General features: G+C 41.0%; 55 protein-coding genes and 2 riboswitches (2 of these 57 cut by a window edge). Of the genes, 44 read left to right on the top strand and 11 right to left on the bottom strand.

What is annotated here, in order from left to right; translation table 11 throughout:
- The 3 genes from ACZSMY_RS08760 to ACZSMY_RS08750 all read right to left on the bottom strand — a co-directional run.
- Positions 1 to 245 carry the 5' portion of an AraC family transcriptional regulator gene (locus tag ACZSMY_RS08760; protein WP_465147671.1) on the bottom strand. The gene continues 229 nt to the left of window position 1, outside the view, so the window shows 245 of its 474 coding nt (coding positions 1-245); its start codon is at positions 243 to 245; the stop codon falls past the left edge of the window.
- Between the two features lie 160 nt (positions 246 to 405).
- Entirely contained in the window at positions 406 to 1,089 is a 684-nt protein-coding gene (locus ACZSMY_RS08755; RefSeq protein WP_465147670.1) for a zf-HC2 domain-containing protein, read from the bottom strand.
- On the bottom strand, positions 1,086 to 1,577 hold the full coding sequence (locus ACZSMY_RS08750) for an RNA polymerase sigma factor (protein WP_193063893.1): 492 nt from the start codon (positions 1,575 to 1,577) through the stop codon (positions 1,086 to 1,088). The genes ACZSMY_RS08755 and ACZSMY_RS08750 overlap by 4 nt, the downstream gene beginning before the upstream one ends.
- Positions 1,578 to 1,934: 357 nt before the next feature.
- Here ACZSMY_RS08750 and ACZSMY_RS08745 point away from each other — a divergent pair, with 357 nt between their 5' ends.
- From ACZSMY_RS08745 to ACZSMY_RS08730, 4 genes are all read left to right on the top strand, one after another.
- On the top strand, positions 1,935 to 2,636 hold the full coding sequence (locus tag ACZSMY_RS08745) for a response regulator transcription factor (protein WP_042532966.1): 702 nt from the start codon (positions 1,935 to 1,937) through the stop codon (positions 2,634 to 2,636).
- Positions 2,623 to 3,630, top strand: a complete 1,008-nt coding sequence (locus tag ACZSMY_RS08740) for a sensor histidine kinase (protein WP_042532968.1) — start codon at positions 2,623 to 2,625, stop codon at positions 3,628 to 3,630. The genes ACZSMY_RS08745 and ACZSMY_RS08740 overlap by 14 nt, the downstream gene beginning before the upstream one ends.
- Positions 3,631 to 3,764: 134 nt before the next feature.
- The gene (locus ACZSMY_RS08735) at positions 3,765 to 4,439 is read left to right on the top strand and encodes an ABC transporter ATP-binding protein (RefSeq protein WP_226894902.1); all 675 of its coding nucleotides are present in this window, start codon (positions 3,765 to 3,767) and stop codon (positions 4,437 to 4,439) included.
- Positions 4,436 to 7,030 carry an ABC transporter permease gene (locus ACZSMY_RS08730; protein WP_465147669.1) on the top strand — a complete coding sequence of 865 codons (2,595 nt, stop codon included), beginning with the start codon at positions 4,436 to 4,438 and terminating at the stop codon, positions 7,028 to 7,030. Before ACZSMY_RS08735 ends, ACZSMY_RS08730 begins: the two co-directional genes overlap by 4 nt.
- Before the next feature lie 175 nt (positions 7,031 to 7,205).
- On the opposite strand, the gene fosM is transcribed toward ACZSMY_RS08730, so the two are convergent.
- Positions 7,206 to 7,628, bottom strand: a complete 423-nt coding sequence (fosM, locus tag ACZSMY_RS08725; RefSeq protein ID WP_042536117.1) for a FosM family fosfomycin resistance protein — start codon at positions 7,626 to 7,628, stop codon at positions 7,206 to 7,208.
- Between the two features lie 34 nt (positions 7,629 to 7,662).
- The gene (locus ACZSMY_RS08720; protein ID WP_193063889.1) at positions 7,663 to 7,884 is read right to left on the bottom strand and encodes a hypothetical protein; all 222 of its coding nucleotides are present in this window, start codon (positions 7,882 to 7,884) and stop codon (positions 7,663 to 7,665) included.
- Positions 7,885 to 8,279: 395 nt separating this feature from the next.
- On the opposite strand from ACZSMY_RS08720, the gene ACZSMY_RS08715 reads away from it, so the two are divergent.
- Genes ACZSMY_RS08715 through ACZSMY_RS08705 form a run of 3 tightly spaced genes read left to right on the top strand, consistent with a single transcriptional unit; the run spans position 8,280 to position 11,982 of the window.
- On the top strand, positions 8,280 to 9,749 hold the full coding sequence (locus ACZSMY_RS08715; RefSeq protein WP_193063888.1) for an ABC transporter permease: 1,470 nt from the start codon (positions 8,280 to 8,282) through the stop codon (positions 9,747 to 9,749).
- A gap of 15 nt (positions 9,750 to 9,764) precedes the next feature.
- A complete protein-coding gene (locus ACZSMY_RS08710) occupies positions 9,765 to 10,436 on the top strand; it encodes an ABC transporter ATP-binding protein (protein WP_193063887.1) in 672 nt (223 codons plus the stop codon).
- Positions 10,429 to 11,982, top strand: a complete 1,554-nt coding sequence (locus ACZSMY_RS08705) for a PASTA domain-containing protein (protein ID WP_465147668.1) — start codon at positions 10,429 to 10,431, stop codon at positions 11,980 to 11,982. Before ACZSMY_RS08710 ends, ACZSMY_RS08705 begins: the two co-directional genes overlap by 8 nt.
- Positions 11,983 to 12,093: 111 nt before the next feature.
- On the opposite strand, the gene ACZSMY_RS08700 is transcribed toward ACZSMY_RS08705, so the two are convergent.
- On the bottom strand, positions 12,094 to 12,456 hold the full coding sequence (locus ACZSMY_RS08700; RefSeq protein ID WP_212928268.1) for a YxeA family protein: 363 nt from the start codon (positions 12,454 to 12,456) through the stop codon (positions 12,094 to 12,096).
- Positions 12,457 to 12,639: 183 nt separating this feature from the next.
- On the opposite strand from ACZSMY_RS08700, the gene ACZSMY_RS08695 reads away from it, so the two are divergent.
- The 3 genes from ACZSMY_RS08695 (at position 12,640) to ACZSMY_RS08685 (ending at position 14,865) form a co-directional block, all read left to right on the top strand.
- The gene (locus ACZSMY_RS08695) at positions 12,640 to 13,338 is read left to right on the top strand and encodes a response regulator transcription factor (protein ID WP_042532982.1); all 699 of its coding nucleotides are present in this window, start codon (positions 12,640 to 12,642) and stop codon (positions 13,336 to 13,338) included.
- Between the two features lie 20 nt (positions 13,339 to 13,358).
- Complete coding sequence (locus ACZSMY_RS08690) at positions 13,359 to 13,796, top strand: GNAT family N-acetyltransferase (protein WP_256705986.1); 438 nt, start codon at positions 13,359 to 13,361, stop codon at positions 13,794 to 13,796.
- A 76-nt stretch (positions 13,797 to 13,872) separates the two neighbouring features.
- Positions 13,873 to 14,865, top strand: coding sequence for a sensor histidine kinase (locus ACZSMY_RS08685; protein WP_042532987.1), 993 nt, complete (start codon positions 13,873 to 13,875; stop codon positions 14,863 to 14,865).
- 76 nt (positions 14,866 to 14,941) lie between these two features.
- On the opposite strand, the gene ACZSMY_RS08680 is transcribed toward ACZSMY_RS08685, so the two are convergent.
- Positions 14,942 to 16,351 carry a catalase gene (locus tag ACZSMY_RS08680; protein WP_465147667.1) on the bottom strand — a complete coding sequence of 470 codons (1,410 nt, stop codon included), beginning with the start codon at positions 16,349 to 16,351 and terminating at the stop codon, positions 14,942 to 14,944.
- A gap of 291 nt (positions 16,352 to 16,642) precedes the next feature.
- Here ACZSMY_RS08680 and ACZSMY_RS08675 point away from each other — a divergent pair, with 291 nt between their 5' ends.
- The gene (locus tag ACZSMY_RS08675; RefSeq protein WP_042532989.1) at positions 16,643 to 17,407 is read left to right on the top strand and encodes an ABC transporter ATP-binding protein; all 765 of its coding nucleotides are present in this window, start codon (positions 16,643 to 16,645) and stop codon (positions 17,405 to 17,407) included.
- Entirely contained in the window at positions 17,382 to 19,277 is a 1,896-nt protein-coding gene (locus ACZSMY_RS08670) for an ABC transporter permease (protein ID WP_465147666.1), read from the top strand. The genes ACZSMY_RS08675 and ACZSMY_RS08670 overlap by 26 nt, the downstream gene beginning before the upstream one ends.
- 68 nt (positions 19,278 to 19,345) lie before the next feature.
- Here ACZSMY_RS08670 and ACZSMY_RS08665 read toward each other — a convergent pair whose 3' ends face one another.
- Positions 19,346 to 20,002, bottom strand: coding sequence for an alpha/beta fold hydrolase (locus tag ACZSMY_RS08665; RefSeq protein ID WP_465147665.1), 657 nt, complete (start codon positions 20,000 to 20,002; stop codon positions 19,346 to 19,348).
- Between the two features lie 123 nt (positions 20,003 to 20,125).
- On the opposite strand from ACZSMY_RS08665, the gene ACZSMY_RS08660 reads away from it, so the two are divergent.
- The 3 genes from ACZSMY_RS08660 (at position 20,126) to ACZSMY_RS08650 (ending at position 23,343) form a co-directional block, all read left to right on the top strand.
- Entirely contained in the window at positions 20,126 to 20,689 is a 564-nt protein-coding gene (locus ACZSMY_RS08660) for an LOG family protein (protein WP_042532995.1), read from the top strand.
- A gap of 193 nt (positions 20,690 to 20,882) precedes the next feature.
- Positions 20,883 to 20,983: riboswitch (purine riboswitch) on the top strand.
- 166 nt (positions 20,984 to 21,149) lie between these two features.
- A complete protein-coding gene (locus tag ACZSMY_RS08655; protein ID WP_042532997.1) occupies positions 21,150 to 22,454 on the top strand; it encodes an NCS2 family permease in 1,305 nt (434 codons plus the stop codon).
- 175 nt (positions 22,455 to 22,629) lie between these two features.
- Positions 22,630 to 23,343, top strand: coding sequence for a gamma-glutamyl-gamma-aminobutyrate hydrolase family protein (locus ACZSMY_RS08650; RefSeq protein ID WP_332094167.1), 714 nt, complete (start codon positions 22,630 to 22,632; stop codon positions 23,341 to 23,343).
- Between the two features lie 64 nt (positions 23,344 to 23,407).
- Here the strand turns inward: ACZSMY_RS08650 and ACZSMY_RS08645 are convergent, their stop codons facing one another.
- Positions 23,408 to 23,851, bottom strand: coding sequence for an SRPBCC family protein (locus ACZSMY_RS08645; protein ID WP_465147664.1), 444 nt, complete (start codon positions 23,849 to 23,851; stop codon positions 23,408 to 23,410).
- A gap of 24 nt (positions 23,852 to 23,875) precedes the next feature.
- On the bottom strand, positions 23,876 to 24,406 hold the full coding sequence (gene msrA, locus ACZSMY_RS08640; protein WP_042533002.1) for a peptide-methionine (S)-S-oxide reductase MsrA: 531 nt from the start codon (positions 24,404 to 24,406) through the stop codon (positions 23,876 to 23,878).
- A 97-nt stretch (positions 24,407 to 24,503) separates the two neighbouring features.
- Here msrA and ACZSMY_RS08635 point away from each other — a divergent pair, with 97 nt between their 5' ends.
- Together ACZSMY_RS08635 and ACZSMY_RS08630 are read left to right on the top strand one after the other, a co-directional pair.
- Complete coding sequence (locus ACZSMY_RS08635) at positions 24,504 to 25,061, top strand: MOSC domain-containing protein (protein WP_193063882.1); 558 nt, start codon at positions 24,504 to 24,506, stop codon at positions 25,059 to 25,061.
- A gap of 77 nt (positions 25,062 to 25,138) precedes the next feature.
- On the top strand, positions 25,139 to 25,387 hold the full coding sequence (locus tag ACZSMY_RS08630) for a hypothetical protein (protein ID WP_042533006.1): 249 nt from the start codon (positions 25,139 to 25,141) through the stop codon (positions 25,385 to 25,387).
- Between the two features lie 62 nt (positions 25,388 to 25,449).
- On the opposite strand, the gene ACZSMY_RS08625 is transcribed toward ACZSMY_RS08630, so the two are convergent.
- On the bottom strand, positions 25,450 to 25,980 hold the full coding sequence (locus tag ACZSMY_RS08625; protein WP_193063881.1) for a DUF4269 domain-containing protein: 531 nt from the start codon (positions 25,978 to 25,980) through the stop codon (positions 25,450 to 25,452).
- A gap of 480 nt (positions 25,981 to 26,460) precedes the next feature.
- Here ACZSMY_RS08625 and ACZSMY_RS08620 point away from each other — a divergent pair, with 480 nt between their 5' ends.
- The 27 genes from ACZSMY_RS08620 to ACZSMY_RS08490 form a co-directional block, all read left to right on the top strand.
- Positions 26,461 to 27,081: a DUF2179 domain-containing protein gene (locus tag ACZSMY_RS08620; protein WP_042533008.1), complete on the top strand. Its 621-nt coding sequence runs from the start codon at positions 26,461 to 26,463 to the stop codon at positions 27,079 to 27,081.
- A 65-nt stretch (positions 27,082 to 27,146) separates the two neighbouring features.
- Positions 27,147 to 27,247: riboswitch (purine riboswitch) on the top strand.
- A 388-nt stretch (positions 27,248 to 27,635) separates the two neighbouring features.
- Positions 27,636 to 28,127 (top strand): 5-(carboxyamino)imidazole ribonucleotide mutase, encoded by a 492-nt coding sequence (gene purE, locus ACZSMY_RS08615; RefSeq protein ID WP_193063880.1) that lies wholly within the window; start codon positions 27,636 to 27,638, stop codon positions 28,125 to 28,127.
- Complete coding sequence (gene purK, locus ACZSMY_RS08610; RefSeq protein WP_465147663.1) at positions 28,114 to 29,247, top strand: 5-(carboxyamino)imidazole ribonucleotide synthase; 1,134 nt, start codon at positions 28,114 to 28,116, stop codon at positions 29,245 to 29,247. Before purE ends, purK begins: the two co-directional genes overlap by 14 nt.
- Positions 29,244 to 30,539 carry an adenylosuccinate lyase gene (purB, locus tag ACZSMY_RS08605; RefSeq protein WP_042533014.1) on the top strand — a complete coding sequence of 432 codons (1,296 nt, stop codon included), beginning with the start codon at positions 29,244 to 29,246 and terminating at the stop codon, positions 30,537 to 30,539. Before purK ends, purB begins: the two co-directional genes overlap by 4 nt.
- A 13-nt stretch (positions 30,540 to 30,552) precedes the next feature.
- Positions 30,553 to 31,266: a phosphoribosylaminoimidazolesuccinocarboxamide synthase gene (purC, locus tag ACZSMY_RS08600; RefSeq protein ID WP_368901409.1), complete on the top strand. Its 714-nt coding sequence runs from the start codon at positions 30,553 to 30,555 to the stop codon at positions 31,264 to 31,266.
- Positions 31,263 to 31,508, top strand: a complete 246-nt coding sequence (gene purS / locus ACZSMY_RS08595) for a phosphoribosylformylglycinamidine synthase subunit PurS (protein WP_042533017.1) — start codon at positions 31,263 to 31,265, stop codon at positions 31,506 to 31,508. The genes purC and purS overlap by 4 nt, the downstream gene beginning before the upstream one ends.
- Before the next feature lie 2 nt (positions 31,509 to 31,510).
- Positions 31,511 to 32,197: a phosphoribosylformylglycinamidine synthase subunit PurQ gene (gene purQ, locus ACZSMY_RS08590; protein ID WP_341172827.1), complete on the top strand. Its 687-nt coding sequence runs from the start codon at positions 31,511 to 31,513 to the stop codon at positions 32,195 to 32,197.
- Positions 32,181 to 34,409: a phosphoribosylformylglycinamidine synthase subunit PurL gene (gene purL / locus ACZSMY_RS08585; protein WP_465147662.1), complete on the top strand. Its 2,229-nt coding sequence runs from the start codon at positions 32,181 to 32,183 to the stop codon at positions 34,407 to 34,409. Before purQ ends, purL begins: the two co-directional genes overlap by 17 nt.
- Entirely contained in the window at positions 34,385 to 35,791 is a 1,407-nt protein-coding gene (gene purF / locus ACZSMY_RS08580; protein WP_193063875.1) for an amidophosphoribosyltransferase, read from the top strand. Before purL ends, purF begins: the two co-directional genes overlap by 25 nt.
- A 59-nt stretch (positions 35,792 to 35,850) precedes the next feature.
- On the top strand, positions 35,851 to 36,870 hold the full coding sequence (purM, locus tag ACZSMY_RS08575; protein ID WP_193063874.1) for a phosphoribosylformylglycinamidine cyclo-ligase: 1,020 nt from the start codon (positions 35,851 to 35,853) through the stop codon (positions 36,868 to 36,870).
- Complete coding sequence (gene purN, locus ACZSMY_RS08570) at positions 36,867 to 37,442, top strand: phosphoribosylglycinamide formyltransferase (protein ID WP_193063873.1); 576 nt, start codon at positions 36,867 to 36,869, stop codon at positions 37,440 to 37,442. The genes purM and purN overlap by 4 nt, the downstream gene beginning before the upstream one ends.
- Positions 37,442 to 38,974, top strand: a complete 1,533-nt coding sequence (gene purH / locus ACZSMY_RS08565; RefSeq protein WP_193063872.1) for a bifunctional phosphoribosylaminoimidazolecarboxamide formyltransferase/IMP cyclohydrolase — start codon at positions 37,442 to 37,444, stop codon at positions 38,972 to 38,974. Before purN ends, purH begins: the two co-directional genes overlap by 1 nt.
- A gap of 515 nt (positions 38,975 to 39,489) precedes the next feature.
- Entirely contained in the window at positions 39,490 to 40,734 is a 1,245-nt protein-coding gene (purD, locus tag ACZSMY_RS08560; RefSeq protein ID WP_042533031.1) for a phosphoribosylamine--glycine ligase, read from the top strand.
- A gap of 172 nt (positions 40,735 to 40,906) precedes the next feature.
- On the top strand, positions 40,907 to 41,998 hold the full coding sequence (locus ACZSMY_RS08555; protein WP_193063870.1) for a glycerol dehydrogenase: 1,092 nt from the start codon (positions 40,907 to 40,909) through the stop codon (positions 41,996 to 41,998).
- 175 nt (positions 41,999 to 42,173) lie between these two features.
- Positions 42,174 to 42,851 carry a GntR family transcriptional regulator gene (locus ACZSMY_RS08550; protein WP_256705992.1) on the top strand — a complete coding sequence of 226 codons (678 nt, stop codon included), beginning with the start codon at positions 42,174 to 42,176 and terminating at the stop codon, positions 42,849 to 42,851.
- Positions 42,848 to 44,050 (top strand): CaiB/BaiF CoA transferase family protein, encoded by a 1,203-nt coding sequence (locus ACZSMY_RS08545; protein ID WP_332094163.1) that lies wholly within the window; start codon positions 42,848 to 42,850, stop codon positions 44,048 to 44,050. The genes ACZSMY_RS08550 and ACZSMY_RS08545 overlap by 4 nt, the downstream gene beginning before the upstream one ends.
- A complete protein-coding gene (locus tag ACZSMY_RS08540; RefSeq protein ID WP_332094162.1) occupies positions 44,050 to 44,961 on the top strand; it encodes a hydroxymethylglutaryl-CoA lyase in 912 nt (303 codons plus the stop codon). Before ACZSMY_RS08545 ends, ACZSMY_RS08540 begins: the two co-directional genes overlap by 1 nt.
- The gene (locus ACZSMY_RS08535) at positions 44,958 to 45,989 is read left to right on the top strand and encodes a TRAP transporter substrate-binding protein (protein WP_193063867.1); all 1,032 of its coding nucleotides are present in this window, start codon (positions 44,958 to 44,960) and stop codon (positions 45,987 to 45,989) included. Before ACZSMY_RS08540 ends, ACZSMY_RS08535 begins: the two co-directional genes overlap by 4 nt.
- Before the next feature lie 31 nt (positions 45,990 to 46,020).
- Entirely contained in the window at positions 46,021 to 46,518 is a 498-nt protein-coding gene (locus tag ACZSMY_RS08530) for a TRAP transporter small permease (protein ID WP_042533041.1), read from the top strand.
- Positions 46,515 to 47,789, top strand: coding sequence for a TRAP transporter large permease (locus ACZSMY_RS08525; protein WP_256705993.1), 1,275 nt, complete (start codon positions 46,515 to 46,517; stop codon positions 47,787 to 47,789). Before ACZSMY_RS08530 ends, ACZSMY_RS08525 begins: the two co-directional genes overlap by 4 nt.
- A gap of 918 nt (positions 47,790 to 48,707) precedes the next feature.
- Positions 48,708 to 50,435, top strand: coding sequence for an adenine deaminase C-terminal domain-containing protein (locus tag ACZSMY_RS08520; RefSeq protein WP_465147661.1), 1,728 nt, complete (start codon positions 48,708 to 48,710; stop codon positions 50,433 to 50,435).
- A gap of 138 nt (positions 50,436 to 50,573) precedes the next feature.
- The gene (locus ACZSMY_RS08515; RefSeq protein WP_042533048.1) at positions 50,574 to 50,897 is read left to right on the top strand and encodes a YerC/YecD family TrpR-related protein; all 324 of its coding nucleotides are present in this window, start codon (positions 50,574 to 50,576) and stop codon (positions 50,895 to 50,897) included.
- A gap of 280 nt (positions 50,898 to 51,177) precedes the next feature.
- Positions 51,178 to 51,870 carry a heptaprenylglyceryl phosphate synthase gene (gene pcrB / locus ACZSMY_RS08510; protein ID WP_193063918.1) on the top strand — a complete coding sequence of 231 codons (693 nt, stop codon included), beginning with the start codon at positions 51,178 to 51,180 and terminating at the stop codon, positions 51,868 to 51,870.
- A gap of 32 nt (positions 51,871 to 51,902) precedes the next feature.
- Positions 51,903 to 54,149 (top strand): DNA helicase PcrA, encoded by a 2,247-nt coding sequence (pcrA, locus tag ACZSMY_RS08505; protein ID WP_256705995.1) that lies wholly within the window; start codon positions 51,903 to 51,905, stop codon positions 54,147 to 54,149.
- A 6-nt stretch (positions 54,150 to 54,155) separates the two neighbouring features.
- Complete coding sequence (gene ligA / locus ACZSMY_RS08500; protein ID WP_465147660.1) at positions 54,156 to 56,165, top strand: NAD-dependent DNA ligase LigA; 2,010 nt, start codon at positions 54,156 to 54,158, stop codon at positions 56,163 to 56,165.
- Between the two features lie 6 nt (positions 56,166 to 56,171).
- Positions 56,172 to 57,290, top strand: a complete 1,119-nt coding sequence (locus ACZSMY_RS08495; protein WP_368901399.1) for a CamS family sex pheromone protein — start codon at positions 56,172 to 56,174, stop codon at positions 57,288 to 57,290.
- A gap of 348 nt (positions 57,291 to 57,638) precedes the next feature.
- Positions 57,639 to 57,671, top strand: the 5' portion of a protein-coding gene (locus tag ACZSMY_RS08490; protein ID WP_042533064.1) for a helix-turn-helix domain-containing protein. Its footprint extends 1,236 nt past the window's final position; only the first 33 of its 1,269 coding nucleotides appear in the window; it begins with the start codon at positions 57,639 to 57,641; its stop codon lies beyond the right edge, outside the window.

The raw sequence follows: 57,671 nt of genomic DNA, 5'->3' as shown, positions 1-57,671 counted from the left end.
ATTTCCTGTTGGGCAGACAATACAAGCGCTGTATCGTATCTGCACGCCTCGGGAGGAACATGTGCTGGATTGTCCCAAATAATACCTAATACAACTGCATTATCTGTCAATAAATTACCCTTTGAAACATTGTTATAGGTCATCCAATGCTTAAATCTAGCCATTAGCTGATTATTTTCCTCTCCGTATGCACCAGTTCTCCGCATATAGACAATTGGCAGATCTGAAATTTGTTCTAATTTCATAATAAACATTCTCCTAAAAATATAAGTACGCCGGCGTCTATGAACATCATAAGTCCCTTTAAAATGAAAAACAACCAGAGTTTTAAAATAATTTTAAAAATGATATTTTGAAATTTTATTATTTTTAGGTGAAAGGTTATCTGATGACGATTCTCTCCAATTAATTATTATTTTCTGCGTTATACAAATCCTTTAATTGTATTTCTTTCGTACGGTCTTTATATTGAATGTGTATTATATCTTCCTCTGTCAATTTCTTTTCTGTTCCATCAGGTAGCAATAACGTATTTTCATCTAAAAATGTATACGTAATCTCACTTCCATTTTGGTGATCACTTGCCACTTCTGAAAAATAATTTAATTTCGTATCTGCAAGGATATTCCAATTTTCATAGATAATAATTGTATCAATATACTCTTTATCTCCTGGCTGCAGCATGGCTAAAAGGTAGCGGTTATCATTTTTTGATTGAAAAGTCAGCGTAGTTGTTTGATTCTGCTGCTGAATGGTTGTTTCCACATTATTTTCATCTGCTATCCACATATGGACAAAAAGGAAATAATAACCAATAGATAGAAGAAGAAATAGTGCCAGCAGCGATCCTGTTATCATGAAAATCTTTCTTCTGTTTTTTGACCGAACCTTTTTCAGATAATCAATATTTCTTTTCTCATCTTTTTGCTCATGGGTGTGTTCTACTATCAAATCCTCTTGCATTTCTTTAAAGTATTCCCGGCACTCCGCACATTGTTCCATATGTTCTTCCATCTGTTTATTTGTTTGATCACTTGTCAGGTTTTCAATATAACTAGGTACTAAATCTTTGAAGACACTATGGTTCATTCCTTTTGGCCACCCTTTCGTAATTGTTGTTTAGCTCGATAAAATGTTACCCGGGACCAGTTTTCTGATTCTCCGAAAATCAATCCTATTTCTTTGAAAGATAAATCCCCCAGCAGCCTGAGATAAATAATTTCACGCTTTTTCTCATCAAGCTGATGGGCTTGCTTGAAAAAATTGATTTTATTTTCCTTCTTAAAATATTCTTCCTCCAAATGATAAGATAGCGTATCCTCATTCTGGAGCGATTCTTCTAATTGTTTCCTTTTCTTTTCCTTATGCAGTTCTTGTAACCAGACATTTTTTGCTATAGCACACAGCCAGGTAGAAAATTTAGCTCTTCCATTGTTATGAAAGTTATCGATGGATTTAATAGCCTGATAGAATGTTTCTTGCGTCAGTTCTTCAGCCGTCTGACTATTATTGGTCAGTGTTAATAAGTATTTAAAAATAAAGTCTCCATATTCCTGATAAACCTCCTCTGTGTTCACTTTTTACCTCCTCTCAATGGTAATCTAATTAATGATTGTTAAATGTTTAATCATCTATATATCCAAGAATTTACTGATTCGTTACAATATTTTTTTCCAACTCTATTATTTTCTGCTATTTACCTTCTTCTGTAAACAATGAGCAGCAGGTCTAAATAGAGGGAACACAGCTGTATCGGGAGAATAATAGGTCTCTAAATGATAAACAAACGAATCAAAAACAGTCTCATCGTTCATAGAACATATTAAAAGAAAAGTGGAAAATATATATTAATCCTATAAATTCTTGAAATTCATTTGTATAATGACCATAGATATCAGTTAACAGCAATGAAACAGATAAATGGAGGGACAGCTATGAAATTACTCATTGTAGAAGACGATAAAACAATTGCTTCCGGCTTGGAGTATTCCCTAAGCCAAGAAGGCTATGAAGTAATCGTCTGTCATCATGCGCAAGGAGCAGAGGAAAGGATAGACACAGAGATAGACAGCATTTCTCTATGCTTATTTGATTTATCTTTGCCTGATGGCAGCGGCTATGATTTATGCCGGCGTGTCAAAGAAAGTGCAGATGTCCCGGTTATATTTCTAACCGTTGCCGATGATGAAGTGAACGTGGTAATGGGACTGGATATAGGGGCAGATGATTATATTACCAAGCCATTTCGTATACGTGAATTAAGTGCACGGATTAAAACCGTGCTCAGGCGTTATCAAAAAAATAACACGCAGGAGAAGGATTCTGTCCACCTTGATTCGCTGGAGGTATTTCCGTTAGAAGGAAAAGTATATAAAGCAAATATAGAACTTGCATTAACCGCACTGGAATATAGGCTGTTGATGATTTTTATCAACCACCGCGGGCAGATATTGTCTCGGGAACAGCTGCTGGAACAGATATGGGATGTGGCTGGCGAGTTTGTCAACGATAATACGCTTACGGTGTATATTAAACGGCTTCGAAAGAAAATTGAAGATAATCCGCAGCAGCCGGCAATCATAGAAACAGTCAGAGGGCTGGGATACAGAATGGCGGCAGAAGATGTTACGAAATAAAGAAATCTGTTTTTTTCTCACTTCCACGGTATTGATTTTAGGAATCGGCATGCTATTAGGATATATGCATTCTCCTGTCACAGCTGTCTATATTGTGATTGTGGGCGGGAGCCTGGCGAGTTGCTATATGGTATGGATGGCCTGGCGCTATCAGCGGATTATCCAGTTATCCGGTTATTTACGAAAAATTATGGCAGGAGATACCGCGCTCGATGTCCGGGATAATAGAGAAGGGGACCTCAGTATATTAAAAAATGAAATCTATAAAATGACCCGGATGCTATCTGAACAGCAGGAAGGGCTGCAGAAGGATAAAGAAAAACTCACGGATGCAATCTCCGATATTTCTCATCAAATCAAAACGCCGCTGACTTCGATGACCGTAATGGCTGATTTATTAAGCAATCCGAATATCGAGACGGAAAAGCGGCATGAATTTACATATCATATTCGCAGGCAATTAGAACGGATGGAATGGCTTGTATCCTCGTTATTAAAGCTTTCCAAAATCGATGCGGGAACTACTTTATTCAGCAAGGAAAAGGTTGAAGTGGACCAGCTTATACAAGAAGTTGTTGCACCAATGGAGATTCCTGTGGAGCTGAAGGAGATAGAGCTGGAGATAGAAGAAAAGCCGGGGGTGACTTTTATAGGCGATAAAAATTGGACGAAAGAGGCTTGTATTAATATTTTAAAGAATGCAATAGAACACACCCCGCATGGCGGAAAAGTCTCCATCTCTTATGAGGAAAATGCTATTTTTACAGAAATACGAATTAATGATAATGGCAAAGGTATCGAGAAAGCAGAGCTTCCACATATTTTTAAACGTTTTTATAAAGGAAGTCAGGCGGCTGATGGCAGTGTTGGTATTGGTTTGGCGATGGCTTATTCGATTGTTGCTAATCAGCAGGGAGATATTGAAGTAATAAGTGAATCTGGAAAAGGAACCACTTTTTTAATTAAATTCTATCAGGGAGAAGCAGCTCGCTAAATGAAGTTTCACTTTATCAGCAGGTTATGTCATCATAAGTGACAATATTGTCACTGTTATTGTCACCATCCCGTCACCTTAGACAGGTAAAGTAGGGAACAAAGGAAAATAAGGAGGAAATTGTAGTGGAATTAATGCGGGTTGAAAATTTGTCTAAAGTGTACGGAAAAGGTGACACGGCAGTAAAAGCATTGGATAATGTATCATTTTCCGTGGAGCAGGGGGAGTTTGTAGCAATTATTGGACCGTCTGGTTCCGGGAAATCGACACTGCTTCATTTGCTGGGTGGTGTGGACCGGCCGACGGATGGCAAGGTATTTATAGAGAATACAGATATCTATGAATTAAATGAAACACAGTTAGCTGTTTTTCGCAGGAGACAGATTGGCTTAATTTATCAGTTTTACAATCTCCTGCCGATTTTAACTGTTGAGGAAAACATTACGTTGCCAATGCTGTTAGATTCTCATCAGGTGGAAAAAAAGCACTTTAAGGAATTGATAGAGATTCTTGGGCTTAAAGACCGATTAGATTATTTACCGAATCAGCTATCTGGGGGCCAGCAGCAGCGTGTATCCATTGGCAGAGCTCTAATCAGTAATCCGTCTATTATTCTTGCGGATGAGCCGACGGGGAATTTAGACAGTAAGAATAGTAAAGAAATCATTGATTTATTAAAACTATTTAATAAATCATATCACCAGACATTGGTCGTCATTACCCATGATGAACGAATTGCCCTTCAGGCTGATCGGATTATTTCCATTGAGGATGGTGTGATCGCCAAGGACGAGGTGATTCGCAAATGAATATTGTCAATAAAGTTACGTTAAGGCATTTAAAAGAAAATAAACGAAGAACGCTTATTACTATCATTGGTGTCATTATTTCTGTTGCGATGATTACAGGAGTAGCTTCCCTGGGAATTTCTTTTATAGATATGCAGCAGCGGGATGCGATTGCTAATGAAGGAAATTGGCATTACAGCATGAATCAGCTCAATTCAGAGCAGCTGGAAAAAATTCAAACCGATGCCAATACTGATTCTGTCGGTGTGATGAAGGAATATGGGTATGCACCGTTGAATGACCAATTATTGAAAAGATACCTGTATGTCCGGGGCATGGATGAAACGGCTCTGGAGCAGATGCAAGTGAATCTGACGAAAGGCCGGCTCCCGGCAAGTGAAAAGGAGGTAGTGATCTCTGAGGAATTAAAGAGACAGGATTTTGATTACCAAATTGGAGATACGATTGAGTTAGACATAGGAGAAAGACGTTATACAGGAACGGAAGGTATGGAAAATCGTGCGTTAGACCAAAATGATTCTCTTTTGGTTATTGAAGGACAATTAGATGAAGAATTACGTGAGCAAACCGAATACAGCTTTACCATTGTTGGTGAAATCGAAGAACCGATATGGGACGAGCCGTGGTCTCCAGGATATACCGTGTTAGCTTATACGGATGCACAAGCGTCATCTGTGGTGGACCGTGCTTTTGTAAAAGTGAATGATTTAGGGATAACCCTTTTCGATGATGTAGATTTGCTGGCGCAAGAATTGGATGTAGCGTCCGATGCGTATAATTTTAACACGACTTTATTGAATACGTACCTTGTTTCCTTGAACAGTGGGACGGTTTCTACTTTGTCCGGATTATTAACGGTTATTATGCTGATTATCGTGATTGGTTCAATGGCTTTAATTTATAATGCATTTGCTATCTCTGTATCAGAAAGATCACGGTATTTAGGGATGCTTTCCAGTACTGGTGCAACGAAACGGCAAAAGAGAAATTCCGTATTATTTGAAGGGCTCTTAATCGGATTGATCAGTATCCCTATTGGAATTGGAGCTGGTTTTGCCGGCATTGGCATCACGTTGCATTATGTGAATCAGATTTTACAAAATGTAGGGCTTGAGACAGATTTCCGGTTGGTTGTTACTCTTCCTTTAATCGGGATAGCTGTCGGTGTTTCTTTGATGACCATTTTGATTTCTGCATGGATACCTGCAGTCAGAGCATCTAAAGTAACTGCAATAGATGCTATCCGTCAGGCGAAGGATGTCAAATTAACGAAAAAGAAAGTGAAAGCAAACCGTATCGTCCGTAAACTCTTTGGCTATGAAGCGGAAATTGCTTTGAAGAATTTAAAGAGACATAAGAAACGTTACCAGGTGACTGTTTTTTCACTCATGATCAGCGTTATTCTGTTCTTAACTGTAGGGTTCTATACCAATTCGCTGACAAAATCATATGAAGTACTGTCGGAGGAACTGGAATATGATATTTCCATTAGCGGCACGGGAGAAATAGATGATTCCAATCCTTTGTGGGAAATCTATCAAGACATACAAGATTTAGATAGTGTGGAGGAAAGTTTCATTTACAAAACAGCCCAGCTTCAGGCGTATTTTCCAGAGCAAATGGCTGGAGAGAACTATGAAAATAGGGATGGAACTCCTGAAACAGCAGAAGGTCTCCCGTATTACCTGGAATTAGTGGGCTTATCTGATGAGGATTGGGAACAATATCTAGCCGATAATGATATAACAGATAGGACAGAAAGTGATTTTCGCGGTGTTTTAGTAAACCATGTCACCTATAATGATGGCACGCAATACATCGAAACAGATATGTTAAAAGTGGATACGGGTGATATGCTGCCGCTTCAAGTGAACAGCTACAATGAAGAAAGAGACGATTGGAACTTCGAACAGGGAGAAGACATCGAGCTGCTTGGTCTGACGAATCAATATCCCGTTGGAAATTCCTATGCCGATTCGAACACTATTTATCTTATTGTACCGGAGCAAGTGCTTGAGAATACAATGGAATCATTTCCAAATGAAAGAACAAGTTTATCCGAGATATATGTCACCTCTGATGATCCGGACCAGGCGCAAGAGGATATAGAAGCGCTGGGGATTGCGGATGAGGTATCTATTTACAATCAGTATGAAGTCAGGCAGGATAATGAACAATTCGCACGGGTGCTGTCTATTTTTGTTTACGGTTTTATCATCCTGATTACATTGATTTCCGTTGCTAATATCTTTAATACCATTTCAACAAGTATTGCTCTGCGGAGAAGAGAGTTTGCAACGATGAAATCGATTGGCATGACGCCAAAAGCTTTTCGTAAAATGATTTATTTTGAGAGCCTGTTTTATGGAATAAAATCCTTGCTCTATGGGCTGCCAATCAGTTTCGTGGTAATGTATATTATTTACTGGCAGACACAATACGCCTTTGATTACAGCTTCAACATTCCATGGATGTATATTGGCATTGCGATTCTATCTGTATTCCTGATTGTTGGAGCAGCCATGCTATACTCGATGTCGAAATTGAAGAAGGGTAGTATTTTGGAGACGTTAAGACAGGAAAATATTTAGAGCAACATAACAAGCTATCTCGGGTGGGAATATCTGAGATAGCTTGTTTTTTTGTTATTTAGAATGCTGGGCTTTAAAATTATCATAACGTGGCTGTTCGTGCTAATAGTGAAAAAGATCCATAGATGAACATGTTTCGAATAGGAGAAGCAGCGAAACAAACAACGCTATCCGTTTAAATATAAAACTCCATATGAGGCTTTTCCTGCTTATAATAATTCATTCTGTCCTGTAACGTGCCAGTATGAAATTCAAACTTATGACCATCAGGGTCTGTAAAATAGATCGATTTCTTATCTTTTTCATCCCTGGGACGGCCCGTTAACATATTTACGTCTAATTCCTCTAATTTGTTATATATGCTGTCAAAATCAGCTTCTTCAATGGAAAAAGCAATATGTGTATAGGATTGGCTTATTTCATTCCGGGGTATGTCCTTCTCCAAATTAAGAGCCAGCCACATGCCATTTAAATCAAAATAAGCTGTGCTTCTTCCCTTGACCAGTAATTTAGCATCAAACACATTCTGGTAAAAACGTATGGACTTTTCCAAATCAGAAACAGAAAATAAAAAATGATTTACTCCCTTTATAAACAACTTTATCACCTCAATATGATTAGTTTCATTTTTTCTAAGAACAACAATAAATAGCTGCATCAAAAGCATCTTCCGGAGTATAGATGATTTCATTTCTTATTTCGTAAGGTATATCATGGTTTTCTAACAATTCCGTAGCATTGCTGTTTGTCTTTTCTCCCCACTCGGTGTATTCGCCGGTATATTCTTTTTGACAAGCGGATAAGGCTGCCAAAAGAAAAAAATCACAAAGTATAAATACTAGAACCTTCTTCAAAATCTTTCTCTCCTTTAAATGATTTAATCAACTTCGTTTATATTCATTCTTTAACTCTACCAAAAAGTTTTCTTACGTTAAAGAGCCCACTCTATTAATGCAAAAGCACATGTTAATTTCCGATGTACGCGTATTTACGAAAAATCATTTCCGTTCCATCCTAAGGAAAAGAAAATTTTGTATATTTTAAAAAAAATTATTGTTTTTCTTCTGTATTAAGAATATAATACATTTAAATATGTGTCTTAGTGTATTAATACAGTATGACAAAAATACATCATTAGAACGAGGTGAGGGGTTATATTCAAGTAGTAGCTTGGATAGTTACTTTATTATAATTGTAATATTTATACTTAAAAAGAATTTATTGTTAGAAGTTATTGAGGAGGTTAGTTATGAATTTTATGAAACGGGCTTTTTTAGAGATTACTAGAAAAAAAGGAAAGTCTTTAATTTTACTTGCAGTTATTTTTATTTTAGGAAATTTGATTTCTGGAGCTATTGCGATTCAGCAGGCAACCGGCAATGTAGAGACCACCATTAAAGAGAGACTGGGTACTGCAGCAACGGTTGACATGGATTATAAAGCATGGGAGTCCATGTCTGAGGAAGAACTGGAAACCTTGGAGATGGAAGAGCTGGGCGTTGATCTGATTAAGCAGATTGGCGAGCTTCCTTATGTGAAATACTATGATTACAGCATGACCACCTGGATGGGGTCAGAGAGTATAGAACCTTATCAAGAAGAACTGGAAGAGGATGTTATGTATGGGGATGAAGATAATATCCCTTTTAGCCTGAAAGGGATCAATTACGCTCCAGTTATTGATTTTGAAGAAGGAAAAGGGGAGTTAGCAGACGGACGGGTGTTTACAGAGGAAGAGATTGAGAATGGCACGTCCGTGGCAATCATTTCTCAAAAACTGGCAGAGCAAAATAATTTAGAGGTAGGAGATACATTTACATTATTAAGTGCTGTGTATGATTACTCGGAAGAGACGGGTGAAGAGACCGTATTGGATTCCAGAGATATTGTTTTAGAAGTGATTGGATTATTCGATCCGCAATCTGGAAAGGAAGAGACAGAGAGTAAAGAGGAAGATAGCGATATGTTCCTGATGGAGGATATCGACTATCAGAATACCGTATATGTTCCTAATGCCATTATATCTGCCGAAGAACAGTATTACTGGGAGGTATATGCTGAAGACGATCCGGAAATTGCTGAAATGCTGGAAGAAGAGTCGATGGAATACTATACGCCAATCTATTACTTAAATAATCCAGAGGACATAGAGCCATTTGAAGAAGAGGTGGCGCCGTTATTGCCGGAGCTTTATACGGTAATTAGCGCAAGTGACCAATATGATGATATTTCAGGACCGATGGAATCCATGTCCACGCTGTCAAAATATGTTTTATTAGTGGCTGTGATTGCGACCGTACTCATTACTGGATTAGTCGTTTTACTATTTTTGCGGGACCGCAAGCGTGAATTAGGGATTTACTTATCCTTAGGTGAGAAGCGGGGTAAGGTTGTCGGACAGATTTTAATTGAAGTAATCGTCGTTGCCTTTGTTGGTATTACATTATCATTATTTACTGGAAATCTCTTAGCAGGGCAAGTATCAGATACGATGATGAAAGCAGATGATACGCAAGAAGAAAGCTATGAAGGTGTTATTTATTATGAAGGGATAGAAACCAATTTGACGGCAGAAGATGTGATAGATTCATATGAGGTCAGTCTTAATTCCAGCTATGTGCTCGGTTTTTATGGAATCGGTCTGTTAACAATTTTGATTTCAACGATTATCCCGCTGATTTATATTGTCCGGTTGAATCCAAAGAAAATACTGATGTGATGGTGAGGTGAGAAGATGATATTAGAAGCAAAGGATTTAAATTATTATTATCAGGACGGCGAACAGCGCCGTTATATTTTAAAGGATACATCTATCTCTTTTGAGAAGGGAAAGTTTTATACGATTTTAGGGCAGTCCGGCTCAGGAAAGACAACCTTGTTATCCTTGCTCAGTGCGTTGGATTCACCGCATAGCGGAGAAGTGTTATTTAACGAGGAGAATATTAAGAAAATTGGATATGAAAAATACCGTCGTAATAATGTGGGGATTATTTTTCAAAGCTATAATTTAATTCCGACTTTTACAGCTATTGAAAACGTACTGGTCCCGATGTCAATCACGGAAAATGAAATTCCGGATGATACCAAAACCGTAGCGTATAATTTGCTGGATTATATCGGGATTGTAAAAAATAAAGCAGACCGTCTGGTTAATCAGCTGTCCGGGGGAGAGCAGCAGCGTGTTGCCATTGCCCGTGCGCTGGCAACGAACGTGGAATTAATTCTTGCCGATGAACCTACTGGAAATCTTGATGAAGAGATGGAGCAGGAAATCATTGATATATTTAAAAAATTGGCACATGAGCATGGAAAATGTGTCATTGTGGTAACTCACTCCAATGAAATTGCCGAACAGTCTGATCAGGCTTTCCAATTGAGGAAGGGTGTTCTGTCTTCCTATGAGTGATTTTTTATCCAAGTTTAATAAAGATAAATATGATGATCTGGTAAATGAAAAAGAAGACAAGGAAATAAAGAGCAGTGACAATAAGAAAGAACAGAAACAGGAAGAAAAAGTACCACAGCAGAAGCACGAGGAACAGGCTTCTGCTGTGGAAAAGGAAGAGCCCGTACATAAAAAGCATGAGCCCGTCCCTGCTTCTTCCTCTCTTTCCTCCAGAAGCGGCCGCCGTCAAGATGCAGAAGAAGAAGTGGAAATTGACTTAGATTACCGGAGGAAGAAAAAACGCCGGATGTGGCTGCTTATTTCTGGAGCCGTTTTGGCTTGTATCCTGATTTTCTTCATTTATTATCTGCTTGTTCATGTGAAGGTAGAAAATTTTGAGGGTCAGCCTGTGGCAGATGTGCGGGCCTGGGCTGAGGAGAACGATGTGGAAATCGAATTAGAACAGGAATACAGCATGGAGCATGATGCGAACCATGTTATTTCACAAAGTGTTTCTGAAGGGGACAAGATTAAAAAAGGAAAAACGCTGCAATTAACCAGCAGTTTAGGTGCTGATCCAGAAGAAGTTATTCCGCTGGTTGATTTTTCAGAGATGTCCCAAGAAGAAGCACAAATCTGGATTGAAGAAAATAAAGCAGAAAACCTGCAGCTGGTCACAGAATATAGTGATGATATCGAAGCGGGGGGCTTTATTCAGTTTTCCATCAAGGATAGCAGTATTGATGAATCGGAATACAAACGGAAGGATAGTGCTGCTGTCTATTATTCAAGAGGGGATGAAGTTTTCGAAAAGAATATTACTATCCCTGATTTTACCGGAGCTGCCAAAGAAGAAGTGGAAAAATGGGCAGAGACCAATGAAATTGAGATGACCTATGAAGAGGCTGATTCGGACAGCGTCGAAGAAGGAAATATTATCAGTCAAAGTGAACCGGCGGATGAGAAAATCGCGAAAAGAGACGAGATGGAAGTGGTTGTATCAGCCGGTAAAGCAGTGGTCGTTCCGAATTTTGGAGGGGTAACTGCGGAAGAAGCAGCGATGAATTATCCAGATTTAAATGTCACCGTAAAACATGCTTTTCATGCAGACGTTGCCTATGGAACGCTGATTTCACAATCTGTTGAAGCAGATACAAAGCTGACAAATAAAGATGACAAGGATGTTACCGTAACGTACTCTCAGGGCAGACCATATTTGCATGATTTCCGAGGACAGACAGAAGGGGATTTGCCAAGACTGTTTTATGAGGAATATCAATCAAAGGGTGCGGACATCAACTATATTGTAAAGTATGTTGATTCCCCGGAAGTAAAGGGAACCGTCGTGGATATGGGGGTATTTAATGAATTTGTGCCCATGACGTATACGGTGGAGGTCCGAATTAGCAATAATGCTTCTGCACCGCCAAATCCGCCGGCATTTGATGAAGGACCGGAAGATATTTATCCGGAGCCCGGAGCAGGCGGAGCTGATGGACTGGAAGAACTTGAACCAGAGCTTGGTGCAGATGAGTCTCCGGATTCATTGGAGGAAACGGAAGAGTAATAAACACAAATAAATATGATATCGAAACAGGAGTAATTTCCAATTGTCATGGAACTACTCCTGTTTTTTGAAAGTAAAATATTCCGATATAGCATTGGAAACTTCCAGTTCTTAATTTAACTGCAGCAGCGCTTCTTCTGAAACATCCTCTTCTCTTACCTCTGTCCAGCCTTTTCCATAGCTGCCCGATGCATCAATGCGCAGAAAAGCACCTGGCCGGAGCTCTCTATCGATTACTTTTGTGATTTGCTGTTCTTTGCCATCCGCGTTATACCCTGAAAAGACATACTTGTAATTGCCGGTCCACAGCTTTTCGTAATTATCATCAGCTGTTTCTGCATAATAGGTTTCTACCGGATGCTGTAACAACCAGTCTGTTAATGGAATGATGCCGGCTGTCGTCTTTTGGATGGCAACAGCGGCGAGGGTGAAGAGAATGAGTATTCCAATCAATACTTTTACTGCTTTTTTCATATCATGACACTCCTTTTTTACGTGCTTTATTCTAATCTTTATTGTAAAGAAGGAGGCAGATTGAAAAAATCGCTTTCTCTTACAATTAGCTTACAGAATTGTAAGGTGAAAATGCTTTCTCTATTTTTGTGGTTCCATCCAATCTGTGCCATAATTAGTTAAAAACGGGGAGGGGGGATACGGATGCAAACCATTATGATTGTAGAAGATGACCCGAAGATTGCAAAGCATCTGCAGGATTATATTGAAAAATATGGCTATCGGGTGTCTTTTATCATGGATTTTGAACGGATCATGGAAGTATTTCAAGAGGAAAAGCCTGACTTAGTGCTTCTGGATATTAATTTACCAAGCTATGATGGTTTTTATTGGTGCAGGCAAATTCGCCAGCTGTCTACCTGTCCGGTCATTTTTATTTCTGCCCGCACAGGAGAGATGGACCAGGTAATGGCGCTGGAAAACGGAGGCGATGATTTTATCACAAAACCGTTCAGTGCGGAAATCGTGATGGCAAAAATACGCAGTCAGCTGCGCCGGGCATATGGAGCGTATGCTCAGGACGCAAAGGAGCGTTTCTTAGAGGTGGAAGGGTTAAAGCTTTCCCCGGAACGGCTGGAATTAACCTTCGCCGGAGAGGATACGTTTTTATCAAAAAAAGAAGCGGATATTATGGAAACCTTAATGAATCGTTATCCGCGTGTTGCCGGCAGGGAAGATTTGCTGGAGAAGCTTTGGGACGACCAGACCTATGTGGATGAAAACACATTGAACGTCAATATAACAAGAGTGCGGAAAAAGCTGCAGTCTGTCGGGATTGCAGATGGAGTGGAGACGGTTAGAGGAGTCGGCTACCGCTTAAAAAGCCTGTTGAAAGAAGAATAATGTAAATGGGGAGGATTCCTATGCAATTTAAATCCGTTGTGGAAGCAGATTTGATTTCATGCAGTAAATTATTTTTAACCGTTTTTAATGGGGAACCATGGAATGATAAATGGACGTTAGAAAAAGCCAAACAGTATCTGGCAGATTTTTACCGGACTCCTGGATTTTTTGGTGTGTCAGCGATAGAAAATGAAGAGATTATTGGATTTATTTTTGGGACACGCCGGGCTTGGTGGAATGGCGATGAGTTTTTTATCAATGAAATGTGTGTAGATACGGACAGACAAAATAAAGGAATAGGGAAGGAGCTCCTTCATCATTTGAGAGAAGTAATGGAAACGGAAGCAGTTACTGCTATTTCTCTTTTGACGGACCGGGGAATACCGGCAGAAGCATTTTATAAAAGAAATGGCTTTAAAGAAATAGAAAGGCTTGTTTTTCTCAGTCGTGAAGTTTGAAACAGATGTTTACCATGCGTGTTCAAAAAGTCATTTTCATTGGGCATTTTGAACATCCTCTTAAAGGAGGTTGAAAATGAAGTTATTTTTAAAGGAACATGCTTTATTGATTTTACTTAATATCGTGCAGTTTACGGCTATCCTGCTTATTTACTGGCTGGATGGCTACCGGAATTTACTGCCGGCATTGTACGCGATTTTTATTGGATTCTTTTTTCTTGTCTGCTATCTTTTTTATCAGTATTTCAGCCGCCGGACATTTTATCACCGTTTAAGCCATCCGATGGAAACCTTAGATGAATCCTTGCAGAAAAGCAGTCCGCATCCTGTTTCCGAAGCAATGAACGATTTGTTGCGAAGTCAGTATAAACAGTATCAGCAGCAGATCAATACCATTGAAAAGGAAAGGGAGGAGCATCTTAAGCTGATGGATCAGTGGGTGCATCAAATGAAAACACCTATCTCTGTCATTGAGCTTACCGCACAGAATCTGGATGAGCCAGACTCCTCCAGTATTCGAGAGGAAACGGAGCGGATGAAATCGGGATTAAATACAATTCTTTATATGGCAAGGCTGCGGACAATTGAGCAGGATTTTCATATCAAGCCGATACATTTGAAATCATTGGTCCATGAGGTAAACGGTGAAAACAAACGATTCTACATACGCAATAAGGTTTATCCTAAAGTGGAAGAACGAACGGAAGGGTTGACAGTACAGTCAGATGAAAAGTGGCTTTACTTTATCCTGACCCAGCTTGTTTTAAATGCTGTAAAGTACTCCGCAGACAAAAGCAATTCCATTCTTATCTCTATTTATGAAAGGGAGAAAGAAGCTGTGTTGGAAGTGAAGGATTTTGGTGTCGGGATTCCGGAAGCGGATAAGAGACGTATTTTTGATGCTTTTTATACTGGTGAGAACGGCAGGAAATTTAGAGAATCTACCGGAATGGGATTGTATTTAATCAAAGAATCCGTGGAGTATCTCCATCATCGGATTGAATTTGAGTCAAGGGTGGGAGAGGGCACCACGTTCCGGATTCTTTTTTCGGAAACGCAAAAGCGATGAATATAAAGTAAAATAGTATATAAAAGAAATGACATCTGCCGCAATGATGCTGCTGTGGCAGATGTCATGCTATGTGTTAGAATCGTAATCCATCCTCTACGCGTTCGCCAAGCTGAGGAGAAGCAAGCAAAAAATACTCTATTGCCTTTGCCTGCAAGTCTCGCCGTACTCCTGTCAGTCCAGTAACCAGATTCGAGACAAGCTGCGTTTTTCCTGTTTGCGATAAAGATTGATAGTATTCCCCTGCCTGGGTAAAATCATCCTGCTTTACAATATCCGAGCGTATGAGCTCGCCTTCCACATACCTGCCTTCTCCGCTCGTCTGTAAATTGCTTGGCTTCCAATGCTTCTGATCATTTACCGGCACATCTCGGAACCGCGGTCCGATACGATAGCGCTGCGAATCCCAATATACATTCGCCCGCCCTTGTACGATTTTATCATCGGACAATTCTGCTCCGTCCAGCAAGTTTGACGGGGAGAACGCAAGCTTTTCTACCTGCTCCATATAATCGTCTGGATTGCGATTAAGCACCATCTTTCCGACAGGGTGAAAAGGAAACATCTTTGGATCCCATACTTTCGTATCATCAAGCGGATCGAACGGAAGCTGCCCCGCATCTTTAGGATTCATCATTTGTACATACAGTCCGTATTCTACTAAGCTCCCGTCTGCAATCGTGTTGTAGAGATCTTCTCCGGAATAATCCGGATTGGCCGCTGCAATTTTATCTGCCTCGCTGCTTGTAATGAATTGTACACCCTCAAATGGAATCCACTGGTATTTAATATAATGCCGTTTTCCTTCTGCGTTTCGCCACACGTACGTACTGACGCTGTTAGCGGGGATTCGCCGAAAACTTTTAGCTGTGCCCTGGTTAGAAAAGAGACGGACGATAAAATGGGTGGACTCCGGGTGCCTGGCGACAAATTCCCAAAGCGAATTCGGATCCATCAGGTTGTTCTTAGGTGATGGGGAAAGAGCTTTGATACTTTCTGGGAAACGCATCGGATCACGCAATAAAAAGACGGGGATATCATTACAAATAAGGTCAAAAATCCCGTCGTCTGTATAGAACTTCGTTGAAAATCCACGTATGTTTCGCGAGGTATCCGGGGTGCCTTTATTGCTCGCTCCAAGTGAAAAACGAACCGCGACAGGAACGGTTTGGCCAGCATGCTGAAGAAAAGGAAGCTTTGTGTATTTACTCATGCTGTTCAGTGTTTCGAAATACCCAAATGCACCATACCCTTTCACATGTAAAGGACGTTCGATAATCTTCTCGTGAATGAAGGTTTCCAGTGTTTCATGCAAAATGTTATCCTGTTCCAATATCGGACCATCTTTACCAACCGTTTGGGAGTGCATCGGGCCGGAAGTGTTGGATGAGTTATGTTGGCGTGTCGCGTGCTTGTTATCTGCTGCTTCTGTTTTTGGAACAGGATGACGTTTTCCTTGTTGCGGATTATGATTGTTATCGCTCATTAGTTCCTCCTTGTGAAAATATAATCTACCTTAATAATGTTATGAATATTGCTTGTTTCAATATGCATTATTAGTAAAAAATAATCAGAAGATTGGGAAATCAAAAGGTAAAAAATAGATTTTGGTAATTGAAAAGACGAATTAAGATGATGCACGGAGGAAAATCTCTTTAAAACAATAGATACTTATCTTACAATGCTGTAAGGTAATTGAAAGAAATTTCGATAGTTTCTTCCTTAAGAGCAGCGATATACTATGGTTAAATGAAATGATAAGGAAGGAAGGATTTATATGTTGAAAGTAAGACAAGTCAGTAAAGTTTATGAAGGCAAAGTCTCCTACCGTGCTTTGTCAGATATTGATTTGACCGTAGAGGATAATGAATTTGTAGGAATTATGGGGCCGTCTGGAAGCGGTAAGACAACGTTGTTAAATATGATTGCTACGATTGACGAACCGACGACAGGGGAAATCTTAATTAACGGGAAGGACCCGCATCGTCTCAAAAAAGAAAAGCTTGCTCAATTCCGCAGACGGGAATTAGGGTTTGTCTTTCAGGATTTTAACCTGCTCCACACACTGACCGTGGAAGAGAATATGGTGCTGCCGTTAACTCTTGATGGCAAAAAGGTAAGTGAAATGAAGAAAAAGGCAAAGGAAATTGCTGCGAAGCTGGGGATAACGGAAATCATGAATAAACGAACCTATGAAATTTCCGGCGGGCAGGCGCAGAGGGCAGCTGTTGCCCGGGCAATGATTCATACGCCAAAGCTGCTCTTGGCAGATGAACCGACGGGAAACCTGGATTCCAAGTCCTCTAAAGATGTGATGGAATTGCTGGAATCCATTAATGAAAAGGAAAAGACAACAATGCTTTTGGTTACGCATGATCCGCAGGCTGCGAGTTATTGTAATCGTGTGGTATTTATCCGGGACGGAAAGTTTTATTCCGAAATTCACCGCGGCGATAACCGGCAGGCGTTTTTCCAAAAGATTATCGACACACTCTCATTAATGGGAGGGGATTCCAATGACTTTTCGTCAGTTCGCGTTTAATAATGTCGTCCGGAATAAACGGCTTTATGCTGCGTATTTTCTAACCAGCCTTTTTACCGTGATGGTTTTCTTTACCTTTTCTATTTTTGCTTCTCATCCGCAGCTGACAGGAAATAATATGGATTCCTATGTCAGCTTTGGAATGAATGTTGCCGCAGGGATTATCTATGTATTTTCTTTTTTCTTTGTGCTTTACTCGATGAGTTCTTTCCTGCAATCAAGGAAAAGAGAATTCGGCTTATTGATGATTCAAGGAATGAGCATGAAACAAATCCGCTCGATGGTTTTCCTGGAAAATATGTTTATCGGTTTGCTGGCTACGATTGGCGGTATTGGATTAGGACTGGTTTTTTCTAAAGGTATCTTATTGATTGCTGAAAATGTACTCATTATTGATAATGAACTGCCATTTTATTTTCCAACACAGCCTATTTTGATTACCTTTGGCTGCTTTATGGTGCTATTTTTCCTGATTTCTTTATTTGTATCATATATTTTACGAAGCCGGAAATTGATTGATTTAATCAAGGGCGATAAAAAGTCAAAAGGGGAGCCGAAAGCAAACTTATTTTTAACCATTCTGGCAGTGCTTTTGCTCGGAACAGGATATGTGGTTGCTGTAACAGTCGATGGATTAAAGGTGATTGCCGCACTGGTTCCAGTTGTTATTGTCGTGATTATTGGCACCTATCTTCTGTTCACCCAATTAAGTGTATTTATCATCCGGCGGTTAAAAAAGAAAGAGAATGTATTCTGGTATAAAACAAATATGATTCTTTTATCCGATCTATCGTTTAGGATGAAGGACAATGCAAGATCATTTTTCTTAGTAGCGATTATTTCAACCGTCGCTTTTAGTGCGATTGGATCGCTGTATGGGTTTCAATCGTATATCACTGCAGGAATCAAGCAGATGAACCAAACTACGATTTCTTATCAGGACTATGATACAGGAAATGAGGAAGCGAATGTTTCGTATATTGATGAAACGCTGCGGGAAGCAAATGTTGACGTGGATAAAGAGCAGGTAACGCTCCATTATTATGAGCTGCCTGATGAATCGCAGGTTATGGTTACAAAGGAGTCAGATTATAACCGAATTGCGGAATTAAGTGATAATGAAACGGTTCAGATAGAAGACGGTGCTCCGGCTTTGATGGAACCTGAAGTTATTTTTTTTAATATCGGCGGGGATAATTCGAATAAAGAGGAAGCGGAAATATTAAAGGATGCGGAGCTGGAGCTGGGAAACACTGTTTTAGAGCCAGTACAGCTGGTAGAATCTAGTATACTGCCTGCTACCCAAAAATATTATGTTGTTTCCGATCATGATTTCGAGAGCCTGCCTGAGCCTGCTATGGAGGAAAACTACTATGCTTGGCAGGAGACAGAGGATAAAGAAATTCCTTTAGGCGTAGCAGAAAAATTAGATGATGCGTTATCTACAGAGGGAATCCGGATTGGTGAGTATGAAGAATATGTTATCAATAAAATGTATGGACCCATCCTGTTCGTCGGCTTATTTATCGGAATCGTCTTTTTCGTATCGGCTGGAAGCTTTCTCTATTTCCGACTCTACTCTGATTTAGATGAAGATAAAAAGAAATTCCAGGCAATCACGAAAATGGGATTAACGGAAAAAGAATTAAAGAAAGTATTGAACAGACAAACCGCGCTTCTTTTCTTTGCACCGATTGCTGTTGCGCTGGTTCATGGAGCTGTCGCATTAACGGCGCTTTCTAATATGTTCTTCTACAGTCTGGTAAAGGAATCGGCAATGGTACTCGGGATGTTTTTAGCTATTCAAATCGTGTATTTCTTTATTGTTCGTTTCTACTATATCCGGCAGGTGAAGCAGGCATTGCGATAATGACATGTTTCAAAATAAAAGACTGCATACAACAGGAAGCTTGGGCGTTTCTGCTGTATGCAGTTTTTTTACACACTTTCATGTTTAGACGGATATGATACGGAGGTATTCCAGAAATCATTTATTATTTCTGCAAGCTCTTTCGGATTATCTGTGTTAGCTTCATGTCCGGCTTTCCTGATTATTTTTAAGCTTGCACCATTTATCAGGCTGCTTAGCTGTTCCGCAGCTTTTTTATTGGGCTTATCTTTTTCCCCGCACAGAATAAGCGTTGGACATGATATATCTGCTAATTCCCTGCTGAAATCTAATTGCTTCATGGATGTAATTAATTGAATCACATCCTTTTTAGGCAGCCCCATTTTTTGAAAAACCGGGCTGGGGAGCATCCGAAAAACGACATTTTGAAGTGAGAGAAGAAAGCGGGGCATTTTATACTGTGCATTTATTAAAATAAGAGATTGGACCTTCTCCGGGCGATCGATTGCATAATTTAAAGAAAGGATGGCCCCTAAGGAAAGACCGCACAGGTGAACCGGGCCCTTAAGACGTTCACAATAATCGTAAAAACGCTGGTATAGATGATGATAATCGACTTTCCCTTCTTCAAGAGATAGAAATAGGTCAGGAGAAGCTATTTGGTGAGAGCCTGTTTCTATATAATCAATAATTCTTTGCCAGCTGGCAGCATTTTGACCAAGACCATGGACGAATATACAGTTCATGTTTTTATCACCCTTCTAATGATTTTGATTATTAGTATACAGCATATTGAATCAAGTCAGGGTTACATTGTAAAATAAGTTATGTTTACTAGAAAAAAGAGATGGATTAGAAGGGGGATTTATATGCATATTGCTGTGTATTGCGGGGCAAGTCTTGGTACAGATCCAGCCTATCAGAAAGCGGCTAAGCGGGTTGGAAAGTGGATTGCTGAAAAGAAGCACACGTTGGTTTACGGCGGCGGAAAAGCTGGTTTAATGGGTGTCGTTGCGGATGAGGTATTGGCGAACAAAGGAGAAGCGATTGGAGTTATTCCTGACTTCTTAGTGGAAAGAGAGCTAAGTCATCCAAAGTTAACGACATTAGAAATTGTTGATTCAATGACTGTACGAAAGAATAAAATGATATCATTGGGTGATTGCTACATAGCCCTTCCAGGCGGGCCGGGAACGCTGGAAGAAATAGCTGAAGTGATATCCTGGTCAAGAGTGGGGCAGAATAATAACCCGTGCATTCTCTTTAACCAGAATGGGTATTATGACAGTTTAGCAAGGGTTTACGATGAAATGGTGGAAAACGGCTTTTTATCCATGCAGGACAGAGAACGCATTTTATTCTCTGATTCTCTGGAAGAAATTGAAGCGTTTATTTCCAGTTACGTACCGCCTGAAATACGACAATATACGTAAAATGTATCGTGCGATTAATTAGACGTGTTAGAAAAAAACATAGAAAAGCTGTCATTACAGCATTTCTATGTTTTTAATGTATAAAATAGCGGCTTTATGTTACGTGGGAAAGTCTATCGACGAATGTTAAGATGAAAAAGAATGTTTTTGTTCGTGTTTTATTGACAAATAGGAGGTGCATTAGTAATATAATGATGTGAACTTAATAGAAATGCGTATAATTTCGGGGATATGGCCCAGAGTTTCTACCAGACTGCCGTAAATGGTCTGACTACGCAGCGGAAATAATTTTATTTTAGATTATTATCTGCTGTTCCTATGGAAACTCTTAATTTGATTAAGAGTTTTTTTAATAAGCACTGTTTACAAAACATGATCGTGCTGAATACATAGCATTTTTGGAACTTTTCTATCTAAGGGATGAATATAAATTCCGATAAAAAATGGAGGAAAAAAGTTCATGAGTAAATTTTTTGAGTTTGAAAAACTGGGTACGAATTTTCGAACAGAGTTTATCGCGGGTTTAACGACCTTTTTAGCAATGGCTTATATTTTATTTGTTAATCCGAGTATTTTAGGAGAAGCGGGAATGGACCATGAAGCAGTGTTTGCTGCAACAGCAATCGCGGCTGCATTTGGTTCCATTGTTATGGGAGTTCTCGCTAAATATCCAGTAGCACTTGCGCCTGGGATGGGACTGAACGCATTTTTTACGTATACCGTCGTAATTGGCTTTGGTGTCCCTTGGGAAACAGCACTTGCAGGTGTGTTAGCTTCAGGAATTATATTTATTGGTTTAACCTTAACCGGAATTCGTGAAATTATTATTAATGCTATCCCGCCAAGTTTAAAACAGGCGGTAGGAGCTGGGATTGGCTTGTTTATTGCATTTATCGGCTTAAAGAATGCAGAAATTGTTCAGGCTGATCCGTCAACCATTATTGCACTCGGTGATTTATCCTCGCCGACGGTATTATTAGCTATCTTTGGGATTGCTGTTTCAGTTATTTTAATTACGGTTGGTGTTAAAGCAGGTATTTTTTACGGGATGATTATCAGCTCGATTGTTGGGATGATTTTTGGATTGATTCCCGTGCCTTCTGGTCTCAGCGGAATCGTCAGCAGTGCGCCAAGCCTAGCGCCGACATTTGGACAGGCATTCATTCATTTTGATCAGATTTTTACCATGCAAATGCTGATTGTTATTTTAACGTTTTTGTTTGTTAATTTCTTTGATACGGCAGGGACGCTTGTTGCCGTTGCAACAAAAGCAGGATTGATGAAGGACAATAAGCTGCCAAGAGCAGGGAAAGCACTTTTTGCAGATGCGTCTGCAAGTGTTGTTGGGGCTGCTGTCGGTACATCTACAACTACTTCTTTTGTAGAGTCTACATCCGGCGTAAGCGTAGGCGGACGTTCCGGTTTTACAGCGGTTGTCACAGGCTTGTTCTTCCTGTTAGCTTTATTTTTCTCTCCATTATTAAGTGTGGTAACGAATGAAGTGACTGCTCCGGCATTAATTATTGTCGGTGTGTTAATGGCAAGCAGCTTGAAGGATATCCCTTGGGATAAATTTGAGATTGCTGTACCGGCTTTCTTTACTGTACTGATGATGCCGGTGACGGCCAGCATCGCATCGGGGATTGCGATTGGATTCATATTCTATCCGATCACCATGCTTGTTAAAGGACGGGCGAAAGAAATTCATCCGATTATGTATGTCTTGTTTGTTATTTTTGCATTGTATTTTATCTTTTTGACGTAAAAATAAAACTGAAATATATAGGGAGAGTGCGTTATGATAGCACTCTCCCTTTGTTGTATACTGGAAATTAATCCATTGAGAAAAATAGTATTCAATAGATTCACAGAATACACTTCGCATGTATAGAATACACCAAATGCAAATCATATAAAATATACAAGGAGGTAATGTACAAATGAAACCAATCATTGGGTTAACCGCATCGATGGAAATAGACGGCATGGAATATAAAATGAACCTGCGAAATGTAAGAGCTATCGAAAAAGCCGGCGGTATCCCTGTTATTCTGCCGTATTACAGCGATTATCAGGAGATTGCAGCATTGCTTGATAAATTAGACGGACTCTATCTTCCTGGGGGCTATGATATTGATCCTTCTTTATTTCAAGAGGAGCCGAATCCTGCACTGGGTACGATCATTCCTGAAAGAGACCGCTTGGAAAGGAAGATTATCCCTTATTTTTTAGAGAAGGATAAGCCGGTATTGGGCGTTTGCAGAGGATGCCAAATTTTAAATGTTGTTACTGGCGGAAGCATGTATCAGGATTTAGATTCGCAATATCCAAAACAGTTGATACAGCATACTCAAAAAGCAGGTTTTCATCACCGGTCGCATGCTGTCAAGATAACTCCAGCTTCTTTATTGGAAAAGCTGGTGCAGGCATCGGAAATCAAGGTGAACAGCTATCATCATCAGGCAAACCGCTCTCTGGGGAAGGATTTTATGATTTCGGCTGTGGCAGGAGATGGTGTGATGGAAGCCTTTGAAAGTAAAATACATCGCTTTGTTTTAGGGGTGCAGTGGCATCCAGAAGGCATGATTCATCTTGAGAATGACCCGTCTCTGTCAATTTATAAGGGGTTTATTGAAGCGTGTAAAGAAAGGTAGGTTGATGGATTACATGCAAAAAGAGACCATCTAACCTATTCGTTATCAAGTCTCTTCATCCATGCTATTTCGATTCATTTTCGGCTAAAGCTTTTATCACGTTAGAGGATTCTTTTGCAAAATCAACGGAAGCGTCATAATAATCCTTCCCTTGATCTAAAAGAGAGAAGTCACCAATTTCGATAACTAATTTTGTGTGGTTGCCCGCAGGTTCTAATAAATAACGGTAAGCAACCTCTCCTGGTTCGGGCTTGAATTTCCAGCCAGTTCCGTGTAAATCGATGATAAGCTCTCTTTCTTTTTCTGCTTTTATAATCGTAGTAATAGACTGTTCTCCATTTGGCAGGTCCCAGACTACTTTGCTGCCTTCCGTCATTGGTTCAGAAGGATAGTCCTCTGGCAGCTCATCCCATTGTGCTACATATTTCGGAAGTGTTAATACTTCCCAAACCTTCTCTAAGGATGCATGAATGGTTATTTCTTCGGTGATAATAAGTTGTTTTTCCACTGAAATTCCTCCAAATAAGTTTGTTCAGGATGATGCTTGCCAATTTTTAGCGATAAATTCATCCCTGCCTGATTTAGCGCGGTCTTCTTCATATTCTTTTTTACTTTTTTTATAAAAATCCTGATGGTAATCTTCTGCAGGATAAAAGGGTGCTGCTGCTTTGATTTCTGTTACAATCGGCTTGGCAAACCTGCCGCTCTCAGCAAGCTGCTGCTTTGATTTTTCAGCCAATTCTTTTTGGACTTCATTATGATAAAAGATAGCTGTTCGATATTGCTCGCCTCTATCCTGAAATTGCCCGTCCGGATCAGTCGGGTCGATTTGCGGCCAGTATAGATCGAGGATTGTTTGATAATCGATGAAGGAATCATCATACGTAATCTCTACCGCTTCATAATGTCCCGTATTTCCCTGCTTGACTTGCTCATAAGAAGGGTTATCGATATGTCCCCCTGTGTAACCGGATATCACTTGGTGTACGCCGTCCCATTGGTCGAAGGGCTTCACCATACACCAGAAGCAGCCTCCGCCAAACGTTGCTTTTTGTATTGTCATGTTAACTTCCTCCTTGAGGCTTTTCAAAAGTCACGATAATTTGTAGAATGGAATTAATATAACATAATTTAAGTATTTTTAGAAATAAGGTGACATCATGGAAGAACCATTTGTACATAGGATTCTTACTAGTAAACAGAAAGAGATAATAAATATTATGTATTTATCTAAATTAGGATTTGCCAAAGAGAATCCGGAAAAAAAGAAAGCTATCTTTGATAAAAGTATTTTTGCTTTTCCAGTGAAGCATTATAATGAACCGGGTATAAAGAAATTATTTACAGAACGTGCAGGCGAGAAGAAAGAAAATTTCTCTGTGCTGGAAATGGATGAGCATACTGTTTTTATTGGCGATATTTATCAGTTAGGGGAAGCAACGATTCAAGTATCTCAGCCTGGCATCGTATCGCAGAAGGAAATGGAAAACGGCTTAAAAACAGGATGGTATTTTCGCGTGCTGGAAGCAGGTAAAATCCAGCCGAAGAAAGATTTACAACTGATAGAACGTCCCAATCCCCAGTGGTCAATTGCAGCTTGTAATGAGGTCATGTATTTAGACCGTGAAAATTTATGGAGTGCGGATAAACTATTTCATTGTACAGATTTAGGAATTATTTGGAGGAAGACATTGCGAAAGAGATTGAGAGGATTCTAGGAAGATAGATTTCTAATGAAAATTTGAATCTTTAAGCCTTGTTAAATCGTAAGGCAGATAAAGGGAGGAAAATATTCATGAAAAAATATCTGGTTTTTGCAGGGATTTTCTGTGTTTCTTTTTTAGTACTTCAAGTTGCTGCAGGGATGATATGGACGCTGCTTTATACTCCTGATATCAGTGCGGCCTGGCAGCAGGCAGGTGCTTTATCTTCGGAGACGGCACTTATAAAAGCAAGTGCTGCTTCCCCATTCATTATTGCTGTAACATCATTGGCAGTTACTTTTGGTCTTACAAGATTAGTGCGTAAAAGAATAGCTATGTAATGAAAAAAAGGAGGGAAATCTCCTTTTTTTCATGCTTATTGAGAAGGGGAAATCAAAATACTTCAGATTATCTGTCTTTTACGCCCGTAATCTATTAAGGCTTCATAAGGATCTCCAGTTAACCCAAGCATAGCGCAAAATGCCTGCTCCGTTTTAAGCCCTTCTTCTTTTAACGCAAAAATCTTACTTTTCCACAATGGATGTTCATCCAGCAGGTATTTTTCAATAATCATATGCAGATAAGCATACTGCTCTGCGACAGGCTGGGGTTGACCAAATAGTTCAAATTCAAATTCCTGATAAGTGAAATTTGCTTTTACGATGGGTTTTCCCCGGATTGTTTTATTCTTTAACCGGAACCCTGAGTAAGAGCCATAATAATTATGTATAATCTTTGCAAAGTCCTGCAGGTGGTGCACTTCCATAATCATATCTAAATCAGAGCTTGCTGTGTCGATTCCCAGCGGTATAGTTCCGCATAATATTGGAGAGTATGATTTTAAATCTTTCATTATATTTAATTGATGAATCACGTTATACGCTCTTTTCTGTTTTTCGTTTCCGAATTCCAGATACGCTATATTTTTTAACAAAATAACACACTTCCCTTGTATGGAGATTGTGGGATAAGCTACTTCCAAATATACAAAAAGAAACTTTTGAAAGAAAGGATGAACTTGGTCTACGTATTTATAAAATATCATAATATGAGTAAGAACTTTTATCACGGAGAAGCGCTCATAAAATTCCCGTTGACCAAAGTTTTATTTTATCAAAAATCTGTAGCGTAATGATTTATAATTATGGTAAATTAAAGTAACCCTGTTTCACTTAAAATCAATGTGTTTTATTTTAGGAAATAAAGGGAAATATTCACAAGGTCTGTAATTTATTTGAATGTATTTTCTTCTGTTTGTAAGGATATTCTACCACAGTGTAACTGGCTGTAATTCACAAAGAGATGACGACCAGAAAGCTGTGATCGTAATCTTTGTTCCTTATTTAGGGAGGGATATACTCAACCTTCACTGAATAAATTTTCACTTAATATGAGGTAAAGAGGGGGAATCAATATGTTAGAGAATGCGCTTATTATGGTGGCCATTATATTTATAGTGAATGTGCTATACGTATCAATTATGACGGTTCGTATGATTTTAACACTAAAGGGAAGAACCTATATTGCCGCATTTGTGAGTATATTTGAAATGGTTATGTATGTTGTTGGGCTGATGCTCGTATTAGATAATCTCAACCAATTTCAAAATGTGATTGCTTATGCAGTAGGTTTCGCAACAGGGTTAATCATTGGTTCCAAAATTGAAGAAAAGCTTGCCCTCGGCTACATTACCGTAAATGTCGTCTCTGCTAATCCAGATTTAAATTTCACACAGCGTCTTCGTGAAAAGGGATATGGCGTAACAAGCTGGTCCTCCTATGGAATGGATGGAGACAGACTTTCCGTTCAAATTTTAACACCGAGAAAGTATGAATTGAGATTATATGAAACCATTCACGAAATTGATCCGAAAGCATTTATTATTTCTTATGAACCAAAACGAATTCACGGCGGATTCTGGGTAAAGCAGGTTCGTAAAGGAAAATTAATGCGTAAAGAGAATAATAATAAAAATAAAGAACAGACACAAAATGAAAGCCAGTCAAAAGAACAATCTTCAAAAACCGAACATTAATTTCATGTAAAGCTAAAATTGTTCGACATTATCTTGCATTTTTCATTTTTTTTTGGTATGCTAAAGCCAACAATTGAAAAATGCCTCATATATACTTGAGAATATGGCTCAAAAGTTTCTACCCGGCACCGTAAATGACCGGACTATGAGGGAGGATGAGCCGTTGTTTAAAAAACAGCGGATGTTGAATGATGCTTATAATAAGGGTGTTCAAAAGTCCAGTTAACTACGCTTTGAACAACTTTTAACCTAAGTCTATTCATCTTCCCTTATGGAAGGTGAATGGACTTTTTTAATGGTTTATATTTTATTGATGCAGTAAGGTTTTTAAGAGCATATTTTAGTTTGTTTTTCAGAAGTTTTAGGGAGTTTGAGATGTAAAAGCATAGCTAGCGGAAGAAATTCACGGAGACTCCTGCGGGAAAGCGTAGTGTATTTCTGCAGCGGGAAATTATAACTCAATATTTCATTATTTCAACCAAAATCCGAACATTATCTTAAAAACTATCTTTTAAAATCCGTAAAAACAATAAAAATTAAGAAAGAGGGATTTGATGGCTCAAGTTGGTGTCATTATGGGAAGTATATCCGATTGGGAAACCATGCAGCATACCTGCAAAGAACTTGAAACGCTAAATATCAGCTATGAAAAAGAAGTTATTTCCGCCCACCGTACGCCAGATGATATGTTTACCTACGCTCAAGGCGCGCGGGAAAAAGGGCTGAAGGTTATTATTGCCGGTGCAGGCGGGGCAGCACATCTGCCAGGAATGGTTGCTTCACAGACAACGCTGCCGGTTATTGGCGTCCCTGTTGAAAGCAAAGCCCTGCAAGGAGTCGATTCACTCTTATCGATTGTTCAAATGCCCGGCGGCGTCCCGACTGCAACAGTTGCCATTGGCAAAGCGGGGGCAAAAAACGCCGCTATTTTAGCAACGCAGATTATCAGTACGTTTGATAAAGAGGCAGAAAAGGCATTAGAAGCATACCGTACAGGAATGAAAGACGCTGTTCAGGAAATGAGGGATCAGCTTGCAACCTATTAAACAAATCTTGCCACCTCAGACAATTGGAATTATTGGCGGCGGTCAGCTTGGCAGAATGATGGCGATTGCTGCCAGATACATGGGGTACCGCATTGTTGTTTTAGACCCGACACCGAACTGCCCGACTGCGCAGGTTGCCGATGAGCAGATTGTAGCAGACTATGCAGAAATTACAGCTGTAAAAGAATTGATTGAAAAAACCGATGTGATTACATATGAATTTGAAAATGTCGATTTAGATGCTGCAGAGCTTATCCAGAACGCAGGAAAGCTTCCGCAGGGTGCGTTGGCATTAGAGGTTACACAGAACCGGGAAAAAGAGAAGCTGCTGATGGATGAGTTAGAGCTTTCCGTGCCGGTATTTCGCATCGTGAAAACAGAGGAAGCTTGTAAAGAAGCGCTATCCATTATTCCGCTTCCGGCAGTCATTAAAACCTGCCGGGGAGGGTATGATGGAAAAGGACAGCTGAAACTCACAACAGAAGAAGATAAAAAGGAAGCATTAGCGTTTTTCCAAGAGCATGGCTATTGTATAATAGAGCGATGGGTTCCTTTTGATAAGGAAATTTCGGTTGTCTTTACAAGGTCGCAGCAAGGATATATCACCTTCTTCCCTATCGCTGAGAACGAACACCGTGACCATATTCTGTACAAAACAACGGTGCCGGCAGAGATAGAGGCGGTTCTTGAAGAAAAAGCGTATGCGATGACAGCGAAAATTGCGGAACGCATGGAGATTGTCGGGACTTTTGCGATTGAGATGTTTGTCGGCGAGGGTACGATTTATATGAATGAAATGGCACCAAGACCGCATAATTCCGGACATTATACAATCGAAGGATGTAATGTATCGCAATTTACGCAGCATATCCGGGCAATTTGCGGACTGCCGCTTATTCCAGTCAGCTTGCATCAGCCGACCGCGATGATCAATATCTTAGGAGAATCCCTTCCGGAAGCTATCGAATTTACTGCGAATCATGATTTTGGTTTTCTTCATCTGTATGGAAAAGAAGAACCGAAAGAAAAACGTAAAATGGGACACATCACATTTACAGCAGAAACAACAGAAGCTTTACGGAAACAATTAGATATTTTTGAGGAGGCAGCAAACCAATGATCGAACGTTATACAAGAGAAGAAATGGGCAATATCTGGACGGAGGAAAATAAATTCAAAGCATGGCTGGAAGTGGAAATTTTGGCTTGTGAAGCATGGAGCGAGCTTGGATTTATTCCGAAAGAGGATGTTAACAAACTACGTAAGAATGCTTCCTTTGATATCAACCGTATCTACGAAATCGAGCAGGAAACACGCCATGATGTGGTTGCATTCACCCGCGCTGTATCGGAAACATTAGGCGAGGAAAGAAAATGGGTCCATTATGGTTTGACTTCAACCGATGTGGTGGATACAGCTCTTTCTTATATATTGAAACAGGCAAATGACATTTTAAGAAATGGATTGAATCGCTTTGTCCGTATTTTAGAAGAAAAAGCGAAAGAACATAAACATACGGTGATGATGGGGCGGACCCATGGTGTGCATGCAGAGCCGACGACCTTTGGCTTGAAAATGGCCTTATGGTATGAAGAAATGAAGCGTAATGTCGAGCGTTTTGAGCTTGCTGCAAGTAATGTAGAGTTTGGAAAGATGTCTGGAGCGGTTGGGACCTATGCCAATATTGATCCGTTTGTAGAGCAATATGTCTGCGAAAAGCTGGGAACATCGCCGGCACCGGTATCCACACAAACCTTACAGCGTGACCGTCATGCAGCTTATTTATCTACACTGGCATTAATTGCTACATCGATTGAAAAGTTTGCAACGGAGATCCGCGGCCTGCAAAAAACAGAAACAAGAGAAGTAGAGGAACGCTTTGCAAAAGGCCAAAAAGGGTCTTCTGCGATGCCGCATAAACGTAACCCGATTGGCTCTGAAAATATGACAGGGATGGCACGCGTTATCCGCGGTTATATGGTTACGTCTTATGAAAATGTGGCTTTGTGGCATGAACGTGATATCTCGCACTCCTCTGCAGAGCGTGTCATTTTGCCGGATGCGACGATTGCACTCGACTATATGCTGCACCGCTTCGGAAATATTGTAGAGAATTTAACAGTATTCCCTGAAAATATGAAGCGCAACATTGACCGTACTCACGGGGTTATTTTCTCACAACGTGTATTGTTAACGCTGATCGATAAAGGATTGGCGCGTGAGGAAGCTTATGATATCGTACAGCCAAAAGCAATGGAAGCCTGGGAAACAGCGACTTCCTTTAAGGAATTGGTAGAGCAGGATGAGCGGATTACAAGTAAATTAACCCAGGAAGAAATCGATGGCTGCTTTGACTATACCTACCATTTAAAGAACGTCGATCAAATCTTTACAAAAATTGGACTTGCCTAGGAGGAATTCCCATATGGAACTCGAGCTTTTGTATGAAGGAAAAGCAAAGAAGGTTTATCAATCAGACACGGATGAAAATCACTTGATTCTCTCGTATAAGAATGATGCAACAGCTTTTAATGGAGAGAAGAAAGCTCAGTTTACCGGGAAGGGGAGACTCAACAATGAGATCTCTTCCCTCCTGTTCCAAGCATTAGATAACAAAGGAATTCCGTCGCATTTTATCGAGCGGCTGGATTCCACTACCCAAATAGTTCAGAAAACAGATATTATTCCGCTAGAAGTGGTAATTCGGAATATTGCGACAGGAAGTATTACCAAGCGTCTCGGCATCGAGGAGAAAACGCCTTTTGAGCCTGCGCTGGCAGAACTGTTTTATAAGGATGATCGTTTAGGAGACCCGTTGATTAATGATGAGCATGCGCTTTATCTAACAGATATTACAGCGGAAGAATTAGCTGGTATCAAAGAGAAGGCAAGAAAAGTGAACACGGCTTTAACAGAAATTTTTGCTGCTATCGGTGTCCGTCTGGTCGATTTTAAATTGGAATTCGGCAGAAACAAGGAAGGTAATATTCTGCTCTCTGATGAGGTGTCCCCGGATACGTGCAGATTATGGGATATCGAAACCAATGAAAAATTAGATAAAGATGTTTTTCGTCAAGGAACAGGAGATTTGATTACTGTATATGAAGAAATATTAAATCGTTTGGAGGCGCAGCTATGAGAAAAGTACAGGTATATATTACATTAAAACAAGGTGTGTTAGACCCGCAGGGAAAGGCAATTCAAACATCGCTTCATTCTTTGGATTATCCAGAGGTGGAAGATGTTCGTGTCGGAAAATATATTGAACTTCAAGTAGAGGATGGGCCAGGATTAGAGGGAAGAGTAACGCAGATGTGTGAGCAATTATTGGCGAATCCGGTTATTGAAGATTATCGGATTGAGCTAGAGGAGGCACGATAATTGTGAAGGTAGCTGTGATTGTTTTTCCAGGTTCCAACTGTGACAGGGACATGTATCATGCAGCCGGAGAGGTTGCAGGTGCTGAAGCCAGCCTTGTCTGGTATACAGATACGCATTTGTTAGGTGATGTGGATGGCATTCTGATTCCGGGCGGTTTTTCTTATGGAGATTATTTACGGTCTGGTTCGATGGCATCTACATCGGATATTATGAACAAGATTCGAGAGCATGCGGAAAAAGGCAAGCCTGTACTGGGAATTTGCAATGGATTTCAGATATTGACGGAAGCAGGCCTCCTGCCGGGAGCATTAATGCGCAATAAAAATCTTTCATTTATGTGTCATCAGGAGGAATTGGTTGTGGAGGATAATGAAACGGTTTTTACAACGTTGTATGATAAAAACGAGGTCGTCCGTTTTCCGATTGCCCATGGAGAAGGCAACTATTTCTGTGATGAGGAAACGTTACAGGAATTAAAGGAAAATAACCAAATCGTATTCACCTATAAAAACAATCCAAATGGCTCTGTCGAGGATATTGCCGGTATTCGCAATAAAGCAGGTAATGTGCTGGGTATGATGCCGCATCCGGAACGGGCAGTGGAAGCTTTATTAGGAAGTGAAGACGGCTTAAGGCTATTTCAATCTATGATCGCGAATTGGAGGAGCAGCAATGCAGTTAACGCATAATATGGATTCAGAGAAAATTGAACAAGATAGATTGTATCAGGATATGGGTTTAAGTGATGAAGAGTTTGAGAAAATCAAAACGATCCTTGGCCGTCGTCCGAATTTTACGGAGACAGGCATCTTTTCTGTTATGTGGTCAGAGCATTGCAGCTATAAAACATCAAAGCCTCTCTTAAGAAAGTTCCCGACAGAGGGCCCGAATGTTTTGCAGGGACCTGGAGAAGGTGCAGGAGTCATTGATATTGGCGATGAGCAGGCAGTTGTTTTCAAGGTGGAAAGTCATAATCATCCCTCCGCTGTTGAGCCGTATCAGGGAGCAGCAACAGGCGTCGGCGGCATTATCCGTGATGTATTCTCCATGGGAGCACGCCCGATTGCGTTAATGAACTCTTTGCGCTTTGGTCCGTTAACAACGAATCGTACCAAGTATCTATTTTCTGAAGTTGTTGCCGGGATTGCTGGATATGGAAACTGTGTTGGTGTTCCAACCGTCGGCGGAGAGGTACAATTTGATGACAGCTATGAAGATAATCCGCTTGTCAATGCCATGTGTGTGGGACTGATCAATCATGATGAAGTACAAAAGGGAATTGCTGCGGGAATCGGCAATACGATTTTGTATGCAGGACCGCCAACAGGAAGAGACGGCATTCATGGCGCGACCTTTGCATCAGATGATTTAGCAGAGGATTCCAACAAGGACCGGCCTGCTGTACAAGTCGGCGATCCATTTATGGAAAAATTGCTGATTGAAGCATGTATGGAGGTCATTCATTCTGACGCCCTTGTCGGCATGCAGGATATGGGAGCAGCCGGCTTAACCTCTTCTGCCAGTGAAATGGCGAGTAAAGCAGGTACCGGGCTGGAAATGAACTTAGATCTTGTGCCGCAGCGCGAGCAAAATATGACCGCTTATGAAATGATGCTGTCTGAGTCACAGGAAAGAATGCTGCTTTGTGTGAAAGCTGGCCGGGAACAAGAAATCATAGCTATTTTTGAAAAGTACGGTTTGAAATCTGTTCCAGTCGGAAAGGTTATCGAGGAAAAAGTCTTCCGTATCAAGCATCACGATGAGGTTGTAGCCGATATTCCAGTGGATTCTTTGGCGGATGATGCACCAGTCTATCATATGCCATCGAAGGAAGCTGCTTATTATCAAGCTTTTCAGCAAATCGATGTCCAAACACCAGCTGTGAATCATCATGGAGAAACGTTGAAACAATTACTGCAGCGTCCGACGATTGCAAGTAAAGAGTGGGTCTATGACCAATACGATTCCATGGTGCAGACCAATACGGTTGTTACACCTGGTTCTGACGCAGCAGTCGTTCGTATCAAAGGTACGGATAAAGCCTTGGCCATCACAACCGACTGTAATTCCCGCTATATTTATTTAGATCCGGAAGAAGGCGGGAAGATTGCTGTTGCAGAAGCAGCCCGCAATATTGTCTGCTCCGGAGCGAAGCCATTAGGTCTTACAGATGGATTGAATTTCGGTAATCCGACAAACCCGGAAATCTTCTGGCAAATGGAAAAAAGCGTGGATGGAATGAGTGCGGCTTGTAAAGCATTACAAACGCCGGTTATCAGTGGAAATGTTTCCTTATATAATCAGTCCAAAGGGAAATCGATTTATCCGACACCGGTTGTCGGCATGGTTGGCTTGCATGAATCTACGGCGCATATTACGCCAAGCTTTTTCCAAAAAGCGGGCGACAATATTTATCTTATCGGGGAAACGAAAAATGAATTTGGCGGCAGTGAATTGCAATTTATCCAGGATGGAAAATACGAAGGAAAAGCACCGCATCTGGATTTAACGATCGAAGCGGAACGTCAGGAAAAACTGCTCTCTTTAATCAGGCAGGGTAAAATCCAATCTGCGCATGACCTTGCAGAGGGCGGGTTAGGAGTTGCATTATCGGAATCATTATTCTCCAGTGAAGCGCTGGGTGCAGAAGTGACACTTACAGGAGATGCAACGGTTGCGTTATTCAGTGAAACCCAATCACGTTTTCTTGTTACCGTAAAGCCGGAGCACCAGGCCGCTTTTGAAGATGTATTTGCGGATGCAGCCAGACTTGGTCAGGTAACAGCAGATAATCAACTAACGGTTACGGCAAATAACGAGATGATTCTACAGGAAGATGCAGCAGCGTTAAAAGCACTTTGGAAAGGGGCTATTCCATGCTTGCTGAAATCAAAGGCATAAACGAGGAATGCGGCGTATTCGGAATTTGGGGACATGAGAAAGCAGCAGAATTAACCTATTACGGTCTGCATTCGATGCAGCACCGCGGGCAGGAAGGTGCCGGAATTGTTGTCAGCAAAGATAAGGAATTAACAGGCTATAAACAGCTTGGACTGGTTAATGATGTTTTTAAGCAAGTAAAATTTGATGATTTAAACGGAAAAATTGCTTTAGGGCATGTAAGGTATGCTACCCAGGGCGGAAAAGGGCTGGAAAATGTACAGCCCCTTCTTTTCCAGTCACTTACCAGCGGGATGGCTTTAGCACATAATGGAAATTTAATGAATGCTACCGCATTGCGTGAGGAGCTTGAAAAAGAGGGAAGCATTTTTCAAACGACCTCAGATACAGAAGTGTTAGCTCATTTAATGAAACGAAGCGGAGAGGTCACGGAAGCAACCATCTCGGAAGCGCTCAACCGTGTCAAAGGAGCTTACGCCTATCTTATTTTAGAGGATGATACTTTATATGCTGCGCTGGACCCGGCTGGAATCAGACCACTTTCTATTGGAAGAATAGGAGAAGCGTATGTCGTTGCTTCGGAAACATGTGCTTTCGATCAAATCGGTGCAACCTTTGAGCGGGAGGTATTGCCGGGTGAATTAATAAAAATTAACCAAGACGGTCTTACTTCCTTCCGGTTTGCTCCGCGTGGCAAGAGACAAATGTGTGCGATGGAATATGTCTATCTTTCCAGACCGGATAGTGATTTAAATTATGTCAATGTCCATGCATCCCGGAAACGGATGGGAAAAGAGCTGGCTAAGGAAGCGCCGGTTGATGCAGATTTAGTGATAGGAGTACCGGATTCCAGTATTTCAGCTGCCATTGGCTACGCAGAGGAAAGCAAGCTGCCTTATGAAATGGGGATTATCAAAAATCGTTATGTTGGAAGAACATTTATTCAGCCCTCCCAGGAGCTGAGAGAGCTTGGTGTAAAGATGAAGCTTTCTCCAGTCCGCGGAATCGTAGAGGGAAAACGTGTCATTATGATTGATGATTCGATTGTTCGGGGAACAACAAGCAGACGAATTGTAAAAATGTTAAAAGATGCTGGTGCAAAGGAAGTGCATGTACGGATTGCTTCTCCGGCGATAACAGACCCTTGTTATTATGGAATCGATATGTCTACGAAGGAAGAATTGATTGGAGCAAACAACAGCATTGAAGAAATTGGAGAAATCATTGGGGCAGACAGTATCGCTTATCTGTCTGAAGAAGGCTTAGAGAACGCCATCGTCAAAGATAAAACGATCAATCAAGGTGTCTGCATGGCTTGTATGACAGGCTTGTATCCAGTTGCTCCGGCAGATGAGAAGGAAATGGACATATCAAACTGCTAGAAGAGGATATTCCATTTGAAACACACACTAGAATCAAAACCATGTTGGAGGGCGAAAAGATGTCAGATGTTTATAAACAAGCAGGTGTAGATGTTGAAAAAGGCTACGAAGCAGTAGAGCGAATGAAAAAACATATTCAAAAAACACATCGTAAAGAGGTGCTGGGCTCTTTAGGTTCCTTTGCAGGAGCATTTGATTTATCCTCCTTTTCCTATCAAGAGCCTGTCCTGCTTTCCGGGACAGATGGCGTCGGCACCAAATTAAAGCTAGCAATCGAACTGGATAAGCATGATACGGTAGGGATTGATTTAGTAGCGATGTGTGTCAATGATATTGTTGCTCAGGGGGGCGATCCGCTTTTCTTTTTAGATTATATTGCATGCGGAGAAAATGACCCGGCGCGGATCGAAGCGATTGTCTCTGGTGTTGCCGAAGGGTGCCAGGAGGCCGGCGCTGCATTAATCGGCGGTGAGACAGCAGAGATGCCGGGGATGTATGATGCAGATGAATATGATTTAGCTGGTTTTGTGGTAGGTATCGTCGAGAAAGCAGAGATTATTACAGGAAAAACCATTGCAGAGGGAGATACGCTGATTGGCTTCGCTTCGAGCGGAATTCATTCCAATGGCTACTCGCTTGTCCGCAAGCTGATTGAAGGTCTGGATTTTGAAGAAACTCCTGATGGATTATCAAAACCTCTAAGTGAAGCCGTGATGGAACCGACGAAGATTTATGCAAAAGCGGTTAAAGCTATAAAAGAAGAGGTACATATTAAAGGAATTGCACACATTACCGGCGGCGGGTTTGATGAAAATATTCCTCGGATGCTGCCAGAAGGTCTTGGAGCAGCAGTGCAGGCAGGAGCCTGGAATGTTCCGGAGATTTTTCCGTTCCTGCAAAAACGAGGAGAAATCGATGCACGTGAGATGTATCGTATTTTCAATATGGGCATTGGCATGGTCTTAGCTGTATCCAATGAAGAAGCGCAGAAAGTCTGTGATCTATTGCAGGAGAACAAGGTCGAAGCAGCAGTTATCGGAGAGGTCATTGCAGGTGAAGGGGTGCAGATTTCTTCATGAAACAGCGGTTCAGTGTATTTGCATCAGGTACAGGAAGTAATTTTGATGCCATGATGCAGGATAAAAAAATTGCAAGCTCGATCGTACTGCTTGTTTGTGATAAGCCGGGAGCAGCGGTTATTAAAAAGGCTCAAGGTTATGGCGTCGAGACGCTTGTGTTAGAGCCAAAAAGGTATGCTTCCAAGCAGGAATATGAAAAAGTGATTGCTGAAAAACTGCAGGATTTAGAAGTCGAATGGATTTTCTTAGCAGGCTATATGCGGCTTATCGGGGAGACCTTACTTTCACAATATGAAGGCAGGATTGTTAATATACACCCCTCCCTTTTACCGGACTTCCCTGGGAAAGACGCGATTGGCCAAGCCTATAGAGCCGGCGTTTCCAAGACAGGAGTAACGATTCACTATGTAGATGAGGGCATGGACACCGGTCCAATCATTGCACAGGAAGAAATAGAAAGGCTGCCTGGAGAAACGGAAGAGCAGCTGAAAACGAGAATCAAAGCCGTGGAGCATCGCTTATATCCAAATGTAATCAATCAACTTATGCAGAATGTAACGGAGGAATTATAATGAAAAAACGTGCGCTTATTAGTGTATCTGATAAAACAGGGGTCGCAGAATTTGCAAAAGGACTCGAAGCAAAAGGGTTTGAAATCTTATCAACCGGCGGAACCATCCGTTTATTGAAGGAGTCTGGCGTCCAGGCGATTCCGGTAGAGGAAGTAACAAATTTTCCGGAAATGCTTGATGGCAGAGTAAAAACATTGCATCCGATGATTCATGGCGGGCTTTTAGGAAAACGAACCAATGAAGATCACCGTGCGCAAATGGAGGAGCATCATATTGCTCCAATCGATCTTGTAGCAGTGAACCTTTATCCGTTTAAAGAAACAGTTCAAAAATCAGGGGTAAGCCATGATGAAATTATTGAAAACATTGATATTGGCGGACCCTCCATGCTTCGCTCTGCAGCGAAAAACTTTGCAGATGTCTTCGTTGTTGCCGACCCGTCTGACTATCCATCTGTTTTAGCAGCTCTGGAAACGGAAGAGGATAACTATGCTTTTCGTCAGCAATTAGCAGCGAAAGTATTCCGTCATACTGCGCATTATGACGCGATGATTGCAGCTTATTTCCAAACACAGACAGAAGAAGTATTTCCAGAAACATATACCGTAACTTATGAAAAGGTGCAGGATTTACGTTATGGAGAGAACCCGCATCAGCAGGCAGCTTTTTACAAAGCGCCTATTCAACATGAAGCAACCTTGGCAACTGCCAACCAGCTGCATGGCAAGGAGCTTTCCTATAATAATATCCAGGATACCAACGCAGCATTAGAAATTTTGCGGGACTATAGTGAACCTGCTGCAGTAGCGGTCAAGCATATGAATCCATGCGGCATCGGTATTGGGGCAACATTGGCAGAAGCGTTTGGACGTACGTATGAAGCGGATCCTATATCTATTTTTGGAGGGATTGTAGCCTGCAATCGTCCGGTTGATGTACAGACAGCAGAGCAGCTTTCTTCGATCTTCTTAGAAATCGTCGTTGCACCTTCTTTTGAGGCGGATGCACTTGCTTTACTAACAGAGAAGAAAAATATCCGTCTCTTAGAATTGGATGTTTCGAATCAGCAGGCTGACCAAAAACGGATGACCACCGTTGATGGTGGAGTTCTTATCCAGGATTTAGATGTCAAAGAAGTGACGAACGAGGACTTAGAAGTGGTAACGGAAAAGCAGCCGACTGAAGCAGAAATAGCTGATTTACTATTCGCTTGGAAAGCTGTGAAACATGTGAAATCAAATGCAATCGTACTTGCAAAGGATGCACAGACCATTGGTGTGGGCGCCGGTCAGATGAACCGGATTGGAGCAGCAGAGATTGCCATTAAACAGGCTGGAGATAGAGCGAAAGGAGCTGTGCTTGCATCAGATGCCTTCTTCCCGATGCCAGATACCGTAGAAGCAGCAGCTAAAGCCGGTGTCACAGCGATTATTCAGCCGGGCGGTTCCAAACGCGATCAAGATTCGATTGATGTATGTAATCAATATGGGATTGCGATGGTGACTACAGCTGTTCGTCATTTTAAACATTAATAGATAGAGCTCCTGTATTTCTGCTCGATTTATTTATCCAGGAGCTTTTTTGAAGAATAGGAAAGTATATAAAAAAATGCTGAAAATAGTCTCTCCAACGGGTTTCATGAAGAGAGTAATCCTTCAATGTTGTCAGATTAATGCGACCGCTGCGACGGGTTATGGTGGGGTGAGTAATCGCAACCCCAGAAAAACACTTCGCTTTCCATGGGCTTGCGCTCAGCCTCCTTTAAAGAAGACTTAGCGATTGGCAATTCTTCTTTAAAGGAGGCTGAACGTTGCCCGCGGAAAGCGACTTCCGTAGCGGACATCTCTTTGGCAAGAACACCGATGTTTTAAAGACCAAGTGGTATTCTTGGTTTTTCTTACAGTTGAGAAAGTATAAACTTTCTTACTGCATAAGTGTAACGAAGGTTTTCATTTAAAGGCCTGGTGACAACCAAATATTCTAATTAAGTTACGAACTGATAAAAAAATTCACTCATCTTGAGAAGTTTGAAAACGGAGGGGAAGCTATGAAAATATTAGTTGTAGGACGCGGCGGCAGAGAGCATAGTATCATCAAAAAGTTAAAGGAAAACCCGCAGTTAGACAAGATTTATGTTGCTCCTGGAAATGCCGGCATGGAAGAAGAAGCCGAATGTGTTCCCATTGATGAAATGAACATAGAAGAATTAGCAGCTTTTGCAAAAGAAGCGGCAATTGATTTAACGGTTGTTGGCCCTGAGAATCCGTTAAATGCCGGAATCACCAACCGGTTTCAACAGGAAAACCTTGCAGTTTTTGCCCCTACACAAGAAGCAGCATGGCTGGAAGGCAGTAAAAGCTTTGCAAAGGATTTCATGAAAAAATATGATATCCCTACTGCTTCTTACGGTGTCTTTCAGGATGCTGAAGAGGCGAAAAAGAGAATTGCGGAAACTGGTGCTCCTATTGTAATCAAAGCAGACGGTTTAGCAGCTGGAAAAGGTGTTATTGTGGCGATGACAGAGGAGGAAGCTGTTCAGGCGATCGATGATATGCTTGTGGACAAAGCATTTGATCAGGCCGGCTCTACTGTGGTGATTGAAGAGTATTTAGAGGGCGCTGAATTTTCCTTAATGGCGTTTGTCCATGAAGATAAGGTCTATCCAATGATGGCAGCAAGAGATCACAAAAGGGCGTTTGACCATGATGAAGGTCCCAATACAGGCGGCATGGGAGCTTTTGCTCCGATTCCGGATTTGAGGGCAGAAGATTATCAATTCGCTGTTGAACAGATTTTAGAAAAAACAGCAGCAGGAATGCTGGAAGAAGGCAGACCATTCACAGGGATTCTTTATGCGGGCTTAATGATGACGGAAAAAGGCCCTAAAGTAATTGAGTTCAATACACGTTTTGGCGATCCGGAAACGCAGGTCGTTCTTCCTTTATTAAAGAATGATCTACTCCAGGTTCTGCAGGATGTATTGGCGAAAAAGAACCCGCATTTAGAATGGCATAAGGAAGCCTGTGTCGGTGTCGTGCTTGCATCGGAAGGGTATCCAGGAGCGTATAATAAAGGGAATGAGCTTCCTCAATTTGAAGATACAGAAGACACCTATATTATTCATGCCGGAACAAAAAAGGCAGATGGAAAGCTTGTCAATGACGGAGGAAGAGTGCTCCTGATCGGCGGACGTGCAGACACACTTTCACAGGCTGCAGAAAAAGTGTATCAGCAGCTGGATAAAGCAGAACTGAATGGTAACTTTTTTTACCGGAGCGATATAGCTAAATAGAGGTAGAAAAATGCAAAGGACGGAAATCTCCTTTGCATTTTTATTTGCATTTTAAAAGTTATTGCGAAAAAATATTTCTATTTTCTGAATATGTGATGCAAGGGTACGTTACTGTTTTGGCAATCCAAATGATGGGTATAATAAAGGGAAATATAAGAATTGGAGAGATTTGATGTCTAATGTTATTTTTACTTCACCGAGCAAATATGTTCAAGGAAAAGGAGCTTTAAACGAGCTTGGCAAATATGTTGAAGCAGTTGGGAAGAAACCATTAATTATATCTGATGAAGTGGTTTGGAAGATAACGGAGGAAACGGTTGAGAGCAGCCTGAAAGATGTAAATATCGATTTTCATTTTGTTCCATTTAATGGCGAAGCCTCTATAACAGAAATCAGCCGCATAGCAGAAGAAGGTAATAAAGCGGAGGCCGACTTTATCATTGGTGTCGGAGGAGGAAAAACACTTGATACAGCAAAAGCCGTTGCGGATGAGCTGGAAGTAAGTGTTGTTATTGTTCCTTCGACTGCATCAACAGACGCACCGACAAGTGCATTATCTGTTATTTATAATGACGAGGGTGTTTTTGAATCCTATAAGTTTTATAATAAAAATCCAGAATTAGTGCTGGTAGATACGAAAGTAGTAGCTGGTGCACCAGCCCGTCTGTTTGCTTCTGGAATAGCTGATGCCATGGCAACATGGGTGGAAGCAAGAGCAACGATTAAAAGTAATGGAGAAGCAATGGCAGGAGGAAAGACGAGCATTGCTGCACGTGCTATTGCAGAAGCGTGTGAGAAAACCTTATTCGCTTACGGAAAAGCAGCATATAAAGCAGTAGAAAAAAATCTGGTGACCAAGCAAGTGGAAGCAGTTGTAGAAGCAAACACCCTTTTATCCGGACTTGGATTTGAGAGCGGCGGATTAGCTGCTGCACATGCCATCCATAATGGCTTTACCGTGCTGGATGGAGATATCCATCATCTAACGCATGGTGAAAAAGTTGCTTATGGTACGCTGACACAGCTTGTACTGGAATTGCATCCAGAACAGGAAATCCAAAAATACATCGACTTTTATCAGTCACTAGGCCTGCCGACGTCCTTGGAAGAAATGCATTTGGACGAAGTATCCTATGAAGATTTACAAAAGGTTGGAGCTGCAGCAACGCAAGAAGGAGAAACCATGGGCAACCTTTCTAAAGAAATCACTGCCGATGATGTTGCCCAAGCTATTTTAGCGGTGGATCAATTAAGTAAAAAGTAATCGTATGATCCTAAAAATCGAATGAATTAATAAAAGCTCTGCGTCCAGTTATGGGTGCAGAGCTTTTATTTTTTCTGAATGAAGAAAAATCTGCATTTTTATATTTGAAATAGTTTGACTTTTTACTTTTATTGTAATAATATGAACGAATGAACTTGCATACTGTATACAAGAGGTGATTGTCATAGTAGAAATCGTAAAGAAAACCTTAAAAAGCCAAGTATACGATTACTTGAGAGAGCAAATTATTGTCGGAAAATTCAAACCTGGAGAAAGATTAATAGAAGAAAAGATAGGAGAAGCATTAAATGTTAGCCGGAGCCCTATTCGTGAATCGATACGGATGCTGGAAAAAGAGGGATTTCTGAATTTATCAAAAACCGGCGGTGTTACGGTTGTAGAGCCTTCTCTTACAGATTTTAGGTATTTGTACGAATGCCGGATAGGGATGGAGTCACTTGCCGCTTATTACGCTGCTATCAGACGGACTGATGAACAGCTGCTCTTGATGAAGCAGGAAGTGGAAAATACCGCCCGTCATAAAGAAAAGCAGGATGATAATGAAAAACATGTCACGGTAGCTTTTCACGATATTATTATTGAAGCCAGTGCAAATCCTTTTCTCATATCCATGCTCGGGACACTGCGCGGGGTGAATAGTTTTTATCGGGAAGTCATTGTGGATAAAGACCCGACACATAGAGAAACAGCATTTGCGGATCATGAGCAAATATGGGAGGCCATTGCCAGGCAGGATGCAGATGCTGCAAAAGAATTAATGAAACAGCATATTGAAAGAGATTTTACACACTTTCTGAATTTGAACAGAGATGAATTGGAGGGATTAGATTGAGCAAGAAAAAGCCACTTGAAGGAATAAGGGTATTAGAATTAGGAAATATTGTAGCTGCTCCTTTTGCGGGAAAATTATTCTCTGAATTTGGAGCAGAAGTGATTAAGGTAGAAGAACCGAAAAATGGTGATCCGCTTAGAAACTGGAGAGTCATGTACAAGGATACATCCGTTTGGTGGCATGTTCAATCACGGAATAAAAAATCGATTACCGTCAATCTTCGTGAAGCGGAAGGACAGGAGATTATTAAGAATCTGACGAAAACAGCGGATGTTGTTTTAGAAAATTTTAAACCAGGAACGCTGGAACGGTGGGGGTTAGGCTATGAAACGCTGAAGAAAGTGAATCCTTCTATCGTATTAACAAGAATATCCGGTTATGGCCAGACAGGCCCATATCGGGAAAAAGCCGGATTTGGAAGTGTAGCAGAAGCAGTCGGAGGACTGAGGTATTTAACGGGTTACCCGGATTTGCCGCCGGTTCGGGTCGGAATTGCTATTGGAGATATGGTTGCCGGATTATATGCTGTTATCGGCACATTGATGGCGTTACGAGTTCGCGATCGGGATGAGGAAAAAAAGGGGCAGGAAGTAGATGTTGCTCTTTATGAGTCCGTATTCAGCTTATTGGAAGGAATGCTTCCGGAGTTTGATTTAACAGGGGAGATTCGCGAGAGAACAGGAAGTACACTGCCGGGTGTAGCTCCGTCTAATTCCTACCTGTGTGCGAATGGTTCCTACGTCATTATCGGCGGAAATGGAGACCGTATTTTCCAGCGTCTGATGACAGCCATCGGAAGAAAGGACATGGCAGAAGATCCCAAATATGCAACGAACCAAGACCGGGTGAATAACGTGGAATATATTGATAGTGTCATTGAATCATGGACGAAACAATATCCGATTAAAGAGGTGCAGCGGATTTTAGACGAAGCTTCCGTGCCGGTCAGTCCGATTTATAGTATCAAGGATATTATTGAGGACGTACATTACCAATCCAGAGATATGATCCAGGAAATTGTGCTGGATGACGGCCAAAAAATAAAGACCCCGGGCATTGTACCGAAGCTTTCGGAAACGCCGGGAGAAATTGAAGCAAACGGGCCGATGCTAGGTCAGCATAATGAGGAAATCTACAAGGAATTTCTAAACTTCTCCTATGAGGATTTTAAAAGGTTAAAAGAGGGAGGAATCATCTGATGACACAGGTTACTATTATTGATGTAAGCCCGCGTGACGGATTGCAAATAGAACCGAAAAAAGTTTCTACAGAAGAAAAAGCAAAGCTTATCGATAAGCTCACAGAAGCAGGAATTAAAAAAATTGAGGCTGCCTCTTTTGTTCATCCGAAAAAAGTTCCACAGATGGCGGATGCCGAAGCGTTATTAGAGCAGATCCATTCAAATAAGAATATACAGCCTATTGCATTGATTCCGAATCAAAGGGGGTTTATGCGGGCAAGTGAGTTTCCGCATTTGGAACTGAATTGGGCAGCCTCTGCAACAGAAACCTTCAGCGATAAAAATTTAGGAATGACGATTGATAAAAATTTCGAAATGTTTACGGAAGTAGCAAAAGAAGCAAAATCAAAAGGGATGGAAATTTGCTTCTCGATTGCGGTCAGCTTTGGCTGCCCCTATGAAGGGCATGTGGAGGAAGAAAAAGTGCTTGAATTGGCAGAAAAAGCGGTACAGGCCGGAGCGGACAGAATTGGAATTGCAGATACAATTGGCATCGCGACACCAGATGCTGTGAATCGTTTATTCAAAAAAGTATTCGATGTGACAGGAGATACAAATGTTTCTTTCCATATCCATGACACGAGAGGATTGGGGTTAGCGAATGCATATGCTGCGTACACGGCAGGCGTGCGGATATTTGAAACAGCAGTCAGCGGAATCGGCGGCTGTCCGTTCGCTCCAGGATCAGCAGGGAATCTGGCAACGGAAGATTTAGTATATCTGTTTGAACGGATGGGGGTTAAAACAGGAGTAGATATCAATAAGCTGTTCGAAGCGGCTGACTTTGCAGCGAGTCTTTCTTCTAAAACACCGCTGGGGAGAATCCGCCATTTAGATAGAACACGCACGATGAAGGAGATGATGGAATGAAGAAATTACGTTATTTTTCATTCCTGCTGCTTCTTACAGGAGTCATTTTATCGGCCTGCAGCAATGGTGACGAGACCCCGAAAGAAACAGAAGCGAGTGGCGAGGAGTATGAACCGGCTACGATTCGATTAGCTTATAATCTGCCATCAGGTCATCATATTTCAGAGGGAATAGAAGAATTTGCTAAAAAAATAGAAGAGAAATCAAACGGCCAGATAGATATGCAGATTTTTGCGAATGGGCAGCTGCTGTCTGATACAGATATGAACCAGTCGCTTTTAACAGGCGGTGTAGAAATGGGAATGAATTCTTCTACAATCTGGTCTTCTACAGTACCTGCGATGGGAATATTTGATGTCCCTTATGTATTTGAAGCATATGAGGAAGCAGGGGAAGCCTTGAATGGTGAATTCGGAGATATACTTCGTTCCGAAATGGAAGACGTCGGTGTGAAAGTATTGATGTTTGGTGATTATGGCTTTGGACAATTTGCGAATAATAAACGTCCGCTGGAATCTCCAGAAGATTTTAGAGGTCTGAAAATCCGCAGTGTAGGAACACTCCCTTCTGAATTAATTCAAGCTTATGGCGCATCTCCGGTGTTTATGGGAGGCGGAGAAGTATACATGGGATTGCAAAGGCAAACCGTAGATGGTGCTACATCTGGAACAACAGCAATGGTGCAGCGCAGTTATGATGAAGTAACAGATTATTTGACGATAAATAATTATACTTATTTTGAATTTATTCTGGGCGTTAATCAAGAATTTTGGGATGATTTGCCTAAAAATACACAAACATTAATTGAAGAAACTGCCAATGAGACCGAAGAATGGATTCGCCAGCAAACGAAGCTGGAAGATGAACGAACACTCCAAGTGCTGAAAGACAGAGGAATGGAAGTATATGAAGTACCTGATGATGAACTCGATATATGGAAAGAAGCTGCAATGCCGGTGTGGGAAATCTTTGAAGAAGAGGCTGGAGAAGCAGGCAGTGAATTATTAGATATAGTAGATGGCGAATAAAAGTTGTTCATCACTTGGAAGGAGTTACAGCATGAATAGATTGTATAAATTTTCTGATTTATTAATTAAATACGCGGGTTATCTAGCTGGGATTTTAATATTCGCGACAACGTTGATGACGTTTTATGAAGTAATATCCAGATCATTCTTTGGTATGCCGACTGCATGGGCCACGGAATTATCTACGTATGCGATTATAGGAAGCTGTTTTTTGGGAACGGCATATGCAGTGAGGACATATGCGCATATTACAGTAGATTTATTGGTAAATCGTGTGAATGACGCTGCTCGCAGGATATTCGCATATATTTGTAACGGGCTTGGATTACTTTTTAGTGCGATATTGACATGGTATGGATTTAAACATGTTTTTATGACATTTGAATTAGGAGTTATTTCCACCTCCTTGCTGCGTATACCGATGTATTTACCTGAATTATTTATTCCGATAGGCGGCGTTCTGCTTATTATCGCATTTATATTGCAGCTGATTGACGGGAATGTACATAAAGGAGGAGACCATCTATGAATCTATTTTTTGCTGGAGGATTAGCTACATTCTTGCTTATCGGTCTCCCGGTTGCATTTTCTTTAGGGATGCTTGCTGTACTCGGAATGTTTCTATTTAACGGGGGAAGCTTTGCTTTTGCACAAATTCCGATTATAGCGTACTCAGCTTTGGATGACTTTACATTGACAGCTTTGCCGATGTATATACTGATGAGTCAAATCCTTGTTGTCAGCGGAGTAGGACGGGATTTGTACGAAATGGCGAGCAGATGGTTCAGACATTTTCCCGGGGGGTTAGGTATAGCGACCGTTTTCTGTTGTGCGATATTTTCTGCTATTTCGGGCTCCAGTGTGGCAACAGCTGTAACAGTTGGCGCCGTAGCGCTTCCGGAAATGGTTCGCCGGGGATATAAAAAGAAATATGTGCTTGGATTATTGGCAGCCGGCGGTACGCTGGGCATTCTTATTCCTCCGAGCGTGCCGATGATTTTATACGGTTCACTCACCGGGGAATCCGTCGGAAAATTATTTATTGCCGGTGTCGTGCCAGGGATTATCTTAACGTTAAGCTTTATGATTTTTTCTTCTATTCAAATGCGGCATATAAAAGAAGAGCCTGCTACATGGGCAGAACGGTGGGAAGCGTCTAAAAAAGCCATCTGGGGGCTATTGCTGCCGATTGTGATTATCGGCGGAATTTACTCAGGAATCTTCACACCGACAGAAGCGGCTGCAGTCGGCGTGGTATTAGCCTTTCTCATTGCCATTGTGGTATATCGGAATCTGACGTTTGCTAATTTGAAAGTGATGATCCTGTCCACAGTTAAAACGAGTGCGATGATTCTATTTATTATCATTGGTGCTAAGCTGCTTGGTTTTATCTTAACTATATTGCAAATTCCGCAGCAGATTACAGCAGCTGCCACCGCGACAGATTTATCACCTTGGGTTATCTTTATTTTGATTAACATTGTATTACTTGTATTGGGAATGTTTTTAGAAACTGTCTCTATTTTGGTTATTACCGTACCAATCCTGTATCCGATTATTACTGCGTTAGGATTTGATCCGATATGGTTTGCTATTATTATGGTAATTAACATGGAATTGGCACTAATTACACCGCCTGTAGGTTTAAATCTGTTTGTTTTAAAAGGGCTGGATAAAAACAATACCATCGCCGAAATTGTAAAAGGCGTGATACCTTATGCCCTGATTATGGTTCTGTTTATCATTCTGTTATGCATCTTCCCGCAAATTGCAACTTACTTTACAGGGGATGTACAGTAAATAAAATGTAAACAGCTTTATGATCAAAAGGAACTTTTCAAGTAACTCGGATTTCTTTGAAACATCCGATCATATCTTAAATAAGATGCAGTGCAGTTTTTGCGAAATTTGTAGAAACTGCACTGTTTTTTGCACGTAAGGAAGTATAAAAAAGTGCTGAGTATAGCCGTTCCAACGGATTTCATGGGGGGGGAGTAATTTTCAATGTTGTCAGGTTAATGCGACCGCTGCGACGGGTTATGGTGGGGTGAGTAATCGCAACCCCCAGAAAAACACTACGCTTCCCCATAGGAGTCTACGTGTTTTTCCTCTGGGACTGCGATTACTCGGTCTATTAAAACCGTTGCTGCGATTACTCGCCCCATCAAACTCATCTGTCGCTAGAATTTGCGTTATTTCTTTGAAAAAAAGCAAATAAAACATAATTCTTCTTAGATGGGAGCGGATGTTGTCGACTCCTGCGGGAAAAGCAACAGGTAGACCTGAGCAGGAAGTGGTTTTCTTTCTACCCGCAGGGCATAAGTGCGACTATGCTTCTGTCTGCACCTGACGGCTTGCCAATCAGCAATTCTTCTTTAAAGGAGGCTGAACGTTGCCCGCGGAAAGCGACTTCCCGGAGCGGACATCTCTTTGGCAAGAACACCAATGTTTTAAGAACAAGCGGTATTCTTGGTTTTTCTAATTGGATTTAGGTGGTAATCGTGATATCAATAAATTTCTGGAATCGGACTCTGTCTTTTTCTAGATTGCATTAGCTCCTTTGTCCATGCTGTAAAAATTGCTGGAGCAAGTATATAAAATATAAAAACGCAGTACCGATCTATACCTATTCATAAGAGAAAAAGTCAACTTTATTATATTAAAGCACTACATTTATGATAGAATAAAAATAAATGACAAATAGTGGAGAGTTGCTTAATGACATTATGGAGAAATCGGGAATTACGACAGCATGTCAATGTAATCGACGGGACGGTTGCACCCAGCACTATCTTGACCAATGCAACCTATTTAAATGTATATACAAATCAATGGCTGGAAGCAAACGTTTGGATTTATGAGAACCGGATTGTTTATGTTGGTGAAAATCTGCCTGAAGAGACAACAGGGACAAATTTTTATGATTGTCAGGGGAAATTTGTAGTGCCAGGCTATATTGAGCCGCATGCTCACCCTTTTCAGGCTGCTAATCCGGAAGAAACGGTGATGTATGCTGCGAAAACGGGAACGACGACCTTTGTAAATGATAATTTAACCTGGTATTTGCTGTTAAATAAAAAGAAAACGTTCTCTATGATAAATGCTTTTTCTAAATTGCCGGTAAATATGTTTTGGTGGAATCGTTTTGACAGCCAGACCATACTAAAGGATGATCATGTGTTTAATACGAGAGATGTATTAGATTGGGCAGAGCATCCGCTGGTTATTCAGGGAGGAGAGCTGACGGACTGGCCGAGCTTGCTGACAGGCGGTGATCGTCTGCTGTACTGGATTCAGGAGATGAAGAAGCTGGGCAAGCCGATAGAAGGCCACTTGCCGGGCGCGTCATCCCGCACTCTGACAAAAATGAAGCTTTTCGGCATTTCGAGTGATCATGAATCAATGACGGCGGAGGATGTGTTAAAACGGCTGGAGCTTGGTTATCGTGTCAGTCTTCGTTACTCACCAATCCGTCCAGATTTGCCGGAAATAATCAAAGGCCTTCTGGATAAAGGATTATCGCAATTTGATAATATGAGTTTTACAATGGATGGACCAACACCAGCCTTTATGGAAGATGGCATAATCAATGTTTGTATTGAGAAAGCAGTAGAGAATGGACTGCCTGCAGAAACGGCTTATCGCATGGCGAGCTACCATCCTGCCAGACATTTTAATATGGAGGAAGAATTCGGCAGTATTGCGCCGGGAAGAGTTGCTAATATAAATATCCTTTTAGATAAACAAAATCCGCATCCGGAGAGCGTGATAAGCAAAGGGAAATGGATCAAAAAGGACGGCGAAGCAATTCCTTATCCATCCGTCATTAATTGGGAAGAATTTGATATTACATCAGTTGAATTTGACTGGGAGCTGACGGACGAGGATTTACAGTTTTCGAGTCCAATCGGGATGGATATGGTCAATGATGTGATTATCCAGCCATATACGATTGTATCAGATGTCAGTGCTGATCAGATTCCCTCCAGTAAAAGCGAGCAATTTATTGCATTAATTGATAAGCATGGCAAGTGGCGGGTAAATACAATTATTCGCGGATTTGCTCCGAAGCTCGGTGCGCTGGTCAGCAGTTTTTCAGCTACGGGAGATGTTATTCATATTGGTAATTCTAAGAAAGATATCCGTATTGCCGCGAAACGGATGAGAGAGCTGGGCGGAGCAATTGTATTGGTGGACCAGGGAGAGATTTTAGCAGAAATGCCGCTTCCCCTTGGAGGAGTGATGCCGAAGAACGCGATGGAAGAATTGATTCCGATGAACAAGGAAATAAAAAAGGTGTTGAAAGCACACGGATACGCATATGAAGATCCGATTTACAGCCTGTTATTTCTTTCTGCCTTCCACCTGCCTTTCTTCCGTATTACACAGCAGGGATTGCTGGATGTGAAAAAAAGGGAAATTGTAATTCCGGCTACGATGCGTTAGTATAATAAAGTTGTCCTGATGGACGAAAATAAGCTCTTGTTTAGAGAAGGAAGCTTCGTTGGATGAATAAAATACTATTTCCTATTCTTCTTTTCAGAATGGTACAGAGAAGGACAGGAAAAATAAGGGGGAATTGAAGTGCAAATAGATAAGCTACGAGGGGAGCAGCTCGATCAATTGTTTGATGCTATATTATCATTAAAAACGCGTGAGGAGTGTTATCAGTTTTTTGATGATATTGCTACTATGTCAGAAATCCAATCCCTGGCACAACGTTTACGGGTTGCGAAAATGCTGACAGAAGAAAAAACATACAGTGCCATCGAGCAGGAAACAAAAGCTTCCACTGCAACCATCTCCCGAGTGAGACGCTGCATTAACTATGGCAGTGACGGCTATAATTTGGTTTTGAAAAGGCTGCATATCAAAGGAGAAGAAGAAAAAGAAGAATCAGAAGAATAATGCCTAAAAGAGAAATCGAAACTATTGAAGTAAGGCAAATAGTTTCGATTTCTCTTTTTTTATTTTATCGCAGTGTAACTGGCTGGCGTTGTGATTACTCGCCTATCATAAAGCGTTGTGCGTTGAAAAATCCCCACTGAAGGAAGTTTCACTTTATAAACACTATTTTGTAAATAAGTTTTTGCTTAAGATATTGAAAATCTTTACCTTATCCGTTCTATTCATTTGCCGATTTTTGTTATAATAAAGAGATGAATGTAATAATGGAGGATTTGTACTGATTATGAATATAAATGAATGGAAGCATCTGTTTAAATTAGATCCAGCAAAGGAAATATCTGATGAAGATTTAGATAAAATTTGTGAATCAGGGACCGATGCGATTATAGTCGGCGGCACTGATGATGTCACATTAGACGGGGTTTTAGATTTATTATCAAGAATTCGCAGAGCACATATGGTACCGGTGGTTTTGGAAATCTCGAATGAAGAAGCATTGACTCCAGGCTTTGATACTTATTTTGTTCCGATGGTATTGAATTCAAAAGAGAAAAAATATGTGATGGATATACAGCAAAAAGCAATCAAGGAATATATCGACATGATGGAGTACAGTGAGGTATACTTTGAAGGTTATTGCATTTTAAATCCAGAAGCAAAAGCTTTCCAGCATACGAATTGTGAATTGCCCGATATAGAAGATGTAAAGGCATATGCATATATGGCAGAGCATGTTTTTCATCTGCCCATTTTTTATGTGGAATACAGCGGTACCTATGGTGATGCAGAAGTCGTTCGCGAGGTGAAGGCAGAACTTAATGACACCAAGCTTTTCTATGGCGGCGGTATTGAGACAGCGGAGCAGGCCAAAGAGATGAAAGAGTATGCTGATGCAATTATTGTTGGAAACAGTATTTATACGGATATAAAACAAGCACTCAAGACAGTAGCTGCTGTTAAAGAGGATATGTAAAAAGGAGAATAACCAAGGAAGGAAGAGATAAGATGGAGCAAACGCTGGAAGCGATGATAAATACATTAAATCCGGAGCAGCAGAGGGCTGTACGGTATACAGAAGGTCCGCTCTTAATTATGGCAGGAGCCGGAAGCGGGAAAACACGCGTATTGACACATCGAATTGCTTACTTAATGGGAGAGAAGGAAGTAGCTCCCCGAAATATTTTAGCGATTACCTTTACCAATAAAGCGGCAAGAGAAATGAAGGAGCGGGTAGCGAAATTAGTCGGTCCTCAAGGTGAATATATGTGGGTCTCTACATTTCACTCGATGTGTGTCCGGATTTTACGCCGGGACATTGACCGGATTGGATATTCCTCGAACTTTTCCATTTTAGACAGTGCAGATCAATTATCTGTTGTAAAGCAAGTACTTAAAAATCTCAATATTGATCCAAAGAAATTTGATCCCCGGGCGATGCTTGGACAGATTAGTACAGCAAAAAATGAGCTGATTACAGAAGATGAATTTGCGAAGAATGCCGGTAATTTCTATGACCGCCAAGTAGCGCAGATTTATGAAGGCTATCAGAAAATGCTGCGGAAAAATCAGTCCTTAGATTTTGATGACCTGATTATGCAGACGATTCATTTATTTGACCGTGTACCGGAAGTTTTGGAATATTACCAGAGACGGTTCCAATATATTCATGTCGATGAGTATCAGGATACAAACCATGCACAATACTTTCTGGTCAAACAGCTTGCCAAAAGGTATCAAAATCTGTGTGTAGTCGGCGATTCAGACCAGTCTATCTACCGTTGGCGCGGAGCAGATATTACGAATATCCTGTCCTTTGAAAAAGATTACCCGTCAGCGAAAACTGTCATGCTGGAGCAAAATTACCGCTCTACCAAATCGATTTTACTGGCGGCGAATAAAGTAATTGGCAATAACTCTGGACGAAAGCCGAAAAATCTTTGGACGGATAAGGATGACGGAAAAAAGATATCCTATTATAAAGGAGCAACTGAGCAGGAAGAGGCTTTATATATTGCAGATACCATTCAGCAGTTAACTCGGTCAGGCAAATACCAGCCAAGTGACATTGCTATATTGTATCGTACCAATGCACAATCCCGTGCAATTGAGGATACATTTGTCAAATCAGCTATCAGTTATCAAATGGTTGGCGGTACACGCTTCTATGACCGTAAAGAAATCAAGGATATGATTGCTTATTTAAGGTTAATTACGAATCCCGATGATGATATCAGCTTCCAGCGTGTGGTAAATGAACCTAAAAGAGGAATAGGAAAAACATCGATTGAACGCTTGCAAGCATATGCAGTAGAGCATGATATTTCTCTCTTTGAAGCAGTGAAGGAAGTTGATTTCACCGGTGTTTCGAAAAAAGCAGCCAATGCTTTAGCAGGATTCGGTAGCCTTATCAGCTCGCTTACACAGCAGCAGGAGTTTCTGACAGCGACGGATATGGTAGAAGCTGTGCTGGAACGGACCGGCTATGAAGAAATGCTGAATAATGAGCGTTCCATTGAAGCGCAGTCTAGACTGGAGAACTTAGAAGAGTTTAAAACTGTTACACAAGAATTTGAAAAAGCAAGTGAAGAAGACAAAACACTCATCGCCTTTTTAACCGATTTAGCATTGATTGCAGATATTGACCGTGTCGATGAAGAGGATCCGGATCACTCTCAAAAAATCACCCTGATGACATTGCATGCAGCAAAAGGACTGGAGTTCCCTGTCGTTTTCTTAATTGGAATGGAAGAGAATGTATTTCCACACAGCCGCTCGATGTTTGACGAGGAAGAGATGGAGGAGGAACGCCGTCTTGCTTATGTCGGTATTACCAGAGCAGAAGAGGAGCTTTATTTGACGCATGCTCAAATGCGTACTTTATATGGACGTACCAATATGAACCCAATCAGCCGATTTATCAATGAGATTCCGGTGGAATTGATGGATGGCATGGAAACAACCAAAAAATCACCATTTGGCGGAGCTGGCAGCATGCGAAAGAGCTTTGGCTCGAGCCAGAAGCAGGAAGCACCACCGAAGAGACGGGCTGAAAAAATGCAGGCACATAAGTCCAGCGGAGCAGAATCTAAAAGCTGGTCTGTCGGTGATAAAGCTGCTCATAAAAAATGGGGAACGGGTACGGTTGTAAGAGTACAGGGAGAAGGAGAAAAGCTGGAATTAGATGTAGCATTTCCTGCTCCGGTAGGCATCAAACGTCTTCTTGCAAAATTTGCCCCCATAACAAAGGAGTAAAATGGAATGAACAAACAAGAAATCAAAGAACGCATGGATTCCTTAGTAGAAGTCCTTAATCAATATGGTTATTCCTATTATGTATTGGACAACCCGACTGTACCCGATTCGGAGTATGATCAGAAGTTAAGGGAGCTGGAGGATTTAGAAAAAGAGTATCCAGACCTTGCTAGAGAGGATTCTCCTACTCAGCGGATTGGTGGAGAACCGCTTGATGCTTTTCGGAAGGTAACGCATGAAACGCCAATGATGAGCCTTGGCAATGCTTTTAATGAGCAGGATCTAAGAGATTTTGCCAGACGGGCTCAAGAAGGCGTATCTGGTGAGGTTACTTTTGTGTGCGAGTTGAAAATAGATGGTTTAGCGATTTCTCTAAAATATCAGGAGGGCAAATTTGTTCTGGGTTCCACTCGCGGCGATGGAAGAATTGGTGAAGACATTACATCTAACCTGCGCACGATACGAAGTATTCCATTAAGTATCAAAGAAGCTGGAACTTTGGAGGTTCGCGGCGAAGCTTTTATGCCGCATAAGTCCTTTTTAGAGATGAATAAAGAAAGGGAAGAAAAGAGTGAAGAACCGTTTGCCAACCCGAGAAATGCAGCTGCTGGATCATTGAGGCAGCTGAACCCGAAAATTGCAGCTAAACGTAATTTAGATATTTTTCTATACGGCGTCGGTGAATGGGAAAACAGTAATATCACCAGTCATAGTGAAAGCTTAGAGGCCTTGCATCGTCTGGGATTTAAAACAAATAAAGAATGGAAAAGATGTAAGAGCATTGAAGAGGTATTGGAATTCGTTACGTATTGGACCGAACACCGCAAGGATTTAAATTACGAAATTGACGGGATTGTGGTGAAAGTAGACAGCCTGGATCATCAGGATGAACTGGGATTTACTGCGAAAAGCCCGCGGTGGGCGATTGCTTATAAATTCCCGGCAGAAGAAGTTGTAACTACTTTAAAAGATATTGTATTAAGCATCGGCAGAACAGGCGTAGTGACTCCGACAGCCATTCTTGAACCTGTCCGTATAGCAGGATCAACTGTGCAGCGGGCTTCCTTGCATAACGAGGATTTAATTCGTGAACAGGATATCCGGATTGGGGATCAGGTAGTTATCAAAAAAGCAGGCGATATTATTCCAAAGGTTGTCCGCTCGATTATCGAACAGCGGACCGGGGAAGAAAAAGAATTTCATATGCCTGAGGAATGTCCGGACTGCGGCAATGAACTGGTTCGTCTAGAAGGGGAAGTAGCATTACGCTGCATCAATCCGAACTGTCCGGCACAATTGATGGAGGGATTGGTTCACTTTGTCTCCCGGAATGCGATGAATATTGATGGTTTAGGAGAAAAAGTTATCATTCAGCTTTTCCGTGAAGATTTGGTCCATACCATTGCTGATTTATATCGATTGGAAAAAGAGGATTTGTTGAATTTAGAACGGATGGGCGAAAAATCCGTTACTAATCTTTTAAATGCTATTGAGGCTTCTAAAGCCAATTCATTGGAAAGATTATTGTTCGGACTTGGGATTCGTTTTATTGGTTCAAAAGCAGCACAGACTCTGGCGATGGAATTTGAAACCATGGAGCGGCTTCAGCATGCCAACTTGGAGGAAATTGTAGCCATTGAAGAAATTGGCGAGAAAATGGCAGATTCCATTGTCCGATATTTTGAAGAAGAAAAAGTGACGCAGCTATTGAAGGAATTAAAAGAGCTGGGTGTAAATATGACTTACACCGGTCAAAAGAAATCAGAAATAAAAACAGATAGCTTATTCTCTGGAAAAACAGTTGTATTGACTGGTAAAATGGAGCAGTATACGAGAAAAGAAGCGAAAGAGCTGATTGAATCGTTAGGCGGGGCAGTAACAGGCAGTGTAAGTAAAAAAACAGATGTCCTTATTGCTGGAGCGGACGCCGGATCAAAGCTGGAAAAAGCAGAAAAACTGGGGATAGAAGTGTGGAGTGAAACAGAGTTAAAAGAAGCGACCGAGGGAGAGGAGTGATTCGCTTTGAAAAAATGGATGCTATCCATTAGTGTAGTGGCACTGTTTTTAAGCGGATGTGTGCAGCAGAAGTCATCCAGCGAGGAGGAAGTCGTCCAGGAGGATGCCAGCAGCCAGGAAGAGACTTCTATCGTGCCTAGCAATAGACTTTCAGGGGAAAATTACCGAATGATTTTACCATATCAGCCAAGTGAGGCAAGAGGCGTTATTACAAGGCAAATGGCGAACCGTGTAGATATTGATGAAATGGAAGAAGGACTACGCCGTCTGTCCACGGATTCATATAGTCCGGAAGATTATTATTTTCAGGAAGGGCAATATTTTACAGAAGATCGTGTGAATAATTGGATTGATGATTTAAATCCTGAAGTAAATCTAGGGGCAGATGAAGAGACCTTCAGGGAAAATCCGCGTTATTTATCACATGTTCTAGAACAAAATTATTTAACACAGACAGAGGATGGAAATGTCAATTTAGAAGGAATCTCTATAGGACTTGCGATGAAATCTGTTTATCAATTCCAGACAGATACTGGCGAGCCTTACCAATATGAAGATATCTCTGAAAGTGCAATGATGGAACAAGCAACAGAAATTGCACAGGATATTGTCAATGATATTCGAGAAAATGATGAAGAGCTCAGTGATGTTCCTATTATGATCGGTATTTACCGGGAAGAGGAGCAAGCTTCTCCTGTGCCGGGAAATTTTGTAGCTAAAACAAATGTGGATGGAGGGAGCAGCTCAATTGACGGCTGGGAGGATGTAGAAGAAGAAAATATCCTCTTCCCTTCTGATGAAGGTCAGGAAAAATATTATGATGATCAAGAGCTTGTAACAAGCTTTGGAAATGAAATTCGTGATTTCTTTCCAAACTATGTCGGAATGGTAGGGGAAGGCTTCTATATAGATGAGGAGCTTCAGAAATTACGCATCGATGTCCCGATAGAATTTTACGGCAAGGGAGAGGTTATCGGTTTTACCCAGTATGTGTATGGTCTGATTGAAGATATGTTTCCAAACTATTATGATATAGAAGTTAATATTACTTCCAGCCAAAAGACGGAGAGCCTGCTTTACCGTAATGCGGGTGAGGATGAAATTCAAGTTCATATTTATGATTAAAGCATCAGGAAATTCACTGTTACTAGCAGTTTATCAGCTAGCAGCAGTGAATTTTCTTTTTTTAAGAAAATTTTCCGGGAAGGCGAAAGTTATTTAATGATTCTTCTATTGATTTTCCCAAATTGAAGAACGGCAGAGTATGGTACAATGGGTTTATAGAAGATATAATGACAAAGGAATTAAAATAGCTTATCATTGGAAAATGTTTTTAAGCACTTTCGCACTAATTTTCTTTATTTATGAAAAAATTAGATAAGCAGTCAAACATAATTTCTCTATTACAGAGACGGTTGCATCACGAACCGCTATGCCGTGATAAAAGTATAAAAGTGTGGGGTGAAAGATAACATGATAGCGATTGGGACGTATATCAAAATCCAG

The organism is Oceanobacillus sp. B139/18 (assembly GCF_055524595.1).
The sequence above is the reverse complement of the archived record's forward strand: the minus strand, read 5'-3'. Positions and strand labels throughout refer to the sequence as shown.

What these genes read in the sequence shown, in the direction of transcription:
- ACZSMY_RS08755 (WP_465147670.1), bottom strand. Translation starts at nt 1,089, where the DNA reads ATGAACCATAGTGTCTTCAAAGATTTAGTACCTAGTTATATTGAAAAC.
- ACZSMY_RS08745 (WP_042532966.1), top strand. Translation starts at nt 1,935, where the DNA reads ATGAAATTACTCATTGTAGAAGACGATAAAACAATTGCTTCCGGCTTG.
- ACZSMY_RS08740 (WP_042532968.1), top strand. Translation starts at nt 2,623, where the DNA reads ATGTTACGAAATAAAGAAATCTGTTTTTTTCTCACTTCCACGGTATTG.
- ACZSMY_RS08735 (WP_226894902.1), top strand. Translation starts at nt 3,765, where the DNA reads ATGCGGGTTGAAAATTTGTCTAAAGTGTACGGAAAAGGTGACACGGCA.
- ACZSMY_RS08730 (WP_465147669.1), top strand. Translation starts at nt 4,436, where the DNA reads ATGAATATTGTCAATAAAGTTACGTTAAGGCATTTAAAAGAAAATAAA.
- ACZSMY_RS08715 (WP_193063888.1), top strand. Translation starts at nt 8,280, where the DNA reads ATGAATTTTATGAAACGGGCTTTTTTAGAGATTACTAGAAAAAAAGGA.
- ACZSMY_RS08710 (WP_193063887.1), top strand. Translation starts at nt 9,765, where the DNA reads ATGATATTAGAAGCAAAGGATTTAAATTATTATTATCAGGACGGCGAA.
- ACZSMY_RS08705 (WP_465147668.1), top strand. Translation starts at nt 10,429, where the DNA reads ATGAGTGATTTTTTATCCAAGTTTAATAAAGATAAATATGATGATCTG.
- ACZSMY_RS08700 (WP_212928268.1), bottom strand. Translation starts at nt 12,456, where the DNA reads ATGAAAAAAGCAGTAAAAGTATTGATTGGAATACTCATTCTCTTCACC.
- ACZSMY_RS08695 (WP_042532982.1), top strand. Translation starts at nt 12,640, where the DNA reads ATGCAAACCATTATGATTGTAGAAGATGACCCGAAGATTGCAAAGCAT.
- ACZSMY_RS08690 (WP_256705986.1), top strand. Translation starts at nt 13,359, where the DNA reads ATGCAATTTAAATCCGTTGTGGAAGCAGATTTGATTTCATGCAGTAAA.
- ACZSMY_RS08685 (WP_042532987.1), top strand. Translation starts at nt 13,873, where the DNA reads ATGAAGTTATTTTTAAAGGAACATGCTTTATTGATTTTACTTAATATC.
- ACZSMY_RS08680 (WP_465147667.1), bottom strand. Translation starts at nt 16,351, where the DNA reads ATGAGCGATAACAATCATAATCCGCAACAAGGAAAACGTCATCCTGTT.
- ACZSMY_RS08675 (WP_042532989.1), top strand. Translation starts at nt 16,643, where the DNA reads ATGTTGAAAGTAAGACAAGTCAGTAAAGTTTATGAAGGCAAAGTCTCC.
- ACZSMY_RS08670 (WP_465147666.1), top strand. Translation starts at nt 17,382, where the DNA reads ATGACTTTTCGTCAGTTCGCGTTTAATAATGTCGTCCGGAATAAACGG.
- ACZSMY_RS08665 (WP_465147665.1), bottom strand. Translation starts at nt 20,002, where the DNA reads ATGAACTGTATATTCGTCCATGGTCTTGGTCAAAATGCTGCCAGCTGG.
- ACZSMY_RS08660 (WP_042532995.1), top strand. Translation starts at nt 20,126, where the DNA reads ATGCATATTGCTGTGTATTGCGGGGCAAGTCTTGGTACAGATCCAGCC.
- ACZSMY_RS08655 (WP_042532997.1), top strand. Translation starts at nt 21,150, where the DNA reads ATGAGTAAATTTTTTGAGTTTGAAAAACTGGGTACGAATTTTCGAACA.
- ACZSMY_RS08650 (WP_332094167.1), top strand. Translation starts at nt 22,630, where the DNA reads ATGAAACCAATCATTGGGTTAACCGCATCGATGGAAATAGACGGCATG.
- msrA (WP_042533002.1), bottom strand. Translation starts at nt 24,406, where the DNA reads ATGACAATACAAAAAGCAACGTTTGGCGGAGGCTGCTTCTGGTGTATG.
- ACZSMY_RS08635 (WP_193063882.1), top strand. Translation starts at nt 24,504, where the DNA reads ATGGAAGAACCATTTGTACATAGGATTCTTACTAGTAAACAGAAAGAG.
- ACZSMY_RS08630 (WP_042533006.1), top strand. Translation starts at nt 25,139, where the DNA reads ATGAAAAAATATCTGGTTTTTGCAGGGATTTTCTGTGTTTCTTTTTTA.
- ACZSMY_RS08620 (WP_042533008.1), top strand. Translation starts at nt 26,461, where the DNA reads ATGTTAGAGAATGCGCTTATTATGGTGGCCATTATATTTATAGTGAAT.
- purE (WP_193063880.1), top strand. Translation starts at nt 27,636, where the DNA reads ATGGCTCAAGTTGGTGTCATTATGGGAAGTATATCCGATTGGGAAACC.
- purB (WP_042533014.1), top strand. Translation starts at nt 29,244, where the DNA reads ATGATCGAACGTTATACAAGAGAAGAAATGGGCAATATCTGGACGGAG.
- purC (WP_368901409.1), top strand. Translation starts at nt 30,553, where the DNA reads ATGGAACTCGAGCTTTTGTATGAAGGAAAAGCAAAGAAGGTTTATCAA.
- purS (WP_042533017.1), top strand. Translation starts at nt 31,263, where the DNA reads ATGAGAAAAGTACAGGTATATATTACATTAAAACAAGGTGTGTTAGAC.
- purL (WP_465147662.1), top strand. Translation starts at nt 32,181, where the DNA reads ATGCAGTTAACGCATAATATGGATTCAGAGAAAATTGAACAAGATAGA.
- purF (WP_193063875.1), top strand. Translation starts at nt 34,385, where the DNA reads ATGCTTGCTGAAATCAAAGGCATAAACGAGGAATGCGGCGTATTCGGA.
- purM (WP_193063874.1), top strand. Translation starts at nt 35,851, where the DNA reads ATGTCAGATGTTTATAAACAAGCAGGTGTAGATGTTGAAAAAGGCTAC.
- purN (WP_193063873.1), top strand. Translation starts at nt 36,867, where the DNA reads ATGAAACAGCGGTTCAGTGTATTTGCATCAGGTACAGGAAGTAATTTT.
- purH (WP_193063872.1), top strand. Translation starts at nt 37,442, where the DNA reads ATGAAAAAACGTGCGCTTATTAGTGTATCTGATAAAACAGGGGTCGCA.
- purD (WP_042533031.1), top strand. Translation starts at nt 39,490, where the DNA reads ATGAAAATATTAGTTGTAGGACGCGGCGGCAGAGAGCATAGTATCATC.
- ACZSMY_RS08555 (WP_193063870.1), top strand. Translation starts at nt 40,907, where the DNA reads ATGTCTAATGTTATTTTTACTTCACCGAGCAAATATGTTCAAGGAAAA.
- ACZSMY_RS08540 (WP_332094162.1), top strand. Translation starts at nt 44,050, where the DNA reads ATGACACAGGTTACTATTATTGATGTAAGCCCGCGTGACGGATTGCAA.
- ACZSMY_RS08535 (WP_193063867.1), top strand. Translation starts at nt 44,958, where the DNA reads ATGAAGAAATTACGTTATTTTTCATTCCTGCTGCTTCTTACAGGAGTC.
- ACZSMY_RS08530 (WP_042533041.1), top strand. Translation starts at nt 46,021, where the DNA reads ATGAATAGATTGTATAAATTTTCTGATTTATTAATTAAATACGCGGGT.
- ACZSMY_RS08525 (WP_256705993.1), top strand. Translation starts at nt 46,515, where the DNA reads ATGAATCTATTTTTTGCTGGAGGATTAGCTACATTCTTGCTTATCGGT.
- ACZSMY_RS08520 (WP_465147661.1), top strand. Translation starts at nt 48,708, where the DNA reads ATGACATTATGGAGAAATCGGGAATTACGACAGCATGTCAATGTAATC.
- pcrA (WP_256705995.1), top strand. Translation starts at nt 51,903, where the DNA reads ATGGAGCAAACGCTGGAAGCGATGATAAATACATTAAATCCGGAGCAG.
- ligA (WP_465147660.1), top strand. Translation starts at nt 54,156, where the DNA reads ATGAACAAACAAGAAATCAAAGAACGCATGGATTCCTTAGTAGAAGTC.